Raw genomic sequence first — 56713 nt, forward strand, 5'->3', positions numbered from 1 at the left:
TTAATAACTTTAGATGAGTATCAGGTTCTTAAAGAGGAACTCAAGGAGTTTCCTGTCCTTGCATTTGTTAGAAGCTTAAATATTCCAGAACCTTGGAAGGCCTACTTCTTGAGCACAGAAGAAAGGAAAAATTCGATTTATCCAACAAATCTGGCATATATGGCTCAATTAGCCAGTGAATACTTCAAGGAGGCAGAAAAGAAAGGTTTAAGGGGAGTTGTGGTAATTGATTGTCCTGAATATCTTCTCATGTATAATGGGTTTGAATCTATTGCAAAATTTTTGGCTTCTTTGAAAGATTTTGCCATAAGCTATGGGGGTGTGTTGCTTATAGTGATTGATGAGAGTGCGTGGAATACATATCAACTTGCAATATTAAAACGAGTGTTGGAGTGAAAAGGTAGAACTTTTAACTTATAAGTTATACCTTTGAGGAGAGGTTAAACTTAAGAGAAGATAAGGGCATTATTTTTTGGTGAGTTAATGAAGGTTATTCCTTTAGCCTCGGAAAGCTTGGGAGTGAGAAGCTTAGCTACTTTCATAAAACTTGGAAGTATAGGAATTTTAATAGATCCAGGGGTAGCACTGGGACCAAAACGGTACTCTTTGCCCCCTGCAAAGGTAGAATTGGAGGCACTAATGGGGGCGAGAAGAAAAATACAAGAGTATTCAAAAGAAGCGGATATAATAACAATCTCTCATTATCATTATGACCATCATACACCTTTTTTTGAGGGAATTTACGAGAGTTCTTCACCTGATAAAGCAAAAGAACTCTATGAGGGCAAAACTCTTCTTATAAAACATCCAAGAGAGAACATAAATTTCAGCCAAAGGAAGAGGGCTTGGGTGTTTCTCAAGAAAGCAGAAAAAATAACTAAAAATATTGAACACGCTGATGGGAAGTTTTTTGATTTTGGTGATTTTATAATAGAATTCTCTCCTGCAGTTCCTCATGGGAATGAAGGTTCGAAGCTTGGCTTTGTGATAATGGTTATGATAGACGATGGGAAGAAGAGAGTGATTCATGCTAGTGACATTCAGCTTTTGAATCGGATGTCTAAAGAGTGGATAATAAAACAAATGCCTGATTTGCTAATTACTGGAGGTCCTCCGACATATCTCGAGGGGTATAGAGTTAAAGAAGCATGGACTACGGGTCTTAAAAATTTAAAAGAAATAATAAAAGAAACTAATACTGAGATAATCCTGGATCACCATCTCATTAGAGACAAACGTTATCCAGAATTTTTTGTACAGCTTGAAAAGGAACCTCTTACATTTGCTGGGTTTTTAAAGGAGAAAGATAGGCCACTTGAAGCTTATAGGAAAGAGCTTCATATGATTGAAAAGGGGGAAGAGGTAGAGGTGCCCTTTAAGATTTGAGGTGAGGAGTATGAGGTTCCTAGAGGAGTTTGGCACTCTTATGTTAATTTTGGGATTTGCCATAGCTATGGGATTTCTCATCATACTAGCTAGAATCCTTGCAACCTATACAAATTTTCTGATAACAATCATTGGTATATTCGCTTATGTGAGTATGCTGGGAATTATTTTGTGGATTTTGGATAAAAGATCAAGGATTTAGTAAGTTGTTATTTTTCTTTATTCGATTTTTAAGTATCCCATCTATAAACCATAGTCTTTTTAAATGCTTCAAAAGATTGGATTGCGATGAGAGTCTATTTAGAAACTTACGGTTGCACAAGGAATAAAGCAGATGCTGAAATGATAGAGGCTCTACTCCTTAGAGCAAATCATGAAATAGTTGATTTGGATAGTGCAGAGTATGCTATTGTAAACACATGTGCTGTTAAAGATCCAACGGAAAAGCACATGGTTAGAAGAATCAAAGAGCTTCTTGACAGTGGAAAGAAAGTTATAGTGACAGGGTGTTTACCTCACATTAACCTTGAGGCTATAGATGACAGGGTTTCTGGAATTCTTGGAGTTAAAAGTTTGGATAGAATTGTTGAAGCGATAGAGATTGCGGAAAGGGGAGGAAAGCTCGTTAGTGTTGAGGGATGGAAAGATAGGAAGATCGACAAACTTGAACTTCCAAGAGTGTGGAAAAGTGGAGTTGTTTTTGTAGTTCCTATAAGTGAGGGGTGTTTAAATGCTTGCACTTACTGTGCAACTCGTTTTGCACGAGGTGTTTTGAGAAGTTATAAGCCAGAGCTCATAGTGAAATGGGTAAAAGATGCGATAAATAGGGGATACAAAGAGATACAACTTTCAAGTGAAGACACCGGATGTTATGGGTTTGATATAGGTACAAACTTAGCTGAGCTTTTAGACGAAATTACAGCAATAGAGGGGGACTTTAGAGTCAGAGTGGGCATGATGAACCCAAACAATGCGATAAAAATACTTGACGAGATCATAGAAGTTTATAAAAATGAAAAGATCTACAAATTCCTTCATCTTCCAGTTCAAAGTGGGGATAATGAAATTTTGAGGAAAATGGGGAGAACCTACACTGTAGAAGAGTTCGAGGAAATAGTTAGGGAGTTCAGGAAGCACATAGATAATCTCAACTTAAACACTGATATAATTGTAGGGTTTCCAGGCGAGAACGAAGAGGCTTTTCAAAATACAGTGAGGCTTATTGAGAAGATAAAGCCTGATAAAATAAATGTCTCGCGCTTCTCGCCAAGACCTGGTACCTTGGCTGCTAAGATGCAGGACCAGATTGTGGGATGGAGAGTAAAGGAGCGATCTAGATATCTCCATAGGCTTAGATTGGCCATAAGCTACGAAATAAACAAAAAGTACGTTGGTAAGGAGATTCTAGTCTTAACACATAACGAAGGGAAGAAGGGTGGAATAGAAGGAAGAACCATGAACTATAAGGATATCATTCTTCCCGAAGCTCCAGTTGGAGAATTCATAAAAGTGAAAGTTACAAAAGCTACCTCTACATATCTATTAGGGGAGATAATAAAATAAAAAACTAAATAAGCTCTCTCTCGGTTTTTGTTAGTCTTTTTGCACCGTTTTTTGTGATAACTACAGTATCTTCAATTCTAACTCCGCCAAACTTTGGAATATATATTCCAGGCTCTATGGTGATTACCATACCCTCTTTTAGAACAGTTTCGTCGTGTTGAGAAACTCTAGGCCATTCGTGTACTTGAAGACCAAGTCCGTGGCCAAGGGAGTGTATAAATTTATCACCATATCCGTATTCTGATATTATATCTCTTGCAATGCTGTCAAGTTCTTTGGTTGTCATTCCAGGCTTAGCAGAGTCTACAGCCTTTTTCTGGGCTTCAAGGACTATTTCATAAATTTCTTTTTGCTTCTCATTTGGAGAACCAACTACAATAGTTCTCGTTATGTCAGAATTGTAATGCCGATAAAAGGCTCCAAGATCCATAACAACAAGATCTCCTTTTGTAATCCGTTTGTCACTTGCAGTTCCGTGTGGAAGGGCAGAGCGATAACCACTTGCTATTATAGTATCAAAGGCAGCTTTTTCAGCACCTTCCATTTTCATAATATACTCAACTTTAGCGGCTACTTCCCTTTCTTTTTTTCCTTCACTAACCTCTTCTATTGCAGTCATTACTCCAATGTCAGCTAATCTGCAAGCGTCTTCAATAACTCTTATCTCTTCTTCAGTTTTTATCATTCTGAGTTCTTTTATAATTTCATCCAAGAATTTAAACTCCTTAATTTCCGATTTTTCTTTTAGACCTTTACTAAATGAGAGACTCATAGAACCTTCTACTGCAACTGTGTTAAATCGTTTTAAATATTCGTAAACCTCGTCTATTTTTTTGAACTTCTCAACGGGGATTTTTGACTCTTCTTTTGCCTGTTCATACTCAAGCTCTGGTACGAGGAGTATTTCTTCATCAGAGTCTATAACTAGGTATCCCCCAATGAGCGGTGCACTCCCAGTGAAGTAGAAAAGATTTGGAGCGCTCATGATTAAAGCTGCATCTATTCCATTTTCTTTGAGATATCCCCTGATCTTTTCAATCCTTATCATGTTTTTCACCAATTGAGATGTATTTCGAAATAATAAAACCCTTTCGCTAAGGTATTCCCAATTCTGAAGAGAAAGTCAAAAACTTCAAAAACCCAGTACTTTAACTAGTAATGGTGATCAAAAAATGTTTGAAGAAATTGAGGTAGAAGCTTACGTTTACCCTACGGAAGACATAGAAAAAGTAAAAAAAGCAATGCTTAACTTAGTGTCTCCCTTGGAGTTTGATGCGTTTGATAAGGGCGAATACATATTATTGGTGGGTAAAACGAAGGATAAAAAGGCCCTACAAAGGCTTTATGAACTCTTTAGAGGCCAACAGATATTGGATACAGCAAGAGCGATGCTTGAAGAGGGATATTTTGGTGAAGAAATAATAATAAAAGTTCACAAGCAAGTTGCCTATGTTGGGAAAGTCAACTTTAATGAAGAATCCCCGTTAGGACCAATAACAATCATAATAAGAACAAAAGATCCACAACGACTCATGAAATGGCTCGCCCCTAGGACAAAGGATGGAGTTCCAATAGAATAGCTAGCTTGGGTGTTTCAATTCTACTCCCATTCTCGTTAAGCTTTTTATCATACCAACTTGAATATAAGCAAAAATCTGAGTGGTTTCTCCGTACTTTACATCTAGGATTTCTCCAATAGAGTTTATCAGAGCCATGACTTTGGGGACTTTCTCTTTGTCCTTTATTAAAATTTCAAATAACCTATATTTTGGAAGAGTAAACATTATCTCCTCTAAGGAAGCTTGAAGTTCGTTTAAGTCGTTCTTCTTCGCTGATATTGAGACGATACTATGTACGACTATCCCTTTCCTCTTGATGAGCTCTTTTAAGGCCTTCTTTTTATCCTGAACGTCTTCTTTACTAGTTAGGTCATTTTTATTTAGAGCAATTATAAGGGGCTTATCTAAGGCTTTTAGCTCCTTTAGGACTTCAATTGAAGCTAAAAACTTCCGTTTTATTTCACTCCATGGCTCGCTGACGTCAAGAACTAACAAGACGATATCTGCTCTAATAATCTCTTCTAAGGTGGAGTGAAAAGCTTCAACTATAAACGGCGGAAGGTCATCTATAAATCCAACGGTATCAGTTACCAACGCCCTCTTTCCATTTATTGTAAATCTTCTTGTCGTTGTATCTAGCGTTGTAAACATCTGCATTCTAGCCTCGATTTCTTCATCTGCTAAAGCATTGAGAAGAGTTGATTTGCCAGCATTCGTGTAACCGGCTAAGGCAACGAGTATAAATCCTACCTCTTCTCTCCTTTTTCTTTTGACCTCTCTATCTGCCTTTACTTTCTCAAGCTCTTTTCTTATCCTTCCCATACGGTAACGTATGTGTTTGAGATATTGTTGTGTCTGGTATTCACCCATACCCTTGAAACCAGCTCTGTCTCCAAGTTTAATTCTTCTAATGGCTTCTTTAACAAGAGGAAGCTCGTATTGAAGGTTAGCGAGTTCTACTTGTAACTTTGCCTCTTTTGAGTGAGCTCGTTGTTCAAATATTTCCAGAACTAGCTGCCATTTATCAATAACATCTATCTTGAGTTCTTTTGTGATGTTGAATGATTGTGATGGCGTCAGGGGATTGGCAAATATTATTCTATCTGGATTTAGTTCTGCTATTAGTTTTTTAATCTCTTGAAGCTTTCCAGGCCCTACATTGTACTTGGGATGTTCTTCCCTAACTTGCTCTACTATTGCTAGAATTTCATAGCCTGCACTTTTCAGAAGCTCCTCGAACTCTTCTCTATTCACTACTTTTCTTGGTGAATGTCTTATTACTCCAATTGCCTTCATCGAGGAAAGCTAAACTAAAAGGGTTTATATAGTTTTATATCATGATATTTTAGGGCAAGGTAGCTCTCCTTCAAGAGAAATGAAAGAACCATTAAGATTCTTGGAGTTTTAGAATAGCTTCGGCTAAATCTCCCTTTGTTTCTTCTAACGCTTTTTTAGCTGTTTCGTAATCCGTTCCTGTTTGCTCCATTACCAGTTTGATGTCTTCTTCTGGAATATTGAGGACTTCTCTGACTTCTTCTTTACCAACGATCTGGTAACTCTTCTCTCCCATGGCTACTATACTGGTAACAGTGGGATTTGTAATGACAATTTCCTTATTCTCAAATCTTATTATGACCTCTTTGACTCCTTCGAGCTCTTCCATTTTTATTCCAAGTTGCTTCATGAGTTTTTGCATTTGCTTAGGATTCATACCCTTCATTGGCATCATTTTTATCACCAAAAAAGAATTCAAAAAGGAATATATAACAGTTTCTCAAATCCTCTAGAAATCAGTTGTTGGACTCTTTTTCTTCTTCTGGAAAGTTTGAAGTCTCCTCATTAGTTATCATAATCTTTTTTCTGTACTCCTCATATTTTTGCCTTGCCTCTTCGGCTTTTTCTTTTTCATCAAGGTAGTCATAAGCCTCTGCTACGTGTTTCCACCACATAGGGTCTTCTTCAACTTCTTTGAGACAGTATTCAAGGAATTTTTGATAAGCCTCTTTCGCAAGTTTTTCGTTGCCAAGCTTTCTTGCTATGTTTCCAACGTCCTCCCAGAAGACACCTTCTTCTTGAGCTTCACCCTTGTAGTACTCTAGTGCCTTTTCCCACGCTTCTCTAGCTTTTTCTTCGTTGCCAAGTTCTTCATAGAGTTTTGCTACGTCTTCCCAGAACCACGGTTCTTCTTCAGCATACTTTTCCAAGGCCTTTGCGGCCCTTTCCATTTTTCCTGCTTTTTTCCAATATTCGTGAGCCTCTTTCAAGTAATAAGTGTCTTTTTCTTTTTCATAAAGCTGTTCGTATATCTCAGCAGCTTTCTCATAGTTCTCTGCTTTTTCATAGGCCCATGCAGCACTTTCCATCCATCCTAGCTTTTCATACATCTGTGCAGCTTTTAGGTAATTCCCTTTTTTTTCATACTTCCTTGCAGCAGCTTTATACTTGCCGGCTTTCTCAAGATTTTCAGCACTTCTAAAGCGATCCATTAAGCTCAGGTCTGGCTCGCTTATATACCAAATCCCAAAGGCCAGTCCGAAGATAAAGAAGAGTACTATTCCTCCAACTATCTTAAGTTTTTGCCAAGTAATGGTTAGATATGTGGCATAGGCACTAAGACCAGTGGGGATAATTAGTAACCCTGCATATTTCCAGCTTTCGGCATATAGGGTTAATGCGAGGAAAAATCCAAGCATGAGAGTCAAACCCAAGAAACCTAATCCTAAGACTATCCTTACTAACATCCAAAAACCCCATTTATATATTATGCCTGCTACTATCGCAATAATGAGGAATAGGAATCCAATTAGGTAGGCTTTCAATTTGTCCACCTTTTCACCCCCTCAATCTCAAGTAAAAATCTTTTATACTCTCTTTTTGGTGTATAATTTCCAATGTTATTTGAAGCAATTACTCGGTGGCAAGGAACTATTATCGGGTAGGGGTTCCTTTTCATGGCTCCACCAATAGCTCTCGGTGAGCTCCTAAGCATCTTAGCTAACTCACCATATGTTATGACTTCTCCTCTTTTAACCTTTTTTGTAAGTGTATCGTAAACTTTCTTCTCAAATGTAGTAGTTCCTTCAAAGCTTAAATGCTTGAGACCCTTTTTATTCTCGACATCTCCAATAAGGATTTTGTAAACAACCTCTGGAAATAGACTTTCTTTTTCTTTAAGTTCAACATTTACTCTTCTTTTTTGAAGATACTGCGTTAGGGAAGCTATTCTTTCCTGAAGGAAGTCTCTCCCGTCAAAAGAAAATGTTATCCCTTGAATTTTCTTATCAAATATAACTGCTATTAAAATCTCCTTGTTTTTTATCTTGAAAGACTTAATCGTTATCATTTTTACACCTCTCAAGAATCTCAGTAGCTTTCCGTAGGGGTCCATAAATTGAATGAACTTCTTTTGCATATATAAAGCCTCTTCCTAAAAAGCGTTTAAACATCAACACATAAAGTTTCCTTTTTTCTAAATCCTTGGGATATTGAAGGACATCCAAGAATCGGGCCCAAAGATTTACTGCTCTTTCCCTCTCATCTCGTGTAGATTTTCTCAACTTGTCTTTAATTTCAGGAGGTGAGACTTTTAATCGCTGTTTATATATCTCATAAAGAATAATACCAACCGCATGACTTAAATTCATCACAGGGTATTCCTGGCTTGTAGGTATTGTCACAGTGAAATCCAGCATTTTAAGTTCTTTGTTGTCTAATCCCCTGCTTTCTCGTCCAAATACTATCCCAATACTTCCAGCATAAAGGAAAAGCCGTTTTGCAAAGTCTTCTGGATTTATAGGGGTTCTTTCGGGAATGTAGTCCTCTCCAGCTAGACCGGTTGTACCTATGGCTAAGTCAATACTGTTTAGGGCCTCTTCAAGTGTTTCTACTATTTGAGCATTTTCTAATATTTCTACTGCATGCACTGCAAACTTTCTTGCTATTTCATTATCTGGGCTAACCTTAGGATTTACAAGAATGAGATCTTTCACTCCAAAGTTCTTCATGACCCTTGCAATAGCCCCTAGGTTTATGGGATATTCCGGTTCAACGAGTATTACTTTTAGCTCCATGACTGCAAGATATTTAAAGACAAGCATTAAAATGCTTACGGTGGAACGATGGGTAATGTTGAAGATACTTATGTTTTTTATGTATCCAATTGTGGGAGTAGTTTATACTGGCAAATTTCCTTTTGTGAGGTGAAAGAGGCATGAGGATTTATGTTCTTGGAGCGGGTTCAATTGGTTCTCTTTTTGGAGCTCTCCTATCAGAGGCTGGTGAGGATGTAACCTTGATAGGAAGGCCCGAACATATGAAAGAGATAAATGAGAGAGGCCTTAAGATAGTTGGAATTAAAGAATTTACAACTTATCCAAAGGCACTTACTGAAATGCCCCCTGAACCTCCAGATTTGTTAATTTTATCTACAAAATCTCACTCTACAGCATATGCTCTTGAATGTGCTAAGGGAAGTATTGGGCCCAACACTTGGATATTAAGCATCCAGAATGGTCTTGGTAATGAAGAAGAAGCATTAAAATATACTGAGAATGTTCTAGGAGGGATAACCACAAATGGTGCAGTACTAGAGAAGTGGGGAGTGGTGAGGTGGGTCGGAGAGGGAATAACTATAGTTGGTCAGTATCCAAAGGGAAGGGAGATATTTGCAGATGAGGTCGTAAAAATATTCAACAGGGCTGGTTTGAAAACAAAATTAAGTGAAAACATTGTCGGATGGAAGTGGGTAAAAGCAATAGTAAATTCTGCAATAAATCCAATAGGTGCAGTTCTAGAAGTTAAAAATGGGAAAATTCTTGAGGAGGAATACCTCCTAGAACTCGCTAAGAGAGTTGTAAAAGAAGGGTGTCAAGTTGCAACCCAACTTGGAATAGAATTCGAAAAACATCCTATCGAATTCTTGATTGAAACTTTGGAAAATACACAAGAAAATTATAATTCCATGCTTCAGGACATCAAAAGAAGGAAAAAAACTGAAATAGATTTTATAAACGGAAAAATAGTCGAATATGGTAGAGAAATCGGGTTAGAAACACCATTAAATTTTGCCCTCTGGAGTTTAGTGAAAGCTAAGGAGAACCCACAAATTAAATAAGGAGTTAACAGTCATTATATTGAGGGGAGAGAAAATGCCTATATTTGGGGGTAAAGAAAACAATGTCTTTAAGACAATAGATGAACATCTTAAAGCCGTTGAACTTACGATAGAAAAACTCCGTATATTAATGGAAACTTATCTTGCAGGGGATTTGGAAAAAGCTGAAACCTTAATGAAGGAAGTTGAAGATCAAGAAAGAGTAGCCGATGAGCTTAGAAGAAAAATTGAGGTAATGTTATATCAGGGCGCATTCTTACCTGTAAATAGAGGAGACTATGCTAGATTGTCCGAACTTATAGATAGCGTTGCAGATGCAGCGGAGAGTGCAGCTCATGCGTTAATCTTAGCTAAGCCTAAAACGCCTGTGGATTTGAAGGAGGAGATCTTAGAGTTTGTAAATACTTCCTTAGAGACATATAAATTGTTTGCGCAGTCAGTAAAAATGCTTAACACTAACGTTGATGGGGCGATAGAGTATGCAAAGAAAACAGAGCTTGCAGAAGAAGACGCTGATAGGATAGAGTACGAACTAGTGAGAAAAGTTTTTGAGAGCGAGAAGATAACAACTTTTGCAAAACTTGTATGGAACCAAGTCCTTACTAAAATCGGAGACATAGCCGATAGGGCTGAAGATGCCTCCGATCAAGTATTGTTGATCGCATTAAAGAGGAGGGGTTGAAAATGAAGGTGTTAGTTGCTGCACCGTTGCATGAAAAAGCAATTGATGTTTTAAAAAATGCCGGATTGGAAGTGGTTTATGAAGAGTATCCCAACCAGGATAGACTTAAAGAACTCGTGAAAGATGTAAGTGGAATAATTGTTAGAAGCAAACCAAAAGTTACGAAAGAGATTATAGACGCTGCTCCAAACCTTAAGGTAATAGCAAGAGCAGGTGTTGGGTTGGATAATGTAGATGTAGAATATGCAAAGAGTAAAGGGATAGAGGTTGTTAATTCTCCTGGGGCTTCAAGCAGAAGTGTTGCTGAACTTGCTGTGGCCTTAATGTTTAATGTTGCTAGAAAAGTGGCTTTTGCCGATAGGAAGATGAGGGAAGGAGTTTGGGCTAAAAAACAGAGCATGGGCTTCGAACTTGAGGGCAAGACACTTGGAATAATCGGTTTTGGAAGGATAGGATATAATGTTGGGAAAATCGCAAAGACCATAGGAATGAACGTTCTTCTCTACGATGTATACAAAAATTATGAACGAGCAAAGGAAATAGGAGCAGAGTTTGTTGAACTTGAATATCTCTTAAAGAATAGTGATGTCATTACAATCCATGTTCCTCTCTTGGAGAGCACCTATCACCTGATTAATGAAGAGAAATTAAGGCTCATGAAACCCACTGCAGTGCTTATCAATACATCAAGAGGGCCAATTATTGATACTAATGCTTTAGTAAAGGCACTTGAAGAAGGATGGATTGCAGGAGCAGCCTTAGATGTCTTTGAGGAGGAACCCCTTCCAAAGGACCACCCATTAACAAAACTTGACAATGTAGTACTTACTCCTCATATAGGTGCATCTACAGTTGAGGCTCAAGCGAGAGCAGGCATAGAAGTTGCAGAGAAAGTCGTCAAAGTTCTTAAAGGGGAATAAGCCCTCTGTTTTCTTTATTCTTATTTCTAAGTTAGAACTTATAAGTTAAAAGTAAAAAGTTAGAGGAGCTTTACTTCTTTAATTGGTTTTATCTTTAACACGTCCTTATTGACAAGATTCTCTGGTATCTCCCCTTTAAATATCGAAATTAGGTTTTGGACTGCTTGGAATCCCATATCTTTCATAGCTTCTTCTGCTAGTCCAGCATGATGGGGAGTTAATACTGTTTCCCATTCCATCTCGAAAAGTTCACTTTCTTGAATGGGCTCTTTTTCAAAAACATCTGTGGCAAAGCCTTTTAATTTTCCTTCTTCTAGAGCTTTGACAAGTGCTTTTTCGTCTATTAGTGTTCCCCTTCCAATATTGACTAGGTATTTTCCTTCTAGCAGTTTAAGTCTCTTCTCGTCAATTATGTGATATGTCTCCGGAGTAGACGGGAGTGCTAGGATTATGATGTTGCTTTCTTTTATTACTTCATCCAGAGGTAGCCACTTTGCATTAACTTCCCTTTCGATGTCTTCTTTTCTACTTCTGCTCCAATAATAAATCTCAGCACCAAGGGCCTTCATTCTTCTTGCTATCCCCTTCCCAATCGGTCCCATACCTAAAATCCCAACTTTCTTACCATAGACAGTTTCTATATCTTTATACCAAGCCCACACTGTTTTATGGGAATCCCAACGGCCTTTTCTAATGAATTTATCGGAATAGACAATCTTTCTTAGAAGTGCTATTGTAAGTCCTACGGCGAATTCTGCGACTGCCTCACTTAGAACACCACTCACCTTTGTTACGTATATTCCTTTTTTGGTTGCTGCATCAATGTTTATATGATCATAACCAGCTGAATGAGTACTTATCACTTTGAGGTTCTCACCCCTTTCTATAATCTCTTCATCCACAAGGTTTAAGGGAGAGACTATTAGCCCATCATATTCTTCAATAATTTCAAGTATTTGGCTTTTCTCTGGATATACCATGACATTTACATCACAGGACTCTTTCAGAAGCTTTAGGGGCTCAGTTTTCATGTTAAACAGAACTAAAACCTTTGGTCGCATGACTTCCACCATTAAAACCCTCATCGAAGCATGTTAATAAACTTTTCCTCTTTTATTTGCGAAAGATTAAAAAATATTGGATGATTTTAATGGATAGGTGGTGATTTTATGGAAAATGTTAGCAAAACAGCAAATGTAAAACGAGAGAGAGTGATGAATGAGTTTAGCGACTGGTACAATGAGATGATAGAACTTGCTGAGATACAAGATAAGAGATATCCAGTAAAAGGTATGAACGTATGGTTGCCATACGGCCTTAGAATTATGAGGAATATCGAGAACTTAATACATGAAGAGATGGTGAGGACAGGCCATAATGAAGTTCTCTTCCCAGCATTAATCCCTGAGACTGAATTTGAAAAAGAAGCTGAGCATATAGCGGGTTTCCATGGTGAAGTTTTATGGGTTACTCATGCTGGTGAAAAACCCCTCGAAGTAAAACTAATTCTGAGACCAACAAGCGAGACTGCCATGTACCCCATGTTTAACTTATGGATTAGATCTCATGCAGACCTGCCATTTAAAATCTATCAAATAGTTAATGTTTATCGTTATGAGACAAAGCATACCAGACCTTTAATTAGAGTTAGAGAAATAAGTAGGTTCTTTGAGTCTCACACAGCCCATGATAGCTTTGAGGATGCTGAAAGACAAATAAGAGAGGACTTGGAGATATTTGATAATCTTGCCAAGAATCTTGCTCTCCCATATATAGTCTCTAAACGACCTGATTGGGACAAATTCCCAGGAGCATTCTATTCACTTGGGGCAGAAGTTATAATGCCAGATGGAAGGACATTGCAAATTGGAACTATGCACAACTACAAGCAGAACTTTGCCAAAGCATATGAAATAACGTATGAAACAGAAGAAGGAACTCATGAATATGTTCACCAAACAACATTCGGAATGAGTGAGAGACTCTTAGCAGCCGTCATGGGAATTCATGGAGATGATAGTGGTCTTGTATTGCCTCCAGCCATAGCTCCAATACAAGTGGTGATAGTTCCAATTCCAATGAAGGATTCCCCCTATGACGTAAATGCATATGCTAAAGAGATAGCTGAAGAACTTAGAACAGCAGGTATAAGAGTTTATGTTGATGATAGAGAGGATATAAGGCCAGGAAGGAAGTTCTACGATTGGGAGATTAAGGGTGTGCCCTTGAGAATTGAGGTTGGTCCAAGAGACGTTGAAGGAAACAAGGCAGTATTTGCTAGAAGGGATACCTTTGAAAAGTTCAGTGTTGATAAAGATAAGATTGTTGAAGAAGCCAGAAAGACCCTTGATGCAATCATGGAAAATCTATATGCACGAGCAAGGGAATTCTTAGAGACTCACATAAAGAGGGTAGATACGGTAGAAGATGCTAAGAAAGTCTTTGAAGACAGAAGAGGAGTAGTAGAACTCCCCTGGTGTGGTGAGGAGAGCTGTGGTGTGGAAATGGAGGAAATCCTTGATGCTAGCATGCTTGGAATTCCATATCCCGAAGAAACAGCCAAAATTGAAGGAAAGAAGTGTGCCAACTGTGGAAGAGATGCAAAATATATAGCAAGATTTGCAAGAACATATTAACCCTTTATACTTTCTTTTATTGCTATTTCTAGTGCCCTTCTTATCATTTCTAAGCTCATTGAGGGCTGGGGTTTTTCTAAAACTTGCTCTGGGATGTAAGGTACATGTATGAACCCTGCTTTTATATTCAAGTTGTTTATTGCTATGTGGTGAAGAGCAACATACATCGCTGTGTTGCACACGTAAGTTCCAGCACTATTTGAAATTGTGGCAGGGATTTTGTTATTTCTTAAAGCCTTCACGATTCTTTTGATTGGTAACGTTGAAAAGTATGCTGCAGGTGCTTCTTTAAAAATTGGTTCATCCTCGGGTTTGTAACCGTCGTTGTCTTCTTTCTTCGAGTCCATAATGTTTATTGCCACTCTTTCAATAGTAATGTTTGTTCTTCCCCCTGCTTGTCCAGTCAAAATTACAATATCTGGCATTGTCTTGTTTATAATTTGTGGAAGTTTCTCTTTGACGCCCTTGAAGCTAACAGGAAGTTCTTTTTTTAGAACTTTTACTCCATCTATCTTTTCAGGAAGGTCTTTAACTGCTTCCCAAGAGGGATTTATTTTTTCTCCTCCAAAGGGTTCAAAACCTGTGATCAAAACTCTCATTGTTTGCCACCAAAAACTAAAAGTTTAATTAGGATTTAAAGCTTACACCTTTTTGGTGAGGTTAATGAAATATGATGTTGCGATAATTGGTGGGGGTCCAGTAGGGAACTATTTGGCAAACCTTCTTGCAAGCGAGTTTAAAGTTGCTGTTGTGGAAGCGAAAAACTCTTTTGGAGGCAAAGCCTGTACTGGGATTCTGGGAGCAGAAAACTATGAAAAACTCAACCTTCCAAAAGAAGCCATTGTAAATAAGTTAAGAGGAGCAGTATTTTATTCAAGAATTCAGAGTTTTGAGATAGAACGCCCGGCCTCTCAAGCTTATGTAGTAGATAGAAAAATCTTGGAAAGGAAACTTGCAGAAAATGCTATTAAGAAAGGTGCCGAATATTATATGGGAACTAGGTTTTTAGAATTTAAGAATGGGAAAGCTATTGTTCAGAGGTTTAATGAGAGATTTGAAATTGAAGCAGATTTTTATGTAGGGGCTGATGGTGTCGGAAGCAAAGTTGCTCAAGAGATAGGGGCAAAGACTGATGCCGAGTTTTTGAGTGGATATGAAGTGGAAGTTGTGGGCGACTTTAAGAAGACAGACTTTGTGGAAATTTGGGTCAACAAAGAGATTAATAATGAATTTTTTATGTGGCTTGCTCCTATAGATGAATCCACTGCAAGGCTCGGAACTTTTGGCACATACGATGCTCTTCTTAGATTTGTGAGGCTTAGGCTTCTTAAGGAGACTAATATTGTGGAGATCAAAACAGGCAATGTGGGGTTAGGGGTTAGAAAGCCTTGGGTAAGAGGAAATGTTGCTCTAGTTGGTGATGCAGCATTACAGATAAAACCCCTAACTGCAGGAGGGATTGTCTATGGGATGCTCTGTGCTCATGCCCTTAGGTACTCGATTAGAAGAGGAAACCTAAATGTGTATGAAGATCTATGTAAAGATATAAAGAAACAGATAACGTTTGGTTTGAGAATTAGACGGTTATTCAAGGCCCTCAATCAAGACCAAATAGAAAAATTCTTTGAGATATTCTCCAGTAAAGAGGCCAAGGAGGTCATTGAAAGTTACGCGGACTTTGACGATCATAAGAAAACCATAACTGCACTTGTAAAGAACCCTAAACTGCTTGCTAGAGGTTTGAGGGTTTTCCCAATGCTTTTGAGGTATCTTGTATAGGTGAGAGCATGGAATGGGAAATGGGTCTACAGGAAGAGTATCTAAGGTTAATCAAAGAAGGAAAAAAGAAAATTGAAGGCAGACTTTATGATGAAAAACGGAGACAAGTAAAACCTGGGGACACGATAATATTTGAAGGGAAGCTAAAGGTTAAAGTAAAAGCTCTTCGAGTATATCCTTCCTTTAAAGAAATGCTTAGTGAAGAAGGACTTGAAAATGTTTTACCAGGGGTTGAAACTATTGAAGAAGGAATCCAAATTTATAGGCAGTTTTACACTGAAAAAGAGGAGAAAAAATACGGTGTTGTTGCAATTGAAATAGAGCCAATAAAAGAATGAAAAGAAACGGTTCAGCCCAAATATTTCTCTTTTATATATTTAATGAAGTATTCTGGGGTTATCCCTTCTCCAAAGCTCTTCTCTAGCAGTTCTTTTGGTGAATATACGCTTCCGTATCTGTGGACCTTTTGCTTTAGCCACTCCCTTATTGGGGCAAATTCTCCTGTTATTATTTTCTCATAAAAGTCAGGTATGTCCTTAAGGATGTAGTTCTTGATTTGTGCTGCTAATAATGTTCCAAGGCTATATGTGGGGAAATATCCAACAGTAGCATGAGCCCAGTGTATATCTTGAAGGATTCCTTCTTTATAGTTCTTGGGTCGTATGCCAAGGAGTCTTTCAAGCTCATCGTTCCATAGCTCTGGTAGTTCTCTTGCTTTTACTTCTTCATTTATCATAAGCTTCTCAAGCTTGTACCTGAGGAGAATGTGCATGTTATAAGTTACTTCATCAGCTTCTACCCTGATGTAATCTGGTCTTACCATATTGAGGTAAGCATATAGGTCCTCGGTAGTATAGTTTCTTACAAAGGGTAGCTTTTCTTTTAATAGTGGATAGATAAGTTCTGCAAATTCTTTACTTCTTCCGATTATATTTTCCCAAAATCTGCTTTGGCTTTCGTGGATTCCAAGGGAAACTCCTCCGGCTATTGGTGAGAACATGAGCCTTTCATCTACCTGCAGCTCATATAATGCATGTCCAAATTCATGAACCACTGCAAGGAGAGTCCTCCTGAAGTCAAAGCCCTCATATCTTGTAGTAACTCTAACATCATTAATTCCAAATCCGGATGTGAAGGGGTGGGGAGAAACATCGAGCCTTCCTTTTACTCCGAGGGGATATCCTAACAATTCGAGAATTCTTAAGTTGACTTCTTCCATGGCTTTGATTTCATATTTTTCCCTTTCTAGAGGGTGTTCGTTTGGAATTTTTCCTGCTTCGAGAATCTGCTCTAATATTGGCTTTAGGTCTTTTTCAAGTTTTTCAAAAATAGGTTCGAGATCTTTTGTCCTGAGTCCCTCTTCATAGAGGTCCAATAACGCATCATATGGATATTCGTCGTACCCCAAATACTCTGCAGCTTTTTTTGAGAGTTCGATTATCTTGTCGAGCCAAGGTTCGAACTTTCCAAAGTTATCTTTTTCTTTAGCTTCGGTCCAAGCCATTGTAGCTTTGCTTCTTACTTCACTGAGCTCTCTAACGAATTCGGGGGGAAAAGCCTTAGCGATTTTTATTTCTCTTTGGAGAACTCTAATAACACCTTTTTCGTAATCGTTCAATGTTTCTAAAGCGGAAGCTTTCTCAACTAGACCAAGAAACTTTGGATCTAATATTAGACTTTGAGCCAAGACAGAGAGTTCTCCTTTAGCAACGCTTCTCTCTGTGATTCCCATCTTGGGCATGTTGACTTCCATGTCCCATCCAAGAAGACTTTGAGCATGTTCTATTGCCCATATCTTTCTATAATGCTTTAAAATATTCATCACAACTTCATTTTGGAAGACTTCTTCTGTCACTTCTATTCACCGGTGTATACTTCAGAGTTAACCTTTTAATTTTTTCGATAAATATCTGAACGGAAAAAGATGTTTAGAATGTGCCCAAAGCTTTTAGAATTTGGGTAATAATATTATATGAGAAAAATGAAAGCAGTTATTCTTGCAGCGGGTTTAGGTATCAGAATGGGTGACTTAGCAAAGGGGATGCCAAAATGTTTAATAAAAGTGGCTGGACGAGAAATACTTTACAGAACAATGAAGCTTCTTGAAGAACAAGGCATTGAAGAGTTTATTGTAGTCACCAACCCTCATTATATGGGAAAGCTAAAAGACTTCTTAGAAAAAAATAGGTTTAATTACAGAATTCTTGTAAACCCATATCCAGAAAAAGGTAATGGGTACAGTCTATATTTGAGTAAAAATTATGTCTCTGGAAAATTTGTATTGGTAATGAGTGATCACATATACGAGGAGGAGTTTATAAAAGTGGCTCTAAAAGGGGAGGGAATTATAGTTGACAAAGTTGGAAAATTCACAAACAAAGAGGAAGCTACGAAAGTAAAAATCAAGGAAGGTAAAATAGCAGATATTGGAAAAAATATTAAAGAATATGATGCTTTTGATACAGGATTCTTTCTTCTAAGACCCAATATATTTGATATAGCTGAAAAATTGCTTGAGAAAAATGATGTTTTGGAGTTAACGGAAGTGGCCAAAGAGGCTAGATTAAAAGTAACTGAAGTAAATGGGTTCTTTTGGACGGATATTGATACTCCAGAAGACGTAAAGAAAGCTAAAAGACTCTTAATAAAGAATGCTGTAAAAGATACGGGAGATGGGCTAGTTTCAAGATATGTAAATAGGAAAATTTCCACAAGAATTAGTGAACTCCTTGTTGATTATGTTGAACCATTCCACATGACTTTCTTTTCCTTTTTAGTAGGGATTAGTGCAGGCCTACTTGGACTTTTCAACCCGCCACTTGCAGGGGTTGTGTATCAGGTGAGTTCTATTCTCGATGGCGTGGATGGGGAAATCGCAAGGAGTGCAATGAAAAAAAGCAGATTCGGCGGCTATCTTGACTCTATTCTAGATAGGTACGTGGACTTTTTTGTTCTTTGGGCCCTTGCTATTTATATGAAACCAAGCCCTCAGATGTGGTTGGTAATACTGCTTGCTATATTTGGTTCTTTCATGGTGAGTTATTCTACCGAACGCTACAAAGGAGAGTACTTTGTTAGCGCTTACACTTCAGTACCTGTTCTGAAATATCTTATTGGAAAGAGAGACGAAAGAGTGTTTATGACAATGCTCTTATGTTTGGTAGGAAGACTGGATATTTTGTTCTTTCTCCTAGCATTAATAACTCATTTAAGGGTTTTAGTTACGGTATACCTTATTTGGAGAAAGAAAGAGACTAATTCATAAGGTAAAAATATTATCCTTTGGAAAGTATCTGAGTAAAAGAGTGTGCTTTTTTGTTAGAAATCTTTTTGACTTTAGTCCATTCTACACCATAGATGTACTGGAAAGTTTTAAATAATTCTTTGACGTTAATTCTAATGCTATGGTGCACTTTATAGTGCCAACTACAGGAGGTGCCTGAATGAGTGCCATTATGGACTTTATAAACTGGCTTGATGGTATGGTGTGGGGCCCCCCAATAATGATTTTACTGGTGGGCACTGGACTGTTGCTAACAATATACCTTGGGGGTATACAGTTCCGCAGACTTGGATGGTCTATAAAGTTTACCCTCTTTGAGGGAAGAAAGAAACAGGGAGAAGGAGACATTACTCCGTTCCAGGCATTAATGGCAACTATTGCTGGAACGGTAGGTATAGGAAACATTGCTGGTGTTGCAACTGCAATAGCGGCTGGAGGTCCTGGTGCACTATTCTGGATGTGGGTCACAGCTTTAGTTGGAATGGCCACTAGGTATTCAGAAGGTCTTTTGGGAGTTGCATTTAGAGGCAAATTGCCCGATGGGACAATGATTGGAGGTACATTCAACTTCCTTGAGAGAGGCCTTAGTGAAGAGGAAATATCCCCAACGTTCAGGACAATAGCAGGTATATTTATTATCCTGTTTGCACTCTTCATAGGCTATGAGGCCACGAAACTCAGCGGTGGACTTATGATGCTTGCAGTAATAATTGCAATCTTGTTCTTGATACTAGCACTATATCTTATCTCAGGACGCGCTCTTCCAAGCCTTGGGAAGACCCTTGCAATATTATTTGCATTGTTTGCAGCAATCTCTGCATTTGGAATTGGAAACATGACCCAAGCGAACTCATTAGCACTAGGAATGAAGCAGGCTTTCAATGTCCCAACATGGATAACAGGAGCATTCTTCGCATTCATAACATTCATAGTCATCGTCGGTGGAATTAAGAGAATAGGTGAAGTTGCAGAAGCATTGGTCCCCTTAATGGCAATAGTCTACTTTATCTTTGCAATTGGAGTTTGGATTAAGTATGCTGGCCAATTACCAAGTGCAATTAGTCTTGTCTTCAGAGATGCGTTTACTGGCCAAGCTGTGGCTGGAGGTGCCGTAGGTACAGTGATCAGGTGGGGTGTGGCAAGAGGTCTCTTCTCTAACGAGGCTGGTCTTGGAACTGCTACACTTGCCCACGCTGCAGCAAGAACAGACCACCCATCAAGACAGGCCCACGTAGCTATGCTTGGTCCATTCATTGACACAATCCTTATCTGTTCACTTACCGGTATCTCAATTGTGGCTACAGGTGCATGGGAAACCGGAAAGACGAGCACTCCATTGACCCAAGAGGCCTTTGCTAGAGCATTTGGCCACATAGGTGAAGTAATGGTTGTTATAGGTGTTATCCTCTTCGCATATTCTACAGTGCTTGCATGGTCATTCTACGGAAGACAGAACATCATGTATTTAGCAAAGTGGATCGAGGGTGATCCAGAGAAGTTCGCAAAGCTATATCCCAAACTTCACTTGGTCTATAACCTACTCTTCGTAGTGTTCATCTTCATCGGAGCTACAACAGCCCTTGAAAACGTATGGACATTTTCAGATATGATGAACGGTCTCATGGCAATACCAAACCTCGTTGGATTACTCCTGTTAGCCACTGTAGTTAAGAGGTACACAAGTGAATTTGTCTCAGCCAATCCATGATTTCTTTTTCTATTTTTGCTCTTTTTTAGCTTTGTGAGGTGAGTTAAGATGGAATATCCAAAGTTAGTTGTTACTCCTCCTGGACCCAAAGCTAAAGAACTTGTAGAAAGAGAGAAGAAAGTAATTTCTCAAGGTTTAGGGGTTAAACTCTTCCCAGTTGTACCCGAGAGGGGATATGGAGCACTCATTGAAGATGTAGATGGGAATATCTTTATTGATTTCCTTGCTGGAGCTGCCGCTGCTTCTACAGGTTATGCTCATCCAAGACTTGTCAAGGAAGTTCAAGAACAGGTGGCTAAAATTCAGCATTCAATGATAGGTTACACTTATAGCAAGAGAGCTATAGAAGTGGCTGAGATTTTGGCCAAGAAAGCTCCACTAGATAATCCCAAAATACTCTTTGGTCTTAGTGGTAGTGACTCAATAGACTTGCTTATGAAAGTCGTTCGTTTTGCTACGAGACGACCTTGGATCGTAGCGTTTATTGGAGCTTATCATGGTCAAACTTATGGAGCTACCTCTGTGGCCGCTTTTCAGAGTTCTCAAAAGAGAGGTTTTTCTCCCTTAGTCCCAAATGTAGTGTGGATTCCTTATCCCAATCCTTACAGGAATATCTGGAACATTGACGGCTATGAGGAGCCTCATGAACTAATCAATGCGTTCATAGACTATCTTGAGAAATATGTTTTTGCTCACGTAGTCCCCCCTGATGAGGTTAGTGTGCTTTTGGCAGAACCGATTCAAGGTGATGCAGGGATAGTTGTTCCTCCAGAAGACTTTTTCAAAGAACTCAAGAAAATGCTTGATGAGCATGGAATCTTTCTGGCAATGGATGAAGTTCAAACTGGTATTGGAAGAACAGGAAAGTGGTTTGCAAGTGAGTGGTTCGATGTAAAGCCTGATTTTATCTCCTTTGGGAAAGGTGTTGCAAGTGGAATGGGACTAAGTGGGGTCATTGGAAAAAGTGAACTTATGGAAATGACAAGTGGCTCCGCTTTATTAACCCCTGCAGCTAATCCCGTAATTTCAGCCGCAGCATACGCAACGTTAAGAATAATAGAAGAGGAAAACCTTCTTAAAAATGCCCTAGAAGTTGGAAAGTTCATAAAAGAGCGTTTGCTTGAGTTAAAAGAACAGTATGAAGTAATCGGGGACGTGAGAGGGAAGGGACTAATGATAGGGGCTGAAATTGTAAAACCCGGAACAAAGATGCCAGACCCAGAGCTCACAGGAAAGATATGCTGGCGGGCATTCGAGTTGGGCCTAATTTTGCCGAGCTATGGGATGTTTGGAAACGTTATAAGAATAACTCCCCCACTTGTAATAACAAAAGAGATAGCAGAGAAAGGTTTGGAAATAGTGGAACAAGCTTTAAAAGATGCCCTAGCAGGTAAAGTGACACACAAGACGGTCACGTGGCATTAGCTTTTCTTTTTTAAACCTTTTGTTAGAAACACTACAATTTATAAACTCTTTTATTTAGACCTTTTTGGAGGGGATAAAATGCACGAGTGGGCACTTGCCGATGGAATAGTTAGAACTGCCATTGAGTTTGCGAAGCAGCATGGAAAAGAAAAGGTTCTCGCTTTAAGGATAGTCCTTGGAGAACTCCAGGATGTTAATCAAGAGATTTTGGAATTTGCTATCGACGAGATAAAGAGAGGAACTATTGCAGAAGAAGCAGAACTAGAATTTGTTATTGAAGAGGCTGAGTTTAAATGTAGAAACTGTGAAACCGAGTGGAAACTCAAAGACGTAAAGAGTGGATTTGATGAGAGAATAAAGGAGGATATTCATTTCATACCAGAAGTTGTTCATGCGTTCTTGGCCTGTCCTAAATGCGGGAGCAGGGACTTTGAGGTTACAAAGGGAAGGGGAGTTTATCTAGCAGCAATAAAAGTTGAGGGTGATGAGGAGTGATTGACCCTAGAATAAAGGCCGTGGAAGCAAGGCTTGAGAAAGTCAAGAGAATCATTCCTGTAGTGAGTGGCAAAGGAGGAGTAGGTAAGTCCATGGTATCTACAACATTAGCACTAAGCTTAGCCCAAAAAGGCTACAAAGTTGGTCTTTTGGATTTAGACTTTCATGGAGCAAGCGATCATGTTATCCTTGGTTTTGAACCCAAAGAATTCCCTGAAGAGGATAGAGGAATTATTCCACCAGAGGTTCATGGAATTAGGTTCATGAGTATTGTATATTACTCCGAAGATAAACCGACTCCACTTAGGGGGATGGAGATAAGCGACGCTTTAATAGAGCTCTTGGCTATAACCAGATGGGAAGACTTGGACTTTTTGATCATTGACATGCCTCCTGGAATGGGAGATCAGTTCCTTGACGTTTTGAGATTTCTCAGGAAAGGAGAATTCCTTGTTGTTGCAACCCCGTCAAAGCTTGCCATTAACGTTGTCAAAAAGCTACTTGAACTTTTAAAGGAACAGAACCTCAAGATAGTGGGCATTGTGGAAAATATGACATTTGATGGAGGAGAGGAAATCAGAAATCTTGCCAAAGAATTCGACATCCCTTACTTAGTAGAGATTCCACTTTACAAAGATTTAGATGCTAAAGTTGGTAACATTGAGGAGTTATTAAAGAGTGAATTTGCGAAGAAGATTGAAGAAGTCATCAAAGCCCTTTAATTCTCCCTATATTTTTTGGTGATAGAGATGGAATTTAGGGAATTCTTTTCGAATGTTGAAAAAGTAGTGATATGCGGCATTGGAAACGATACTAGAGGAGACGATGCATTTGGAGTGTATGTTGTAGAAAGGTTAAAAGAAAAGGTCTTCAATCCTAAAGTAGTTTTTCTTAACTGTGCTGAAATGCCAGAGAGTTATGCAGGAAAAATCATCAGAGAAAGACCTTCTCACGTGGTTTTTATTGATGCAGTGCATTTTGAAGGGAAACCAGGCGAAATAGTTTTAGCAGACCCTGAGGGAACACTAGGAGAAGCATTTTCAACTCATAGAATGCCATTAAAGCTTTTGGTAGGTTATTTGAAGCAAAATATAGATGCTAAATTCCTCCTTATAGGAGCACAGCCAAAGCAGATTGGATTTTTTGTAGAGATGAGTGAAGAATTGAAAGAAAGTGCAAAAAAACTTGTGGATGTATTAGAACAAATTTTGAGTGAAATTTAGATTTTTCAGAAGTTTTGGCGGGCCCGCCGGGATTCGAACCCGGGACCTCCGGCTTAGAAGGCCGGCGCCCTATCCTGCTAGGCTACGGGCCCTCGAACTTCTATGGGCCTTAATGCATTTATAAATCTTACGGTTTTTTGAAAATTTAAAAGAAAAACTCTAAGGATAAATTCTTGAAGGAGTTCTTGGGAATAGTGTGGCCCATCTAATATGGTTAAGCTTGAGAACCCAAGCTACCAATCTTTCAAGCCCGAGACCAAAACCACTATGTGGGACACTTCCATATTTCCTAAGATCGAGGTACCACTCGTAGTTCTTTGGATCCATACCCTCTTCTAGGATTCTTTGAACTAACTTGTCATAGTTATCTTCTCTCTGACTTCCGCCAATGATTTCGCCGTATCCCTCTGGTGCAAGCATGTCTGCAGCCAAGGCTTTTCTTGGATCTTCTGGGTCTTCTTTCATGTAGAATGCTTTTATGTGCTTTGGATAACCATAAACGAAGAATGGTCTGTCAAATTCTTCTGTTAAAACCCTCTCTTCATCTGCACCCATATCCTCGCCCCATTCAATTTGAATGCCCTTACTCTGAAGAATATCTATTGCCTCATCGTAGCTTATTCTTGGGAATGGTGGTTCGGTGTTCTTGAGAGTTGTCAAGTCCTTTCTAAATGTCTCTATTTCTTTCTTTCTAAGCTCCATGGTTCTCTGTACCATGTAGCTTACAAGTTCTTCTTCTACTTTGAGAATATCCCAAAGATCCATCCATGCACCCTCAAGCTCTAAATGCCAGTATTCAGTAAGATGTCTCCTCGTTCTGCTCTTTTCAGCCCTAAAACTTGGTGTAAGTGACCATACTTTCTCCAGTCCAAATATTGCTGCCTCAAGATAAAGCTGTGCTGATTGGCTTAGATAGGCTTCTCTCTCAAAATACTTCAATTTAAAAAGTGTTGAGCCGCCTTCAACTGCTCCAGTAACAAGGATTGGTGGGAATACTTCATACCATCCATCTTGGAGGAGCCACTCTCTCGCAGCTTGCATTAAAGTGGCTTTAACTTTCATCACACTGGCTACTTTTGGAGAATGGAGATGGAGATGCCTCACATCTAGTAGGAATTCATCACTTGCATCCTTTGTGATAGGGAAAAACTCTACGTCTTGGATTATTTCAATTTTATCTGCTTGAATCTCAACGCCTGTGGGAGCCCTTGGATCAGCTTTAACTCTTCCTTCTATTATCACACTTGATTCTATTCCAACTTGTTTTGCTCTCCTATATGCATCTTCACTCAAGTCTTTCGTAAATATGGTTTGAATTATTCCACTTGAGTCTCTAAGGACAATAAATACTTTTTTACCAACTTCTCTCTTTCTATACACCCATCCAGCAAGTCTTACCCTTTCTCCTTCCATTTTAGGTTTTACATCTGCACAGTAAATTTTTTCAATCATCATAAAACACCTCCAATCTTGCTTGTGTTTCCATTTTAGCTTTATTAATCTATCCCAGAAGAGTCAATTATTCCAGAGGACTTTTGGGAGGAATCTCTTGTCTTTAATTTCGAATACCACAGACATGGTAACCACATTTTTAAACCTAGTTATTGATATTTAAATCATTCGCTTTATTTATTGTCATTTTTTATGGATTTAAATGAGGTTGATGAATAAATGCCAGTATAATATCACAGGATCATTAATGTGGCAATGGGTGGTTGGAAGTTGTTAAATTCTCTTCTTGGCATATAGTTTAAATATCATGAGACATGAAAAATTAATCCCATGTGAGGTGAGAACATGAAGGCAATTGTAGCCGATCATATTATTGATAGTAATACTCATAGAAAGAATTTGGCAGTTTTGATAGAAGATGGAAAGATAGTTAGTATAATCCCCAGTGAGAAGTTAAAAGAATTTGATGTGGAAGTGACTTATGGAGGAAAGGATTATCTTCTCATTCCAGGTCTTATTAATGCACATACTCATGTGGCTATGGCTAAATTTAGGGGCTTTGGAGATGATATGCCCCTTGATAGATGGCTCAATGAGGTAATCTGGCCCAACGAAAAGGAATGGAACGAGGAAGAAATTTATAAATGGGCCTTGATAGGTATTGCCGAGGCCATTGCAAGTGGCTCTACAACTATAAATGATCACTACTTTTTTGCATGGCAGATAGCAAAAGCCGCTGAAACACTTGGTGTTAGAGCATTTATTGGTCAAACGATGATGGATCTTGTTGATATGCCAATAGCAGAGCCAAAACTCGGATTTAAATTCTTCAAAAAATGGAAAAGTAAAAATGGTTTAGTAAACGTGGTACTTGCTCCACATGCAACTGACACGGTTTCAAGGAATCTGTTGGAAGAAGTGAGAGAGCTCACAGAGAAGGAGAATGCTTTAGTCCATATGCATGTTTCCCAGAGTAGAGAAGAGGTTCTTAGAGTCAAGGATAGAGAAGGAATGCTTCCTGTTGAATACCTTAAAAGTGCGAACATTTTAGAGTCCAATTTTATCGGAGTTCATGGAGTATACCTATCAGAAAAGGAAGTTGGAATCTATGCAAAGAGTAATGCAACTTTGGTCCATTGCCCCATAAGCCTGGCAAAATTAGAAGGCTATGTTGCTCCGATATTAGACCTCTGGAAACTTGGTGGGAATGTAGCCCTTGGCAACGACTGTGCAGTTTCTAATAATTCCATGGACATGATTCTTGAAATGAAGTTCGCTGCCATCTTAAATAAAGTAAAGAACAGAGATCCCACAAGGCCTACGGCAAAGGATGTCTTCTACTGGGCAACAATAGGAGGAGCGAAGGCCTTAAAGCTAAATGCAGGCTTAATAGAACCTGGTTATCTTGCAGATCTCGTCCTCATAAACATTAAAAAGCTCCACTTTTTGCCGAAGGAGAATATACTTTCTCATCTTGTATACTCAGCTAGGGGTAGTGATGTTGAAAAGGTATTTGTCAGTGGGGAGCTCATATACGATAATGGAATGTTCATGAAAACTGACGAGATTGAGAAGATACTCAATGAAGAAAAATGAATCTCTAGAAGATTTGTCTCAGATTATTTATTATTTTCAAAACGGCAGAAATAAAAGGGGAGAGTATCACTCGAGGGCTTCAAGTAGTTTCTCGAGGAACATTTTCTCGGGGTAGGCTCCTTCGAATGAAACCTTGTCTTCACCATTTACTCTGATGACAACCTTGGGAACTGCCATGACGTTGTATTGTTCAGCAAGTCCTGGAAATTCAATAGCTTCTATCATATCACCAAGGATCTTATCATTGCCACCGAGGGCATTTTCAATTGCAAATTTGTGGGCCATCCTAACTGCCATTGGACAGTATGGGCATGTTGGAGTGACAAAAACGTAGATCTGTACGTCTTTGTTGATCCCTCTAAGTACTTCTTTGGTTTCTTCTAAGAGGTCTGTTTCACCCTTTGAGACATCTACTATATCCTCGAGGAATGATCCAAATTCATGACCTGCTGGAAGGCCAAAGTATCTAACGCCCAGGTCTTTTCCGTCTTGGGTTATTACAACTGCAGGAGCAACATCTACTCTGTACTTTTCTGCTAGGTCTTTTTCATTATCGAAGTCGTGAATTTCGTAAGTCACAAGATCACTTAACTCGCTTATTTCGTGGACTAGTTGTTTCAACTGGTCACAGTATTGACAGTTCTCTTTTCCGATGAACACGATTATTTTGACGGGGTTGACAAGTTTTGAAAAGAACTCCTCTTTAATTATCTTCTTATCTCCATCACTAATAAGTGCCATTTCACACACCTCCAATCAGTTTCAAACTAAAGCTTTTTAACCTTCGGGTGCAACCTACATACGAGGTCTTTACAAATTTAGGGTTTTCAACCAGAGGTTAAGATGACGGTATATAAACTTTACGATACAGATTTGGGTAGGTGGGCAACATGTCTGAACCAGATATATTTTACATCCTGGGCAACAAGGTGAGGAGAGACTTACTCAGTCACTTAACATGTACGGAGTGTTACTTTAGTCTGCTCAGCAGTAAGGTTAATGTATCCTCCACAGCGGTTTCTAAGCACTTAAAGATCATGGAACGAGAAGGTGTGTTAAAGTCTTATGAGAAAGAAGAAGGTTTTATTGGGCCCACAAGAAAGTATTATTCTATAGCGGTCTCTAAAACATTTCTTGTAACTGTTACCCCGAATATATTTTGGTATAAAGGGCTTGATTTGGAAACTCCAGAGAGGTTTGAAAGATTTGAAATTAAACTTAATGAACTTGAAAAATCTCCAAAGGACTTACATGCTATGGTAAAAGCATTTGTAGATGCAAATAAAAAACTTGAACAAGTGGTTGAAGCATTGAGAACCATTGAAAGCTACAGGAACACTCTCATGAGAGACCTTAAAGATAAATATTTAAGGGAAGTAGGGGACATGACTCAGCTTGCAATTCTCCATTATCTCTTACTTTATGATACTACCACCGTAGAAGAGCTGAGTGACGTATTAAACCTCAAAGAGAGAGAAGTAAGGGAGAAGGTCGAGGAACTTTCCAGAGTGATACCGTTAATCATAAAAGAGGATACAATTAAAATTGACAAAGAAGCGTTATAAGACAGATAGAATGGAGGGTCCTTCATGGTGGAGAAGATTAAAATCATTGTCAATGAAGATAAGTGCTATCTTTGCGGTGGATGTGCTGGAGTCTGTCCATCACTTGCAATAAAAGTGAGCTCGTCTAAATGGGAATTCTTTCAGGACAAATGTATATCATGTAAGATATGCATAAATGCATGTCCAGTTGGGGCTTTGGACTTTGAACCGTTGGAGGGATAAACATGACTGAAATAATGAAATACGATGTGGTGGTAGTTGGGGCTGGAATAGCGGGCCCTATTGTGGCCAGAAACGTTGCTAGGGAAGGATATTCTGTTCTCCTCGTGGACAAAAAACCCGCCATAGGAGCACCAAAACAATGTGCAGAGGGTATTAACATTAGCATATTTGAGAGATATGACATTCCATATGACAAACGCTTCATTAATAGGGAAATTTATGGAGCAAGAATATATTCTCCAAGTGGATATGAACTTGAAATAAAGTACAAAAAAGTTAGTGGGGTTATCTTGGAGAGGAAGGTATTTGATAAAATGCTCGCATTTTACGCTGCGAGAAGTGGGGCCGATGTTCTGTCTAGAACTGAAGTGGAGGATGTAATAAGAGAAAATGGCAAAATTGTTGGAGTAAAAGCAAAGCATGAAGGCGAACCAGTAGAAATATACGGAGATATAATAGTAGCAGCGGATGGTGTTGAAAGCACTATAGCAAGAAAAGCAGGCATTAATACTTATGCTCCTCCACATGAATTTGATTCCGCTTATGAGTACGAGATGCTCATAGATGGCTTCGATCCTGACTTGATTCATCTCTGGTTTGGAAATGATGTAGCACCTAGGGGGTATGTGTGGGTCTTCCCAAAAGATGAAGATCGAGCAAATGTGGGGATAGGGATAAATTCCGATAACCCAAAAACTGCAAAATATTACCTTGATAAATGGCTTAAAGAAAATAACATCCCATCTAAAAAACTCCTTGAAATTAATGTGGGAGTTGTACCAGTTGGTGGCTTCTTGAAAGAGCTTGCTAAAGAAAATGTGGTTGTTGTTGGAGATGCAGCAAGACAGGTAAATCCAATGCATGGGGGAGGCATGGCTGAGGCTATGAAAGCAGGGACTATAGCAAGTAAGTGGATAGTTAAAGCACTTGAGGAGGAAAACCTTGAGCTCCTGAAAAACTATACTACTGAGTGGTGGGAAAAAGATGGAAAAAGACTTGAAAGAGTATTAAAAATCAGAAAAGCTGTAGAAAAGCTGAATGATGAGGATCTAGATGTATTTATTGAAGTACTAAGCGGAACAGACGCTGAGAAGATTGCAGAGGGCAACTATACAGAAGTGATAAAAGTCTTGCTCAAGCATCCAAAAGTGCTTATGAGTGCTCGTAGAATAAGCCTTCTTAAAGAGCTCCTTTGATTTTGTTTTGACTTTTATGATTTCTTCTTTCGGTTTTTATTACAGTTCATATCAAGGCAGACTTCATATTCTCTGTATCGTTCCTTAATTTTTACAATGGGTGCATTTCCACATTCTGGGCAAGTTTTTCCAGTTGGAATTATTTTTCCTCTTTGAAGAAGAGGGTAAGTTACGTTACACTCTGGCCAATTGGAACAACCTACAAACCTCTTCCCAGTTTTTCTATTATACCTAACAACTAAGTTTCCGCCACATTTAGGACATTTACCCACTATGATCTCAGCCTTCTTTTTTTCATCCTTTTCAACTTCTTGTTTTATGTGGGTTTCTTCCTCTGCCGTTAGCTCCTTTGCATTTTTTGATTTTTGTTTGGTTTTTCTGTTATTTTTCTGAGTGTTGAGAAACGTTTCAAGTAGTTTGGCCCCTATTTCACTTTCTTTATTTTTAAACTCTTTTAAAATTTTAATCAATGTCTTTTTCGAATCTTCTATGACTTTTTCTTTGGTTAATTTTCTTTGTATTATCTCTTCCATTTTTTGTTCAAATTCTCTAGTAAGTTCGACACTTATTATGTCTGGAACATTGCTTTCAAGGGCTTCAACAACTTTAATACCTAGAGGGGTGACTTTTATAGTTCTTTTTCCTTCTATATATCCTCGCGAGTATAATGTTTCTAAAATTTGAGCCCTGGTTGCTTTTGTACCAATTCCTAAATCTTCCATCTTCTTGATAATGCTAGCTGGTGAGTATCTCGCAGGAGGCTTGGTTTTCTTTTTTTCTCGTTTTATCTGAAGCACGTTTATAGTTTCCCCTTTTACAAATTTAGGAAGGATAATTTCATCAAATTTCACATATTTTCCGTATATTTTGAGCCAACCTTCTTTTATGGTTCTTGAACCACTGAGGATAAAGTGGTGATTATTGGAGTTTATGATGACCTTTACGCTCTCTCTAATGGCCGGATCAGCAAATGTTGCCAAGAATCTCCTAACAATTAGGTCATAAAGGTTTTGTTCTTCCTTGGTCAATTCTCCCGGTTTTGGAATTTCTCCTGTAGGGTATATAGCTGGATGAGCAGGATCATCTTTTTTACCTTCTACGGGCTTTAGAATTCCTTTCCCCAAAAGCTCATGAGCATGCGGTTTATACTCTTGGATCTTTGCGAGGTTTTGGATGATGTTCTTATAGTTTAAGTTCTTTGGGAGCTTTTGAGAAGATGTTCTCGGATACGAAATGAATGCTCGCTCATACAAGCGTTGAGCAATATCTAAGGTTTTTTTAGGGCTATATTTGAAGGCCGAATATGCCTCTCTTTGAAGAGTACCAAGGTCAAATGGATGAGGGGGATAACGTTGTCTTTGTTCAACTTCTACATTTTCTACAAAGGCTGGTCCCTTTTTTGCTTCCTCAACTATTCGTTTAGCTTCCTCTTCATCAAAAATACGATCCTTTTCATAAGTGGCTGTATATTGCTCTCCGTTTTTCTCGAGGATCATTTTTATGACCCAATATGGAATTGGGACAAAGTCTCTTATCTCCCTCTCTCTATCAACCAAGAATTTTAAGGTAGGGCCTTGAACACGCCCTGTAGAGAGGACTACCCACTTTCCACTAGTTTTTCTTAGGGATGAACTCAAGGCTCTTGAGAGATTTACTCCCCAGTACCAATCAAGAATGTGACGTGCTATTCCAGCATCAGCCATTCCAAAGTTTATTGTGGGCTCCAAATTGTACCATGCTCTAATTAAATCTTTTTTTGTAAGGGCAGAAAATCTCATCCTTTTTGCTTTTGATGGGTCCACTCCACAGGCATATTTTAAGGCAGTATATCCAATAACCTCACCTTCTGTGTCGTAATCACACGCTACTACGAATTCATCGGCCCGTTTGGCAAGTTCTTTGAGGGCTTTTATGTAATCTTTTGTATAACTTTTCCCTTTTTCTGCCACGTAGACTGGAACCCAATGAATATCAAAAACAGGATATCCGTAGGTTTTTTCCTTCGGGGCTAGAGAAAAAAGGTGCCCAACAGCAGGAGCAACTATTATCTTTTTGCCATCTCTGGTTAATTCATAGTAAGGGACTTTACCAATACTCTTTCTTATAGGTTTTCCCTCAGCAAGTGCATATGCGATTTTTCTGGCTACATTAGGTTTCTCTGCAATTATCAGTGTAGTCATGGTATCCCTCTCTAAAGTGCTTTAGAAGAGCGGGTATAAGAATTTTTTGGAGAATTGTGGGCCGGCAACAGAGGCCCGCGTTCATTTTTCGCGCGGGTGGATGCACCGGCCCTGTGAGCCTGGTGTGAGCACCCCCACTCATAGAGCCCGATACCTTGTGGAGGCGGGTATACCAGGCCCAACGAGGGTACATACTTGTACCCTCGCTGTCGGCATTAAAAGATAATCATAAGGGGGTTAAATTCTTTACTCTTATTTTTTTGAAAATATTCCCTTGTGTGTGATGGCGGTTACGCTGTCGTTATTAATATAACGCCTGTGACAGCTAAGATTAATCCCAAGATGATCTTTCTATTTGGTGGCTCCTTTAGAAGTGCCATTGCAAGAGCAGAAGAGATAATTGGATTAATGGCACTCACTGGAGCAGATATTTGTGAGCCCACTAAACTTACTGACTTTACAAATGCATATTGCCCTATTATAAGCCCCAGAAGCGCTGCCGCTGATAAAAGAGCTATTTCCTTCTTTGTGACTTCTTTTAATTCCGTGGAGTATTTAGGGAGAAAGAGACTAATCCCCATAGCTGCGAAGGCAAGTCTGATTCCAGCAAGGGAAATAGGAGAGATTTGAGAGGAAAGAAAATCCAATAACACTATAGCAATACTCCAAGATATGGGGGCTAAAAGTGCAAAGATAAACCCTTTTGGGTTTAAACGTTCTTCAATTTCTCCCTTTCTTACGATGATAATAGCTAGGAATACAAGAAAGGCTCCAAGAACGATTTGAATATTTATTTGTCTTCCAAGAAATAACCATGTCCATAATATTGTCCAAAGGGGATACGAAGAGGTTATAGGGACTGTCCGTGAAACCCCCATAATTCTGAGGGCGCTAAAATAGAAGTAATCTCCTACAACAAACCCAAATTGACCTGAAATGAATGCTATTAGAATAAGCTCCCATGAAAGGTTGACTATCTCTCTATAACTCCCTGTAAATATGAATAGAACTAGATAAGAAAGCACTGTTATATATAGTCTTATAATATTCACAGTAATGGCGCTCTTCTTTCTCATTCCAACTTTAATTAGAACTGATGAAGTTCCCCAGCCAAATGCAGCGACCAATGCCAACAATGCTCCGAAGAGGATGTTCATGTGTTTGGAGAGAATAAATCAGTTTAAAAACTTAATGTTTCGAAAAAGATTTGATAGAACTCTACCACCTAAAAGCATCTTATTTAGGACAGGGATAATGTCAAAACAGAGAACTTAAAAACTCAAAAAAGTAAAATTTAAGTAGTGATGAGCTCGGCAAACCTGAGCATTGCTATGATGAAGATCTTGAGTACTGAGTTTACCTGACGTTTATATTTACATTTTTGATTTTGATTGGTACGTTGTGTTCTTTAGAGATTTCCTGAACAGCAGTGTTTAATACTTGAGTAGCATCCTCTATTATTCTGTCATCTGAGACCACTCCTATTAGGCTTCCCCTTTTGTCAAAGCTTGCTTCTAAAGTTATTAAGACCTCATTTCTATGAAGTTCCCAATCCAGTCGCATCCATCTGAATACGGAATTTGGAAGCTCCTTAAACATATTTTGCAGCCGTCTTCTTAGGGCCTCTATTGCTGGTTCGACTTTAGGTTTTATTAAGCTCTCTTCGATTTCTCTCCTTTTTTCCTCAGTTAACGAGGAAAGTTCATCAACACCTACTTCCTTAAGCAGTTTTTCTATTTCCTTTTCTAACTCTTCTTTCTTTGAGAGTATTTGTTTTACACTTTCTGAAACTTCTCCCTCAGTTTCCTCTAGATTAATTTCCACTCGATGAACTGTAATGTATTTGTTTAGAGCTTTAGAAATCTCTTTTGCATGAGTTTTCAGGATGCTTTCTACTATGCTTCTTGCTTGCGCCTGAGTCTTGCCTGGAGCTTTACCCCAAAGTGTTAGATTGATCTCATGTTCACTTCTTCCTTTTATATCTAGGTGCATTTTTTCTACATCAATTCCTGCATTCTGTATATCTTGGAGAATTGCCCTGGCATATGTGGAGAAATAAGGCTTAATGCTCTCATGAGCTTCAACTGAGATATTGCTCTCAATTTTACGAGGAGCGATTTTCTTTTTATTTTCTGAAGTTTCCTTTTCTTCTTCAAAAGACTCACCTGGCCCAGCTATTTTTGCTCGTGCGCCGCTTAGAATTGGTTTAAGTCCAGCCTTTCTCCAGATTATTGGAAGATGTTTGTTTATGAAGTATAATATCCTTCTTTCGGACATCTGTCTAGTATTTGGCTCTCCTTCACTGATTCCATAAAACTCTACGTGGAGATACATGACCCCTGAGCCGACTTCTCCAGTTATTTTAACCTTTTGTGGAGATACTCCATTGAGTGTTTGAACTTCTTTCAAAACTTCTTCTGTATATTCTTTGAGAATAGGTTTAAAGATCTCACCACCAATTACTTCTACTATGATTTCAGGTTCGAGAGTTTTCTTTCTCTTTTTTGGTTTGGGTAGTTTTTTAGGGGGCTTTTCTTTTTTAGGTGCTACTTTTTCTTCAACTGTGGGGGGAAATTTCGGTTCTGGTTTTGCTTCTTCCTTTTTTACTTCTTCTTTTTTTTTGAGAGCCTCTTCCAAAATTTTTTCTTTCTCAGCAAGTTCTTTGTTTTCGATAATAGTTTCTTCAAAAATCTTGTCAATTTCAATTTTTGGAGTGGCATTGTGTATGTCTAGGTTATCTGTTATTGAAATTTTTAGCTCTATTTCATCTAACCCGTATATATCGACGACCAATGGATAGTTTACAATCCTTTTTAATATTTTTAAACTCTCATCTCCGATTACTTCAGTCTTTGAAGATAGAAGTGATACTTTAGAAGCCAAAAGCTTTCGCTTGTCCATCAATAATGTGACATAGTATTTCTCAGTGTCATCCTTTGCAAATATTTTTAGAAATACTCCGCTAAATTCTTGATTAGACAATGTATTGCGGACTAATTCCAAGATCTCGCCTTTTTTAGTACATACAATGTTTTCTTCTATTGGTGTGATTCTTGGAAGTTGCATTTTCACCACCATTAGATATATATATCAAAAACCGAATAAAGGTTAAAGAGACCTCTACTATTAAGTTCCATTCAAGCATATATTTAAGCATTGTTGTCCTTAGGTGAGCGCCATGAGGGTGTTGATACTGGGTGGGGGAACCATCGGAAGGAATGTTGCTCAGGCCCTAAAGGGCGAATTCGAGGTTATTATAATTGAACAAGATGAAATTCGGGCAAAATCTCTCAGTGAAAGTGGATTTCATGTAATTCATGGTGATTTCTCTTACACTGCCTCACTCTTAAAAGCTGGAATTGAAAAAGTAGACCTTGTGATAATTACTACTCTGGACATCGCTAAGGTAAAAAGGACAATTCAAGCTATAAGAAACAACAATTCTGAAGTTCCAATACTTGTTCTGCTACCAGATGAGGTCACTGTAGATGATGTTATCTCCCAGATAAAGGAAGAGTTCGAAACTGATGTCAAAATTGATTATGCGATTTCTCCAAGGGTAGCTACTATCAAAGTATTAGTTGATACTGTCAAAGGACTTGGAAAAAAGAAAAATGCTACCTTATTATCTAGAAAGCTCTCAGAAATAAAACAAAAAACTGATTCTCTTTTAATAGTAATGCATGATAACCCGGATCCTGATGCAATGGCGAGTGCCGCTGCTCTCCAGTATATTGCTCAAAACATGGGGCTCCGAAGCACGATAGTTTATGGGGGAGAAATAACTCATCATGAGAATAGAGCGTTTGTAAACCTGCTTGGTTTGGACATGAGAAAGGTTTCCTTAGGCTCTTACGAAGTTAAACGACATTCTGCAATAGCTTTAGTTGATTGTCAACCTAATGGAAATCTTAGTGTCCTAGACGACGAAGATCTGAAGAGAATAGAGATATTGATAGATCATCATCAACTTCTTCAGAACCTAGACGAAAAGCTTCCCAAAACCACTTTTATTGACATACGATCTGATGTTAACTCTACATCTTCTATAATGGCAGAATATCTCCAAAACCTCAACATGGAGGTCAGTAATATCTTGGGGACTAGTTTGTTTTATGGAATATATATAGACACAAAGAAGTTTTCGAAACTCAGTACCACGGACCTTGAGGCACTTGAGTTTTTGACTGGTAAAGTGGATTATGAGATTTTAGAAAAGATAGAATATCCTGATATCTCGATAGAAACTGCAGAGATATTGGCAAAAGCTATTTTAAACAGAAAAGCCTTTAAGAATGTTGTTATCTCAAATGTGGGATTCATAACGAATAGAGATGCTATTCCCGAATCTGCTGATTTTCTGCTTAGACTTGAAGGAGTTAATACAGTAGTTGTATTTGGCATTGTGGATGATAGGATTGAAATTTCAGCAAGAACAAGGGACGTTAGGGTGAATGTAGGAAGAGTTTTAAAAGATGCCTTTGGAGACATAGGAAGTGGCGGGGGGCATCCCCAATCTGGAGGAGCTAGAATTCCACTGGGGATCTTTAAACTTGCTAAAGACAAAAGTTCTCTCTTAAAATTAGTAGAAGAGGCAATAACAGAGAAGTTTTTGGAAGCTCTAAATGTAAAGGAGACCTAACCTTTCTTTGCTTCTATCAATATTATATCTCCAATGGCAGATACTCTTTCATATGGAATCCCAACTTTTTCTCCAGGGAGACCTAAAGCAAGGATTTTGCCTCCGCCTGCTTCTATCTCAATAAGCACCTCATCAACGTAACCTATATAATATCCAGCGGTATTGTATATCTGCTTCCCATAAATCTTTGATAATCTCATTACCATGTTGCTCACCATTTAGAATTGGAGCTTTATCCTTTTAAATTTTCTTACTAAGTCTTGCAGTGTTTTCAAGGAATGACTTCAAGAGAATAACTACAGTGGCAATCACTGCACCGCTGATTCCAGTGAGAGTTATGCTTTGGATTGCCCCACTGATCTCGTACATATTAAAGTTCATAAATATCAAACTGGCCAAAACAAAGCCACCAAAATATGCAAACGGAACTATAGAGACATCTAAAGTGTCTTCCGCTGATACAAGCCCCATGACAAAGACTACAATTACCAAGAGTGAAAAGGAATATAACATCGAGAACTCTATTTTAATCCACAGCAAATGGAGAATTAAGGTTAAGAGAAAGCCAACTATAAAAGCATATCCACTTGCATTTAGTTTTCCTTTATAACTTCCTAAAACTCCACCTAGGAATAATCCCAACCCATAGATTGGGAGTAGTGTTCTTGTTGGTGTATATGGTGGATAAATAAGGACTATCAATAAAAAACTCAGTGTTACACCTGCTCCGCCGTACCCCAAGGAAGAGAGGAGTCTTTTCTTCACTTTATAACCTCCACTTTAACTCTAGATCCATCTTTCAAATTAAGTTTTTCTCTAAGACATATGGGGGCAATAATCTCAGCAACTCTTGGAGGGTGAATTGTTCTAGATGGAACCACTATTGCTCCACTAATCCCATTTATCATTACCTTATAGGCTTTCACGTCTCCAAATGTTCTCCCCCCTTTTGAGAAGCCAGGTATTATTATGGGTTCAACATTATAAAGGGCATCATAGATAGTCTTAGGAAAAACCACAAGGATATTTAAAGTCCCAGGATAGGGTTCAAACCCAAGATATTCCTTTATCCTGTCTTTGTACTGTTCTACGTAGTATCTTCCTTCTCCAATTCCAGAGACAACTTCCCCGAGAATATAATTCCCATAGAGGATCTTACCTATGTCTTCGAAAATAGATTCCAGAAATTGTAGCCCACTGGGAGATATCTCAACGAATGTTCTCTTTCCAAGTGTTTCTTTGATTATATAGCCTTCTTTCTCGAGAGAGTTAAGTCTTCGCATAACTGATTGTGGTGAACTACCAACTTCTCTAGAAAGGTCTCTCAAGGTTACTTTGATTCTTTCTCCAACAGCTCCTCTTTTTGCAAGTGTTATAATAAGTCTAAGTTCTTCCATTTTCAGCACCTTTGGAAATTTTATCTGCTATTTTCAATGGCCTTGGATACCCACCTTCATTTATGAGTTCTATTATCTCTCTTGCAGAGTCTAGGTTGATTAAGTTGCCAACACTTACATAAGCTTTTCCAATTTTGATGAAGTTCTTGTTGGTACCATGTAGAGGTTTCTTTGCAACTCCAATAGTGGGTTTTCCAAGTAGAAGTCCTATATGAGATGCTAGTCCGTATTCTCTTGGATGGGCTTTTCCGTGGCCTTCTACGAGCAACACATCAAAGGTTTCACCTTTCAATAATATCAAGATTGGTCGGGTCTCTCTCAAGAAAAAATATGTGGGAATATAAGGAAAACTAACTTCAATTTCAATGGTTTTTGTCTTTAAAACTTCACATGAAGGAAACGAGCAGAGAACAAAAGCACCTCTCGCTTTATTCTTGCGGTATGAAACGTCCACTGCAGCAATGGTTCTGACTTTTGAAATATCTATGGGCATTTCTACTATTCGTTTTGCCAGTCTTTTTTGGATTTTGGCAATTTTTTCAAGATTCATTTCTCCACTCCTCGAGTTTCTTCTCGAGACCTTTATTTATCTTGGCTCGGACCAGATCCTCAAGAGTCTTCTCAAGAATATATCGGGCCTGGTCTTGTTTTTGTCTTATATTCACTAGACCTTTTGGGTATTCCAGCGTAACAAGCTCGTTGTAGATTTTTTCCATAAAATCATAGACTTCTTGAGCTCTTTCTAAATCTCCTTTCAGCAATAATGTGAGAAAATACCTCCTTAGCTCTCCTATAAAATCTCCAATCCCTAGAGCATAATCAGCCTCTGGAACTTTAATTTCTTTGGGCGTTGGAAAATCTTTTCCTAAGAGGTAATTATAGAAGAGAGTTGCCTCTACATATTCCTGATGAGCATTTTGCACATATCCGGTAAAATAAAGGTCCCTATGTTCTTTAAGCATCTCTCTTAGTTCATTAACTAGTTTTTCCACTCTTTTCAATCTTTCCTCAGCGGTTTTAAATTCTCCCCTATGAAGTGCTTTTATGGAATCCCCACTTAGGCGAACAATCTCTCTGGTGAGTTTTAACGTTCTCTCTCGCACTTCATCTTTTCTATCCAGAACGTCTCGTATTTCTCTTATTATCTCAGAAATGTTCATTAACACCACCCAAAAGTTTTTGACATAATGAGATAAAAACCTTCGGTTGTGGGCTTGGCATATCCTCTCACCTTCATTGTGGGCCATTTTCGGCCATCTCAGGTGATCCCGGAGACCAAGCCCTGTCCACCCGGCATCGTCCCCAGAATTCATAGCTGCCCTAGGGCTCCTTCGGTCGGGCTACCGGGTGGGTCGGATGCGTATTTAATTTCTATTGCTTGGAATTTTAACTTTTTGTCTTTGGTATAACTAGCAGTTATATATTTGGGTAAATATCATGCCGAAAGATATATAAAGGGACCTTCAAAGCTATGCACGTAAGAGTTCATTTGAGGTGATGATCATGGTTGAGAAGAATAGGAACATTGTTGTTGAAGATCTTGTGAGGACTCCAGTTGAGATGCAAAAGGTAGAACTTGTAGAAAGAAAAGGAATTGGTCACCCAGATAGTATAGCCGATGGAATTGCTGAGGCAGTTAGCAGAGCACTTTCGAGGGAGTACATAAAGCGCTATGGAATAATCCTTCACCACAACACAGATCAAGTTGAGGTGGTTGGTGGAAGAGCATACCCAAGATTTGGGGGCGGTGAGGTTATAAAGCCAATATATATTCTCCTCTCTGGTAGGGCAGTTGAATTTGTAGACAGAGAAATGTTCCCAGTTCATGAAGTGGCGATTAAAGCGGCCAAGGAGTACCTTAGGAAAACTGTTAGACACTTGGAGGTTGACAATCATGTAGTGATTGATTCAAGAATTGGCCAAGGAAGTGTTGACTTAGTTGGAGTTTTTAATAAGGTGAAGGAGAATCCGATTCCATTTTCTAATGATACTTCATTTGGTGTGGGGTATGCTCCTTTGAGTGAGACTGAGAAAATAGTACTTGAGACTGAAAGGTTGTTAAACAGCGTAAAATTCAAGAAAGAATGGCCTGCTGTTGGAGAAGATATCAAAGTTATGGGCCTTAGAAAAGGAGATGAAATTGACCTTACAATAGCAGCTGCAATAGTTGATAGTGAAGTCCAAAGCCCACAGGAATACTTAGAGGTTAAGGAGGGCATATACAGAGCTGTTAAGGAGCTTGTTGCTCAATATACCCAAAGAAAAGTCAATGTGTATGTCAACACAGCTGATGACCCTGAGAAGGACATCTATTACATAACTGTAACTGGAACAAGTGCCGAAGCAGGTGATGATGGTAGTGTCGGAAGAGGAAACAGAGTAAATGGGTTGATTTCTCCCAACAGACACATGAGCATGGAGGCTGCAGCCGGCAAAAACCCAGTCAGTCACGTAGGTAAAATCTATAATATCCTTGCTAACTTGATTGCAAAAGACATTGCGGAGCAAATTGATGGAGTTCAAGAGGTTTATGTAAGGCTTCTTAGCCAAATAGGAAAGCCCATTGATGAACCCTTGGTCGCAAGTATTCAAATAATTCCAGAAAACGGGTATAAAGTAGAACAATTTGAGAGACAAGCATATGAAATAGCTGATGAATGGCTAGCAAATATAACAAAAATCCAAAAAATGATATTGGAAGACAAAATCAATGTTTTCTGATTTAACTTGTGCTTTTTTTCATCTTTTCTTGCATGAGGATTCTTAAGATTCTGGCCTCTTCGAGCATCAATTTTTCTTTTTGTTTTTTAATAATTTCAAGCTTTTTTTGCAACAATTTGTCATCTCTCATGAACAAATCACCAAGATATATATGCACTTATCATTTAAAAATCTTCCGTTTAATGCCTAGTATTCTATCGACAATCAGCGTAAAAAACCATATCTTTAAAAACCTTAAGTTAATAAATTATGTAAGGGGGTGAAGAAATGATTATAGCCATAAGTGGAACACCTGGCGTTGGGAAAACTACTGTAGCAAAACTCTTAGCAAAAAAATTAGGTTATGATTACGTTGATTTGAGAGAATTTGCCCTGAGATATGGAGTAGGTGAGATGAAAGGAGAGGAACTCGAGGTTGAGATTGACGAACTCGCATATTATGTTGAGAGGAAGTTAAAAGGGAAAGATTTGGTGCTTGATGGTCATTTAAGTCATTTAATGCCAGTGGATCAGATCATAGTGCTTCGAGCTCATCCAAAGATAATTGGAGAGCGTTTAAAAGAGAGGGGTTATAGCAAAGAGAAGATAAGTGAGAATGTAGAGGCCGAGCTGGTAGATGTTTGCCTGCTTGAAGCCCTTGATGAAAACGAGAACATTATAGAAATAGATACTACTAATAAGACACCTGAAGAGGTAGTTGATGAAATCTTAAATCTCTTTGAAAAAGGGGTGAAAAGAAGATTAGGTGTTGTAGATTGGACTAAGGTTTATGATGAAGTTATCCCCTATCTTGATCTTGGAGGTGGTGACGAATGGGTCTAGGTCTATGGTTAAGAACAGGATTGCTTATGGCTTTCCTCACAGGTCTTTTAATGGCGATAGGATATGTCTTAGGTAGTGAAACTGGAATGTTCTTTGCCTTCATGTTCGCGTTGTTTATGAATTTTTTCAGCTACTGGTATAGTGATAGAATTGTCTTGACTTGGTATAGAGCTAGAATCATAGAGGAAGAAGAAGCTCCAGAACTGTACGAAATCGTTAGGGGGCTCGCTCAGGAAGCCGGGATACCAACTCCGAGAATAGCCATAATACCAACTGACATTCCAAATGCCTTTGCCACTGGGAGAAATCCAGAACATGCTGTTGTTGCAGTAACCCAAGGTTTGCTGAGAATTCTTAATAGAGATGAGCTCGAAGGAGTAATAGCTCATGAACTGAGCCACATAAAGAATCGTGATGTTTTAATCCAAACATTAGCTGCCGTAATGGCTGGAGCAATAATAATGGTGGGAAGATGGGCTGGTTGGATGCTCTGGCTTGGTGGATTTGGAGGAAGAGATAGAGATGAAAGCGCTGGAGGTGCATTAGGAGCAATACTTCTTATAGTATTAGCACCAATAGCTGCAATGCTGATTCAAATGGCAATAAGCAGGGCTAGGGAATATCTAGCCGATGAAACTGGGGCAAAAATAAGTGGGAAACCATGGGCTCTTGCAAGGGCACTTGAGAAGATTGAATACTATGTTTCAAGGAAACCCCTAAAAGACGGGAACCCTGCAACAGCTCACATGTTCATAGTAAACCCATTCAAGGGAGTCAGCTTTGCTGAACTCTTCTCAACTCATCCACCAACATACAAAAGAATCGAGAGACTCAGAAGGATAGCAGAGAACATGGGTATTGCATTTTGATTTCACTTTTAATTTTCTTGAAGTTGTCGAAAGGAATTTATATTTTCATGAATAACTTTTCTCTGATGGGATCATGAAACGGACAGTCGGACTAATTGCTATTGTGATTGTGCTCTCTTCTGCTTATTATCTTAGTGCGCTCAGAGAAAAACCTCAAAATTGGAGCGAGGAAGATCTCTACCTTTGGAGAGCAAAAATCGAACGTTTAGCTTTAAATCCGGATTATGGAATAGGAGCTGTATGGCTTGGAAAAGACAGCCTGGCGAGGGATAATTACATTCATATTGCGATAAGCCCATATGGTGATAAGGAAGCACTCATAAACGCTATAAAGGAAGAAGGAATACCTTCAGAGGCTGTTAAAATTGAAGTTTGGGGTGAATATGACGAAGATTTTACGAAGCCTGAGCCTACATGCCCTATTGAATACACCAACACTAGAGGTAGGGAATTGGAAAAGGATGTGACAATATACACAAGTTTTGGAACAAGCGGCATGTATTACTTGAAGCTCTTGGCTTGTGAGGAAGATGGGAGCAATCTAAAACTCACATTCAAGCTCTGGAAGTGCAATCCAGCATCGGTCATGTGTACTGATGATCTCGTCTTTCCGGCATTTGGGATTAGATTTTTGAAGGATTACCAGAACGTTAGAGTGACAATTCTGGCAGATAGCTGGAAAGGGAAAGGCATAGGCATTTATACTTTTAACCTCACATACAAACCCCTCTGGATTCTTTATGAGGATGGCGAAGAAAGAAAGGAGATGTACATTTATAGGGATGGATGGATTAGAGTTCTCTACTCTCCTCCATCAAAAGAGGCTCTTGAAGCTTTCGGGAGTCCCTATATCCAACTCTATCCTTGGGAGCTTTTCGATAAGTATGGACATAACCTAACAAAACTCAACCAAGAAATCTTGGCAATCGCTAAGAAAAATGGGTACAGAACAGAGGAGAAGAACAAGTTAATATTTGTGTATGTACCGGACTTCAGTAAAGAAGTGCTGGGAAAAGTAAAGAGTGAGTTTGGAGAATACGTTCAAGCAATAGTCCTGAAGAAAAGTGAATAGTTGTTCAATGTGTAGAGAGAAAGACTTAAATACCCTCTCCCCACTTCAGAACGGTAACCATGAAGAAGCTCGGCGATATTCTCAAGGAAGTGCTCAAAGAAAAAGGTATAGAAAAAATAGGGAGTTTGTCGAGAAGAATCCCGAATAGATCCTCCGATAAACCTCTTCAGGAGATTGCAATAGCTCTCTTAGAAAACAAGGGAGTTATTGTGCAGGTTAATGAGCCCACGACAATAGCATGGGATCTTGAAGGGAGGCAAACCGATAAAGCACTCTTTGCTTATGTCCCTTCAAATTCCTCTCATCTTCACAAATTTAAAGTTATAATAACGGGAAATGATCTCAGAGAAAAAATTTCTCAATCAAAATGGCCTTATTTTGTAATTGATCTTATGCACTGGGATAAGCATACAGAAAAGGAGAAGAAAAAAGTTGCTCTTCAAGCTTCCCAAAGTTATGGTGTGATTAGGGACTATCTATGGGGAGATCGCTTAGCTTTGACGTGGGTTAATGAAGAATTCAAAAAGCTTGCAAACTTTCCCCTCAATAAAATCACCTCATATGAAGGTTCAACTGCAGAATTCCTTAAAAAAGAAGGTATAGATGAAGTTGTTCTTCTTGATCCTTGGGCTGAAAAAGATTTAAGTAAAGAGGATTTTTCTACAGGAGCATTTATCATAGGTGGAATCGTTGACACTGGAGGAACGAAGAAAAAAACTACTCCAAAAATTGGTGAAGAATTGGAGAGAGTGGGGATTAAGGTTAAGAGGCGAAAGATATCCTTGAAGGGAGATGTAATCGGAGTTCCAGATAGAATAAATCTGATACTTGAATTGCTGCTTAAGATGGTTGTGGAGGGCAAAGATATGGATAAAGCAATTCTAGAAGTTCAATCACCGCTACATGCAAAGTGGAGGCTTAGAAAAGAGTTGCCTAAGCATAAAATCAGGTTTCTGATCGATGGAAGAAAGTTTCTGATCGTTGAAAAGGAACTTTTTGATGAATACTCTAAATGGCTCAACATAAGGTGGGAAGATTTTGTTCAGGTTTTGAGAGAGCTTGGGTTCGTAGCTCTGGAAAGAAAGAGAATTCAACATCTTAACAAAATCTCAACCCCACGAATAATAAATGGCAAGCTTTATCGTGTTATTTTGTTGAAAAGAGCCGAGATGCTTTGCTATAATTGTTAACTCTTCACTTTTTGTTCCTTGAGTCGGTTCTGATATCTTCCCTTTCATTAAAGAAAGTTTGCATATGACTAACTTTTTTGAAGAAACACCATTTCAATAACTTCCTATTTTTGCTATAGTGCTTACAAAACTCTTTTATAATTTCAACTCAAATTGCCCATTGTAGAGTTCATGATAACAACTGTACAAAAAGAGTTCTATTTTTGGATTTTAGGGAAGTTATCTTCCTTAGCAATGTATCCAAAGAAAATCAAAGATTGTCAAAGGGGGAATGAGTACCAAAACTTGGTAAAGAGAAAATGCTTGCAGAAAGAGGTAAAAAAGCAAAAGGAGGTGAGAATAATGGAGAAGAACCAGATGATTGCAGTTTGTGGTCTAAACTGCAGTGAATGTGATATTTTCCGAGCCTCAGATAATCCAGAGATAGCCCAAAGAATTGTAAATTGGTTTAGAGAAGAGAGGCACATAGATGTAAAAATCGAAGACATTCACTGTTTAGGTTGTAGAGGGGATAGAACAAAACATTGGTCACCGGACTGTTGGATACTTAGATGTTGTGTTGATGAAAAGGGATTAGAATTCTGTTATCAATGTGAGGATTTTCCGTGTGAGAAACTTAGTGAATGGGCTAAAGAAAGCAAAAAATATGAAGAAGCTTTAAACCGGCTTAAAGAGATGGGGAAGAGAGAATAAAAACATTTTAGAAGAAGAGAATAACAGCATCTTTAACTACTGCAGTCTCTACTTCTTCCCCTTCACTGAACACGGCTTTTCTGATCACTATGTCATCCTTACCAAGCTCTATTTTCTGTCCTTCTATCTCAAATTCAACTTTTCCACTCTCTTTGAGGCTCTTAGCTATGTCCTCTGCATTTTCTTTAAGATGCTTGGTGATCTTTGGAACAAGTTTTCCGTATTTTGGTCCCACGTTCTTAAAGTTGGGTTTGATTTCAATGATCTTTTCCTCGAGTTCTGGCTCCCCTTTGATGATTTCGAGTTTTTCAATATTCATTGTGCCGGCAATGTCTTTTTCTAGGATCTTGAGTGCGTCGTAATTATCTAGTGTATAAATTGCGACGTGTTTAAGCTTTGCATTTAACGCTAATCCATGTGAGTTCTTGTATCTTCTCATGGCGCCGATTACCTCACTTGCTAGTTTTCCAAGTTTTTCAGCCTCTTCGCTGATCCTATCTTCTCTATATGTAGGCCACTCTAACAAGTGTATACTCTTTGCACCAATTCTTTCTTTGAACATCTCTTGGTAAAGTTCTTCGGTTATGTGAGGTGCTAGTGGAGCAAGTAGTAAGGTTATGTTGTAAAGGAGCTCATATAGTGCAGTTTTTGCCTTAATTTTGCTCTCTTCGTTTTCTCCATAGAGTCTGTGCTTTATCATTTCAATATACTCATCTGCAACCTCGTGCCATACAAATGTCATTAATTCTCTAGTGAGAAGGTTGAAGCGGTACTTTTCGAGTTCTTCGGTGGCAAATTTTATTAACCGGTGAAGTCTCGAGAGTATCCACTTGTCAAGGGGTTCAAGTTCTATATCTTTGTACTCTTCGTAATCAAAGTCTTTGATGTGTCTCTCTGCAAAACGGAAGATGTTCCATAGCTTTTGGAGGAAGCGGTAGTTATAGTCTACGGTTTCCCACTTGAAAGGATGATCTTCTCCTGGGGGAGCTAAAGCTGTCCAGAGCCTCAATGCATCGGCACCATATTTTGGAATCACTTCTTCTGGTGAGACCACATTTCCATAACTCTTGCTCATTTTTCTTCCATCTGGGCCAGCTACCATACCATTGATGAGTATATCGTCCCAAGGCTTCTCTCCAGTTAGGATGTAAGTTCTGAAGATTGTGTAGAATGCCCATGTCCTTATGATATCAGTTCCTTGAGGTCTTAAGGATGTGGGGAAGTTGTGGTTGAACCATTTCTCATCCTTTTGCCACTTGCTTATTACCAATGGAGTTATAGAGGAGTCTATCCAGCAGTCAAGGACGTCTTTTACACCTTCTAAATTAGTACTTCCACACTTGGGACATTTATCTACAGGTGCTCCGTTGAACCTTGGATCCACAGGGAGGTCCTCTTCTCTAGCGGGGATTATCTCTCCACAGTCTTTGCATACCCAGAATGGGAGTGGAGTTCCAAATACTCTTTGTCTACTTATTACCCAATCCCAATCCATGCTTTCAGCCCAATCCTTTAGCCTTAGAAACATGTCTGGTGGATACCACTTTATCTGCTCGGATACCTTTACTATGTCCTCTGTAAACTCTTTCACTTTTATGAACCACTGTTTCTTTGGTAATAGTTCGATAGGAGCCCTACATGAACTTCTCTCAGTGTGTCTAAGGACACGGTGGTGTACTTGCTTCTTCTTATAAAGAAGTCCCATTTCCTCTAGATCTTTTACTATTGCTTCTTTTGCTTGTTCTGCTGTTAGTCCCTTATACTTGCCGGCATTTTCATTCATGGTGCCATCTTCATTTATGGCTATAATTACAGGCAGGTTGTAACGTTTTTGCCATACTACGTCCTGCTCATCACCATAAGTACAGTTATAAACTGCTCCAGTACCAAATTCGGGATCTACATCCTCATCAGCTATTATTGGTACCTCTCTCTCAAATATTGGGAGTTTTACCTTTTTCCCTACCTTGTCTTTATAGCGCTCGTCCTCAGGATGGACAAACACTGCTACACAGGCAGGCATAAGTTCTGGCCTTGTTGTGGCTATTGGAATGTAATCATCTTCACCAGAGATGGGAAGTTTAATGTAATAGAGATATCCGTCTTCCTCTACGTAACCTACCTCTGCCTTTGCTAAGCTTGTTCTACACTTCGGACACCAGTAAACAGGATGCTTGTCTTGGTAAAGGAGACCTTTTTTATAGAACTCTAGGAGAGACTTTTGTACCAAAGCCTTATACTCATTGTCCATTGTGTGATATTCTAAGTCCCAGTTTGCTGAGTAGCCTATCCTTATGAACTGGTTTCTCATGGCTTCAATGGCTTGCCAGGTCCACTCTATACATTTCTTAAGGAATTCCTCTGGCTGATCCTTGCTTATCCCAAATTCTTTCTCTACTTTAAGCTCTGTTGGAAGTCCATGATTGTCAAAACCTTGTGGAAAGAGCACATTATAACCGCGCATCCTCTTGTATCTTGCTACTATGTCAATCCAAGTATGGCTGAGCACGTGTCCCAAGTGAAGGGTCCCACTGGTAAACGGTGGTGGTGTGTCTATAGAATAAGCTGGTTTCTTTTCGTCAAGTTTATATTTGTATATTTTCTCATCAAGCCAGAATTTCTGCCATTTTGGTTCTATTTCATTTGGATCGTATGTCTTTGGGAGCATTTATATCACCTCTTTTTTGGAGATATCTAACCTATCAAAAGCGGAATTTAAAAAGGTTAATCTTCCTCTCGGTGGTGCATTTGAAAAAGAGTTCACTAACCAGAAAAACGGGAATTTCTTAAGGAGATTAATAAGTGTTTTTCTTCCGATTGACGATATGCACCACCAAAAAATAAAACAAGGTCGGAGTTTAAAAAGTTTACTTAATGCCAACGAGCCAGTATCTTCTGTCATTTGGATCAAGTCTTCTTTTTAAGTGGCCGTAGATTTTGACCTCATCAAAGTATTCCTTAGCAAGTAGCCTCATTTCCCTTGGAGTGTAGATGTTAAGTGTGTCATCAACAAAAAATGCTTTAGTTTCTCCATTTGGCTTGAGTATCTGGACAAGTCGCTTGAAGTGTAGTTTTTGGAGTCCTGGTTCGACTATTCGCCAATCTGTGATCACTAATTTCTCTCCATCTGCACTTTCGTCCCATACTATGGGCCCATCACTCCCTCCATAGAACCAGCAGGGAAAATCTGCAACAAAAACTCCCCCAGGTTTAAGGGCTTTGGTTACTGAGTTGAGCAGTTTTTTGAGGTCCTTTTCGTCAAAGTACATAATACTTGAAAAGAACATTGTCACTGCATCAAATTCTTGGTTAAAGTCTACTTCAAGGGCATCTCCCTGAATGAGCTCGATGGTTAATCCATCTCTTTTGGCTTTTTTCTTTGCAACTTCAAGCATCTCTTCATGCAGATCCATGCCTGTGACTTCGTAACCTCTCCTGGCGAGCTCCAATGTTGGGATTCCTGTGCCACAGGCTAGATCTAAAATCTTCTTCACATCTCGCTTGGCATCTGCTTTGAATATTTCTTCAACAAAGTTAATCTCATCTCTAACTCTCTCAGCTCGTCTTCGATAGATGGCATCGTAGTATTCAGCCAAAACAGTGTAAAGTTCATGCATAGAACCACCTTAACTTGTGAAAATCTTTTTCTTATAAAAAGTTTAGGCCAGGACAAGCTAAAAGTTATTAACCTTTCTGCACAATGTTAAACGGTGGTGTAAAATGTCTCATGAGGAACACAAAGCAAAAGCACCCAAGAAGTTTAAGTTTGCTGTTATAACCATAAGCGATACTGCAAGTCTCGGGAAGAGAGAAGATCTAAGCGGATATTATATAATTGAGGAATTGAAGAAGGAGGGGAATGATAACGTTTATTATGCGGTAGTCCCAGATGAGAAGCTTAAGATAATAAAAGCCGTAATTGAAGCCCTCGAAAAGGCCGATGTTGTGATAACTACTGGTGGAACAGGGATAACAAGAAGGGATATTACAATTGAAGCTTTGAGGCCTCTTTTTGATAAAGAACTCGTGGGGTTTGGTGAGATTTTCAGATTGAAGAGTTATGAAGAAGTTGGAACTGCAGCAGTATTAAGTAGAGCAACCGCTGGGATAATAAGGGACAAGGAGAGTAAAGTCGTTTTTTGCCTCCCAGGAAGTTTAAATGCTGTGAAAACTGCTCTTGAGATAATAAAACGAGAAGCGTATCATATTCTAAAGCATGCACGGGAGTAGTTGGAAGTTATAAGTTAAGACTTAAAAGTTAAAAGGTGGAAAAGATGAGAGAATTTAAGCGCTTAACTCCTTACAAAGAAGCCCTTGAAATGATGTTAAACGATATTGAGGAAGTAAAAGAGGTTGAGGAACTTCCTTTAGACAATGCTCTTGGAAGAGTTCTTGGAGAGGACATTGTATCTCCAATAGACCTGCCACCGTTCAACCGTTCTGCTGTGGATGGGTATGCCATTAGAGCGGAAGATACTTTTCAAGCAAGGGAATATGCTCCAATTGAGCTTGAGGTAATTGATGAAATTACTGCAGGGATGGAAAGTGAGAAGGAAATTACAAATGGTAAGGCAATAAGACTCATGACTGGTAATAAAATGCCCAATGGAGCAAATGCTGTTATTATGCAAGAGTATGCAAAAAGAGAGGAAAATAAGATTTACGTACTCAGGCCTGTTGCTCCAGGAGAGAATGTTGCATTTAAAGGAGAAGACGTTAAGAAAGGTGAGGTTATTCTCAAGAAAGGCCAAATACTTAGGCCCCAAGATCTCTCAATGCTTAAGGCTTTAGGATTTAAAACTGTCAAAGTTAAAAGAAAACCAAAAGTTGGAATAATTGTCACTGGGGACGAGCTAATAGAAGATCTCAGCGAGAAGGCTTTGGAAAGTGGGAAGATTCTTGATAGTAATTCAACGATGCTTAAGGGGCTTGTTAGAGATTACTTTAGTGAGCCAGTTTTTTATGGGGTAATTCCGGATGATGAAGAATTAATCAGAGCAACCTTGGAAAGGGCAAAATGTGAATGTGATCTTGTTTTGATAACCGGCGGAAGCGCTTTTGGAGAAAAGGATTATGCCCACAAATTCGTTAAACTTCTTTTCCATGGGTGCACGAATAAACCCGGAAGGCCTATAGGGTATGGAGAGAGGGTTTTTGTCATGAGTGGCTATCCCTCTGCAGTGTTTGCTCAGTTTCACCTCTATGTTAAGTATGCACTAGCCAAGCTCGCTGGAGCTAATTACAAGCCAATAAAAATCAAAGCGACCTTGATGGCCAAAGTACCCTCGTCCCTTGGAAGACACGAATTTGTGAAGGTTTATTACGAAGATGGCAAAGCTCATCCAATACGAAAGAAAGGAAGTGGAATAATAAGTGCTCTGGTAGAAAGTAATGGTTACATAGAAGTTCCAGAGGACAGTGAGGGGTATAAAGAGGGAGAAGATGTGTGGGTGACATTGTATTAGATCTTTACAAGGTATTCAGATGAAGGCATGGAAAAATATGAAGTAGTGCAGAGGAAGAACATTGAAGGCCTCAAAAAGTTTGAAAGTTGGGAAACTTAGGGTACCAAAAACTTAAAATATTGGGACCCTTAATTTTACACATGTTGGACAAAACATTCCTCAAAAGGTATATAGTTGGATTCCATGAGAGGGACTTCAGCGGAATAATTCCAAGAGAGCTCAGGGTAGAGGCCATTCCCAACAGAGCCACGGTTATTATCGGGCCGAGAAGGGCTGGAAAGACCTATTACTTGCTCTCCCTCGTTGATAAGGAGAACCCTGAGAGATATCTCTATGTAGACTTTGAGCATCCGATCTTCCACCCTATGACTCCCACCGACTTCCTGGCCGTTCTTGACGCCTATCACGAGCTCTATCCGAAGATAAAGCATCCAATAGTTATGCTAGATGAGGTTCAAGCCGTTCCTGACTGGGAGAGAATAGTACGCTATCTCCTCGATGGGGGTTATACCGTTTACATTACGGGTTCTTCCTCAAAGCTTCTCTCAAGAGAGGTCGCCACCCATCTGCGCGGTCGGTCCCTTACCTATACACTGTTACCCCTTTCATTTAGGGAGTTTCTCAGATTTAAAAGAGTGGATTATAGAGGAAGGGATTTCTACAGGAATTACACCCAGATTTCTCGGCTCCTTGAAGAGTATCTCCACTATGGAGCGTATCCGGAGGTTGCTCTCTCCTCAGAAGGTGTTAAAGATAACATACTGAAGGACTATCTTGACGTACTGATCAAGAAGGATGTCCTCGAACGTCACAGGATCAAAAACATCCACCTGCTGAACGAACTACTCTATTTTTCACTCCACAGCTATTCAAAATACGTCTCCTTTGACTCACTTTACAGGCTCTTCAAAGGTCGGTTGAAGGTCACTAAAAGGACTATTGCAAATTACTTCTCCTACCTTGAGGAAGCCTTTGCCCTCTTTCTCGTGAGGAAGTACGAACGTTCCCCCAAGGCCCGTATAGTTGCTCCAAGAAAGCTTTACCTGATTGACACAGGCCTCTCAATTTTTGGTTCAAAGGATTTGGGAAGAGACATGGAGAACGTCGTTTTTCTTGAGCTTTTGAGAAGAACATCGGGTAACCCAGCAATGAAGGTAACCTACTGGAAGAGTTCTCAGGGACATGAAGTTGATTTTGTAATCTCAGAGCATGGAAGGGTCAATGAGCTAATACAAGTGAGCGTCAAGACAATCGATGAAAAAACAAGGAGAAGGGAACTTCTGGCATTGCTCCACGCATCAGAGAAGCTTGGTTGTGAGAAACTGACCCTCATAACGTTGGACGAAGAGGGAATCGAGGATATCTCGCTCTATGGAATGAAGGGCAGAGTCAAGATGGTTCCCCTGGTGAAGTGGCTCTTGGGACTCTCGACGGGTTTTGAGGAGTAACCTTTATTTTCTTTTAGGTTAATTTTCTAAGGTGGTGTCTTTGTCGCTTCTGGCTTTGACAGGGATGCTCATCTTCGAGGGTAAGAAGACTCTATACTACCCAAACCCCGGAGAGAACGAACTCGTCATCTCCGTCTCCGAAGATCTGGAAGAGTGCAAGACGGGAACGATGAGCATCACGATAGAAGACGAACCACGGGAGAAAGATATAACCTACACCATCGTAATCCGCCCGCTGGAGGTGAAGTTCGATCGCCTCGTCACCGCCCTCACCTGCCACGACTTCCGCCTGAACGAGCTGGACCAGGCGGCACCCAGAACGGTCCTTGCGGCGGCAGTGAGGCAGGATAAGACGAAGATCTGCACCTACGCATCCAGCAACACGGACGAGATTGCGGGGAAAGAATACACCTGGAATGTTGAGCGCTCCTCCGTCCTGACCTACGTGGCGAAGAAGGGTGACAAGGAGGCGTTCAGGATCATCTTCCCGGTGAAGAACGGAAAGAGCAAGCCGGTGGTGTGGGTGAAGGACATTCCAAAGGACAACGCTTGCGACGAGGTAAAGAACAGGATCTTCACGGCGGACTACAAGCAGAAGTATCAGAACTACAACCTCCACCTCGTGATCAACGGCAATGACTGCCTGCCGAAGTACGGACACGCGGAGAAGACAGAGCTGAGCAGAGCAATGACTTACGAAAACGCGCTAATATATGGGGGACTCGGTGCTGCCACGTGTCTCACAGTGACATACGCTTGTGGTGCGCTATCATTAGATGCGAAGAGTATAGCAACAGGAGTATTTACATGTAGCATAGGACCTTTGATGGGAACTGCCCTCACATTCGCATCCGCAAGAGCGGGGCTTGAAGAATCCTGGAAAGCCCCCGCAGCATCGGGAGGCATTTTGACAGTGGCAGGAATCGGAGTGGGGGCGAGAGCATACTGGAAAACCCAAGAAATTGCAAGAATCAAAAAAATCGACGAACTAACAAGCTTGCCAAAAGTACAGAAAAGTGAAGGGGTGCTCTTCAGCGTTGCAGGAGGAACTGTAAAGAGAGGGAGGGGTACCATTGCAAGTCAAGAATCATTGGCTGAGGTACTATCGCAAAAGGAGGTGCCAAAAATCCTAGCAGAAGAAGGTGCTGGCAACCTAGACGACGCGGTGAAAGCACTCAAGAAAGCAGGCGCATCAGACGACGTGATCGAGTACTTTGAAGAACTGAAGACTCTAAGAGATTACGCGAAGAAGGCACAGATGGATGATGTGGCAAAGCAATTAGATGATTTCGTTAAAGAGATAAAAGGCGCCAAGACAGCTGAAACTATCGTAAAAGCAATAGAGGATACAGATAGCACACTCGCGAATCTCGGATTCAAGAACGTCAATGACCTCTGGAAAGCAATAACTGACAAACTAGAGGGCACCTTGGAGAAACTCAAGGATAAAAAGTTCCTCTGTGGGGCGGCGGGCGCGATCGCAGGTGCAATAACATCTTCGATAACATTCATGGCAACAACCGGAGATGTAGATTACCTCACAGTTGCAATAAATCCCGGATCTGTCGCGACCATATCCACGGAGGGCGGAATCCTATGGGCGCATGAGGGCTGTATAAAGGTAAACGGAGCTACATGTCCTGGGCACAGATGGTAGGAAGAACGATTAAAAACCACGGAAGAGTAGTATCAATGAGGGGTGTGGGATGATCGGAATGTTCATCTTCGGAGGGAAGAAAAAGGAGGAAAAAAAGAGAAGGGTAGAGGAGAAGAAACTCCGACTGCCGGAATCTGTTTTGGTCGCGATACAAAAGTTCCACGCACGTGCAAACAAAGGATATATAAAACTGGTTGCGGAGGCCGATCCTGAAAAAAATGAAAGTAGGGCCATGAGAATAATGGATGCAGAGCAACGGCATGAAGAGGGAAATATGTATATATCGGCACTAAAACAAAAAAAATACCAAAAAGTGGGTGCGTTCACAAAATTTGAAGAAAGACCCCCAAGAGGTCTACCCATCGTGCACGGATTCCTCGCACTCCTTCTCTCCTATCACAGCGGAAAAGTCCTCCCGGAAATTGGGCACGCCGTAGGCGACGCCATTGACAAGTATTACTTCGCAGGAGAACGAGATATTAGCGATATCAAAAAGAACCCTGAGGAGTTTGCAGCGCTGGTCGCGAGAGAGTTAAAGGAAAACAACATCATAACTGACGAGGAAAAGGCAAAACAGGCAATACTTAGAGGGCTTCCTACGATCATAAGAATTGCAGAGAAGCTATGGCCAGAGAACCACGATCCAGAACACCTCGAAAAAGCATCTAACGCATTGTATAAAGGCGTAGAAGATCCAATCCACATCCTTAGGCAAGTAGGCATCGACATAGAGCCAGAACTGGAAGAATTCCGGCAGCTACTCGCGGAGATTAGTGGGAAGGAGGTAAGGCCGAAATTCCCCGAAACGAAGAAAGCAGTCGAGGAGGAGCTCAGGGCAAAGGGGGTGCCAGAAGAACAGATAAAGGTGGTGGCGGCACGACTGGCAACAGCTGTTTGGCTGGAGAACCAGCTCCGCGCGCTGAAGGAATCATCCACTGCACGACTCTACGGTGGGGTGTCGCTCATAGAGATCAGAAACCTGAGGGAAAAAATAGTGGCGAAAAAGCACGTGGCGGAGAAGGCAATGGAGCACATAGAGAAGTACTGGATGAAGGGAGCAATACTGCCCCTAGAGGAAAGGCACATCGACCCGAAGATGTTGCCATTCGTCAGGGAACATGCAGCAGGTATGATGAAGGATATAAAGAACCTCGCCGAACGGGTGAAGAGAGGGGAGTTGGACCCGCAGGACGTTAGAAACATTCTGACAATAGAGAGGGATCTGCTGGACGTAACCCATGAAGCGATAGAGAGAACGATTGGGAACCCAGAAAACCTCATGAAAAACAGAGGCGCAAGGGGAGTTGAAGATAAGTTTATGATAAAGAGGGAAGCGATTGAGGCCATGCACATAAAGCTAAAACCGCACTTCGAAACGGCGAGAGTGAAGGTTCCCGTAAAAGGAGATCTAATATTCAACGAGCTTTAGTGTTCCCTAAGCTTTTTCAAACAAATCCCTAGTCTCGAAGACGAAGTAGTCTTCGCGCTCAAAAGACCTTGAGGGCCAAAGTTGTCTTTCTTACGCGCCGTTCACCGTAGATTATAATCAGTTCAGCTTCCTCACTCTCTTAATATTCAAGGATTGCGGATCAAAACCCTGGTGGAAAAAGTAAAAAGAGTTTGCAATCTAAATGCAAATTTACTCTTTCATTACCATCCATACCAAAATCGGGAACACTAATGTAGCATCGCTCCAAATTTCAACATAATCTGCTTTTGCTTTTATTTTGCCCCAGCTTACCCCTTCGCTTGGTGGAGCTCCGCTAAGTGAACCATCCCAAGGTATTGCTGTGGTAATGTAGATGGCATAATCTGTCCCGCCCCTAAAAAGATTGGCATTAATTATCGCATGTTTTGGAAGGGAACCTCCTAAAATAATCGAGGCTGTTTCTTTTGCTGTTATCGCCAGATTGTTCAGCTTAACTATATCATTGGCAATATCTATAATGAGCTCCTTGTCTCCTCTCTCTTCTTTGAAGAAGTAGAGCATATCCCCGAATGATCCATCAGTGAGAGCTGGACAGAAGATCGGAATGTTGTTTTTATATGCCCAATAAATAACACTCTTCTCTTTCTCTTTCCCAAGCTTTTCGTCCATATATCTTCCAAGTTCGTAGATAACTTCACTTGCTGTCAGAATCCCTCTTTCTCTTTCAATTTCAAGGATCCTCTCAAAAAAGGGGATCATGTATTTCTCAAACTCTATATATCGATCGTTGGGCACAAAAATGTTCCCGATTCTGTTTATACCTTTTTCTCTCATTTCAGCATCATTTACATGCCAATCCCCTAGGAGGAAAGGTTTTAGTGCTTTGATGAAATCCTCTTCAACGCCTCCAGCAGTGGTTACAATAACATCGACCTTTCTATGTTTAACAAGATATGCAATAAGTTCTCTAAGGCCGGATGAGATTATATTAGAAGTATACCCCAAGAACACTCTAACTTCATCACCATTTGCTCTCTTCTTCTCAATCTTTTTCCATATCTCAATAGCCTTTCCTAAGTGAGTGGCCTGAAATCCTAAGTTAGTATACTTTTCAATAACTTCTTCCAAGCTTTTAGAATCTTCAAGCCATGGGCCTACAATTGGAATTTCTTCTATGCCTTCTGTCGACGATTCTTTAAGAACTGACTTTTTAGGATCCAAAGTGCTCACCTCTGATGAACATTGGGTGGGAGTCTTAAAGGTTTTGTGATTATTCAAGTGACTTAATGGCTTTTAAAAACCTCTCAATGACATCTTCTGGAGCG

At 39.6% G+C, this 56713-nt stretch carries 57 protein-coding genes and 1 tRNA gene (2 of these 58 cut by a window edge); 33 read left to right on the plus strand and 25 right to left on the minus strand.

Features of this window, described 5'->3' with window-relative positions; all coding sequences use genetic code 11:
* The 4 genes from EP1X_RS03940 to EP1X_RS03955 all read left to right on the plus strand — a co-directional run.
* A protein-coding gene (locus tag EP1X_RS03940) for a DUF835 domain-containing protein (RefSeq protein WP_253276539.1) crosses the window boundary here: on the plus strand, positions 1-396 show its 3' end. The gene continues 687 nt to the left of window position 1, outside the view; 396 of the gene's 1083 nt are visible here — the last part of the coding sequence; the start codon falls outside the window, past its left edge; it ends in the stop codon at positions 394-396.
* A gap of 87 nt (positions 397-483) precedes the next feature.
* A complete protein-coding gene (locus EP1X_RS03945) occupies positions 484-1386 on the plus strand; it encodes an MBL fold metallo-hydrolase (RefSeq protein ID WP_055281919.1) in 903 nt (300 codons plus the stop codon).
* Between the two features lie 10 nt (positions 1387-1396).
* Entirely contained in the window at positions 1397-1588 is a 192-nt protein-coding gene (locus EP1X_RS03950) for a hypothetical protein (protein ID WP_055281921.1), read from the plus strand.
* An 86-nt stretch (positions 1589-1674) separates the two neighbouring features.
* Positions 1675-2949, plus strand: a complete 1275-nt coding sequence (locus tag EP1X_RS03955; RefSeq protein ID WP_055281923.1) for a tRNA (N(6)-L-threonylcarbamoyladenosine(37)-C(2))-methylthiotransferase — start codon at positions 1675-1677, stop codon at positions 2947-2949.
* A gap of 4 nt (positions 2950-2953) precedes the next feature.
* On the opposite strand, the gene pepQ is transcribed toward EP1X_RS03955, so the two are convergent.
* Positions 2954-3997, minus strand: coding sequence for a Xaa-Pro dipeptidase PepQ (gene pepQ, locus EP1X_RS03960; protein ID WP_172672593.1), 1044 nt, complete (start codon positions 3995-3997; stop codon positions 2954-2956).
* Between the two features lie 124 nt (positions 3998-4121).
* Here pepQ and EP1X_RS03965 point away from each other — a divergent pair, with 124 nt between their 5' ends.
* Complete coding sequence (locus EP1X_RS03965) at positions 4122-4529, plus strand: RNA-binding domain-containing protein (RefSeq protein ID WP_055281925.1); 408 nt, start codon at positions 4122-4124, stop codon at positions 4527-4529.
* Here EP1X_RS03965 and hflX read toward each other — a convergent pair whose 3' ends face one another.
* From hflX to EP1X_RS03990, 5 genes are all read right to left on the minus strand, one after another.
* On the minus strand, positions 4530-5804 hold the full coding sequence (hflX, locus tag EP1X_RS03970; protein WP_055281927.1) for a GTPase HflX: 1275 nt from the start codon (positions 5802-5804) through the stop codon (positions 4530-4532).
* Positions 5805-5895: 91 nt separating this feature from the next.
* Positions 5896-6228: a nascent polypeptide-associated complex protein gene (locus tag EP1X_RS03975; protein ID WP_172672596.1), complete on the minus strand. Its 333-nt coding sequence runs from the start codon at positions 6226-6228 to the stop codon at positions 5896-5898.
* A 70-nt stretch (positions 6229-6298) separates the two neighbouring features.
* Positions 6299-7336: a lipopolysaccharide assembly protein LapB gene (locus EP1X_RS03980; protein WP_055281931.1), complete on the minus strand. Its 1038-nt coding sequence runs from the start codon at positions 7334-7336 to the stop codon at positions 6299-6301.
* The gene (gene otg / locus EP1X_RS03985; RefSeq protein ID WP_055281933.1) at positions 7324-7851 is read right to left on the minus strand and encodes a methylated-DNA--protein-cysteine methyltransferase; all 528 of its coding nucleotides are present in this window, start codon (positions 7849-7851) and stop codon (positions 7324-7326) included. The genes EP1X_RS03980 and otg overlap by 13 nt, the downstream gene beginning before the upstream one ends.
* Complete coding sequence (locus EP1X_RS03990; protein ID WP_055282096.1) at positions 7838-8578, minus strand: RNA methyltransferase; 741 nt, start codon at positions 8576-8578, stop codon at positions 7838-7840. Before EP1X_RS03990 ends, otg begins: the two co-directional genes overlap by 14 nt.
* A 140-nt stretch (positions 8579-8718) precedes the next feature.
* Here EP1X_RS03990 and EP1X_RS03995 point away from each other — a divergent pair, with 140 nt between their 5' ends.
* From EP1X_RS03995 to EP1X_RS04005, 3 genes are read left to right on the plus strand one after another with little or no spacing between them, the layout of a single operon-like run.
* A complete protein-coding gene (locus EP1X_RS03995; protein WP_055281935.1) occupies positions 8719-9621 on the plus strand; it encodes a 2-dehydropantoate 2-reductase in 903 nt (300 codons plus the stop codon).
* Between the two features lie 34 nt (positions 9622-9655).
* Positions 9656-10303 carry a TIGR00153 family protein gene (locus tag EP1X_RS04000; protein ID WP_055281936.1) on the plus strand — a complete coding sequence of 216 codons (648 nt, stop codon included), beginning with the start codon at positions 9656-9658 and terminating at the stop codon, positions 10301-10303.
* A gap of 2 nt (positions 10304-10305) precedes the next feature.
* On the plus strand, positions 10306-11223 hold the full coding sequence (locus EP1X_RS04005) for a D-2-hydroxyacid dehydrogenase (protein WP_055281938.1): 918 nt from the start codon (positions 10306-10308) through the stop codon (positions 11221-11223).
* A gap of 59 nt (positions 11224-11282) precedes the next feature.
* Here EP1X_RS04005 and EP1X_RS04010 read toward each other — a convergent pair whose 3' ends face one another.
* The gene (locus EP1X_RS04010; RefSeq protein ID WP_055281940.1) at positions 11283-12284 is read right to left on the minus strand and encodes a 2-hydroxyacid dehydrogenase; all 1002 of its coding nucleotides are present in this window, start codon (positions 12282-12284) and stop codon (positions 11283-11285) included.
* Positions 12285-12392: 108 nt separating this feature from the next.
* Here EP1X_RS04010 and proS point away from each other — a divergent pair, with 108 nt between their 5' ends.
* The gene (proS, locus tag EP1X_RS04015) at positions 12393-13859 is read left to right on the plus strand and encodes a proline--tRNA ligase (protein ID WP_055281942.1); all 1467 of its coding nucleotides are present in this window, start codon (positions 12393-12395) and stop codon (positions 13857-13859) included.
* On the opposite strand, the gene pcp is transcribed toward proS, so the two are convergent.
* A complete protein-coding gene (gene pcp, locus EP1X_RS04020) occupies positions 13856-14458 on the minus strand; it encodes a pyroglutamyl-peptidase I (protein WP_055281944.1) in 603 nt (200 codons plus the stop codon). The two genes, proS and pcp, sit on opposite strands and share 4 nt — an antisense overlap.
* Positions 14459-14522: 64 nt before the next feature.
* On the opposite strand from pcp, the gene EP1X_RS04025 reads away from it, so the two are divergent.
* Together EP1X_RS04025 and EP1X_RS04030 are read left to right on the plus strand one after the other, a co-directional pair.
* Positions 14523-15638 (plus strand): NAD(P)/FAD-dependent oxidoreductase, encoded by a 1116-nt coding sequence (locus tag EP1X_RS04025; RefSeq protein WP_055281946.1) that lies wholly within the window; start codon positions 14523-14525, stop codon positions 15636-15638.
* An 8-nt stretch (positions 15639-15646) separates the two neighbouring features.
* Positions 15647-15976 (plus strand): ASCH domain-containing protein, encoded by a 330-nt coding sequence (locus tag EP1X_RS04030; RefSeq protein ID WP_055281948.1) that lies wholly within the window; start codon positions 15647-15649, stop codon positions 15974-15976.
* An 11-nt stretch (positions 15977-15987) separates the two neighbouring features.
* Here the strand turns inward: EP1X_RS04030 and EP1X_RS04035 are convergent, their stop codons facing one another.
* Positions 15988-17460: a carboxypeptidase M32 gene (locus EP1X_RS04035; protein WP_055282098.1), complete on the minus strand. Its 1473-nt coding sequence runs from the start codon at positions 17458-17460 to the stop codon at positions 15988-15990.
* Between the two features lie 159 nt (positions 17461-17619).
* On the opposite strand from EP1X_RS04035, the gene EP1X_RS04040 reads away from it, so the two are divergent.
* The 6 genes from EP1X_RS04040 (at position 17620) to EP1X_RS04065 (ending at position 23772) form a co-directional block, all read left to right on the plus strand.
* A complete protein-coding gene (locus tag EP1X_RS04040; RefSeq protein WP_055282099.1) occupies positions 17620-18903 on the plus strand; it encodes a bifunctional L-myo-inositol-1-phosphate cytidylyltransferase/CDP-L-myo-inositol myo-inositolphosphotransferase in 1284 nt (427 codons plus the stop codon).
* 178 nt (positions 18904-19081) lie between these two features.
* Positions 19082-20629 (plus strand): sodium:alanine symporter family protein, encoded by a 1548-nt coding sequence (locus EP1X_RS04045; protein ID WP_055281950.1) that lies wholly within the window; start codon positions 19082-19084, stop codon positions 20627-20629.
* A 48-nt stretch (positions 20630-20677) separates the two neighbouring features.
* On the plus strand, positions 20678-22054 hold the full coding sequence (locus EP1X_RS04050) for an acetyl ornithine aminotransferase family protein (RefSeq protein WP_055281952.1): 1377 nt from the start codon (positions 20678-20680) through the stop codon (positions 22052-22054).
* A gap of 78 nt (positions 22055-22132) precedes the next feature.
* Positions 22133-22549, plus strand: a complete 417-nt coding sequence (hypA, locus tag EP1X_RS04055) for a hydrogenase nickel incorporation protein HypA (RefSeq protein WP_055281954.1) — start codon at positions 22133-22135, stop codon at positions 22547-22549.
* Positions 22546-23271, plus strand: coding sequence for an Mrp/NBP35 family ATP-binding protein (locus EP1X_RS04060; RefSeq protein WP_055281956.1), 726 nt, complete (start codon positions 22546-22548; stop codon positions 23269-23271). The genes hypA and EP1X_RS04060 overlap by 4 nt, the downstream gene beginning before the upstream one ends.
* 27 nt (positions 23272-23298) lie before the next feature.
* Positions 23299-23772 (plus strand): hydrogenase 3 maturation endopeptidase HyCI, encoded by a 474-nt coding sequence (locus tag EP1X_RS04065; RefSeq protein WP_055281958.1) that lies wholly within the window; start codon positions 23299-23301, stop codon positions 23770-23772.
* Between the two features lie 15 nt (positions 23773-23787).
* Here the strand turns inward: EP1X_RS04065 and EP1X_RS04070 are convergent.
* Both EP1X_RS04070 and asnS read right to left on the minus strand, forming a co-directional pair.
* Positions 23788-23864, minus strand: a tRNA-Arg gene (locus EP1X_RS04070).
* Positions 23865-23931: 67 nt separating this feature from the next.
* Positions 23932-25224 (minus strand): asparagine--tRNA ligase, encoded by a 1293-nt coding sequence (gene asnS / locus EP1X_RS04075; RefSeq protein ID WP_055282101.1) that lies wholly within the window; start codon positions 25222-25224, stop codon positions 23932-23934.
* A 345-nt stretch (positions 25225-25569) separates the two neighbouring features.
* On the opposite strand from asnS, the gene EP1X_RS04080 reads away from it, so the two are divergent.
* Entirely contained in the window at positions 25570-26820 is a 1251-nt protein-coding gene (locus EP1X_RS04080; protein WP_055281960.1) for an amidohydrolase, read from the plus strand.
* Positions 26821-26886: 66 nt separating this feature from the next.
* Here the strand turns inward: EP1X_RS04080 and EP1X_RS04085 are convergent, their stop codons facing one another.
* Entirely contained in the window at positions 26887-27561 is a 675-nt protein-coding gene (locus EP1X_RS04085; RefSeq protein WP_055281962.1) for a thioredoxin family protein, read from the minus strand.
* Between the two features lie 149 nt (positions 27562-27710).
* Between EP1X_RS04085 and EP1X_RS04090 the strand changes: the two genes are divergently transcribed.
* Genes EP1X_RS04090 through EP1X_RS04100 form a run of 3 tightly spaced genes read left to right on the plus strand, consistent with a single transcriptional unit; the run spans position 27711 to position 29803 of the window.
* Entirely contained in the window at positions 27711-28385 is a 675-nt protein-coding gene (locus EP1X_RS04090) for an ArsR family transcriptional regulator (protein ID WP_055281964.1), read from the plus strand.
* A gap of 24 nt (positions 28386-28409) precedes the next feature.
* Positions 28410-28607, plus strand: coding sequence for a DUF362 domain-containing protein (locus EP1X_RS04095; RefSeq protein ID WP_055281966.1), 198 nt, complete (start codon positions 28410-28412; stop codon positions 28605-28607).
* A gap of 2 nt (positions 28608-28609) precedes the next feature.
* Positions 28610-29803, plus strand: a complete 1194-nt coding sequence (locus EP1X_RS04100; RefSeq protein WP_055281968.1) for an NAD(P)/FAD-dependent oxidoreductase — start codon at positions 28610-28612, stop codon at positions 29801-29803.
* A 14-nt stretch (positions 29804-29817) separates the two neighbouring features.
* On the opposite strand, the gene topA is transcribed toward EP1X_RS04100, so the two are convergent.
* From topA to EP1X_RS04115, 3 genes are all read right to left on the minus strand, one after another.
* On the minus strand, positions 29818-31983 hold the full coding sequence (topA, locus tag EP1X_RS04105; RefSeq protein ID WP_055281969.1) for a DNA topoisomerase I: 2166 nt from the start codon (positions 31981-31983) through the stop codon (positions 29818-29820).
* 290 nt (positions 31984-32273) lie between these two features.
* Positions 32274-33140 (minus strand): DMT family transporter, encoded by an 867-nt coding sequence (locus tag EP1X_RS04110; RefSeq protein ID WP_055281971.1) that lies wholly within the window; start codon positions 33138-33140, stop codon positions 32274-32276.
* A gap of 199 nt (positions 33141-33339) precedes the next feature.
* Positions 33340-35049: a hypothetical protein gene (locus EP1X_RS04115; RefSeq protein WP_055281973.1), complete on the minus strand. Its 1710-nt coding sequence runs from the start codon at positions 35047-35049 to the stop codon at positions 33340-33342.
* A 112-nt stretch (positions 35050-35161) separates the two neighbouring features.
* On the opposite strand from EP1X_RS04115, the gene EP1X_RS04120 reads away from it, so the two are divergent.
* A complete protein-coding gene (locus EP1X_RS04120) occupies positions 35162-36625 on the plus strand; it encodes a DHH family phosphoesterase (protein WP_055281975.1) in 1464 nt (487 codons plus the stop codon).
* Here EP1X_RS04120 and EP1X_RS04125 read toward each other — a convergent pair.
* The 5 genes from EP1X_RS04125 to EP1X_RS04145 are packed head-to-tail and all read right to left on the minus strand — an operon-like array spanning position 36622 to position 39182.
* Complete coding sequence (locus tag EP1X_RS04125; RefSeq protein ID WP_055281976.1) at positions 36622-36831, minus strand: PRC-barrel domain-containing protein; 210 nt, start codon at positions 36829-36831, stop codon at positions 36622-36624. The two genes, EP1X_RS04120 and EP1X_RS04125, sit on opposite strands and share 4 nt — an antisense overlap.
* 34 nt (positions 36832-36865) lie before the next feature.
* The gene (locus EP1X_RS04130) at positions 36866-37390 is read right to left on the minus strand and encodes a hypothetical protein (RefSeq protein ID WP_055281978.1); all 525 of its coding nucleotides are present in this window, start codon (positions 37388-37390) and stop codon (positions 36866-36868) included.
* Positions 37387-38022, minus strand: coding sequence for a DUF120 domain-containing protein (locus EP1X_RS04135; protein ID WP_055281979.1), 636 nt, complete (start codon positions 38020-38022; stop codon positions 37387-37389). The genes EP1X_RS04130 and EP1X_RS04135 overlap by 4 nt, the downstream gene beginning before the upstream one ends.
* Positions 38009-38572 carry an endonuclease V gene (locus EP1X_RS04140; protein WP_055281981.1) on the minus strand — a complete coding sequence of 188 codons (564 nt, stop codon included), beginning with the start codon at positions 38570-38572 and terminating at the stop codon, positions 38009-38011. Before EP1X_RS04140 ends, EP1X_RS04135 begins: the two co-directional genes overlap by 14 nt.
* On the minus strand, positions 38562-39182 hold the full coding sequence (locus EP1X_RS04145) for a haloacid dehalogenase (protein WP_055281983.1): 621 nt from the start codon (positions 39180-39182) through the stop codon (positions 38562-38564). Before EP1X_RS04145 ends, EP1X_RS04140 begins: the two co-directional genes overlap by 11 nt.
* Positions 39183-39525: 343 nt before the next feature.
* Between EP1X_RS04145 and EP1X_RS04150 the strand changes: the two genes are divergently transcribed.
* A complete protein-coding gene (locus EP1X_RS04150) occupies positions 39526-40743 on the plus strand; it encodes a methionine adenosyltransferase (RefSeq protein ID WP_055281985.1) in 1218 nt (405 codons plus the stop codon).
* Between the two features lies 1 nt (position 40744).
* On the opposite strand, the gene EP1X_RS10230 is transcribed toward EP1X_RS04150, so the two are convergent.
* On the minus strand, positions 40745-40873 hold the full coding sequence (locus EP1X_RS10230; protein WP_256381557.1) for a hypothetical protein: 129 nt from the start codon (positions 40871-40873) through the stop codon (positions 40745-40747).
* Positions 40874-41010: 137 nt separating this feature from the next.
* Between EP1X_RS10230 and EP1X_RS04155 the strand changes: the two genes are divergently transcribed.
* From EP1X_RS04155 to EP1X_RS04175, 5 genes are all read left to right on the plus strand, one after another.
* Complete coding sequence (locus EP1X_RS04155) at positions 41011-41565, plus strand: adenylate kinase family protein (RefSeq protein WP_055281987.1); 555 nt, start codon at positions 41011-41013, stop codon at positions 41563-41565.
* On the plus strand, positions 41556-42434 hold the full coding sequence (htpX, locus tag EP1X_RS04160; RefSeq protein ID WP_055281989.1) for a zinc metalloprotease HtpX: 879 nt from the start codon (positions 41556-41558) through the stop codon (positions 42432-42434). Before EP1X_RS04155 ends, htpX begins: the two co-directional genes overlap by 10 nt.
* 73 nt (positions 42435-42507) lie before the next feature.
* Positions 42508-43506, plus strand: coding sequence for a hypothetical protein (locus EP1X_RS04165; protein ID WP_055281991.1), 999 nt, complete (start codon positions 42508-42510; stop codon positions 43504-43506).
* Positions 43507-43565: 59 nt separating this feature from the next.
* On the plus strand, positions 43566-44696 hold the full coding sequence (gene trm10 / locus EP1X_RS04170) for a tRNA (guanine(9)-/adenine(9)-N1)-methyltransferase (protein ID WP_055281994.1): 1131 nt from the start codon (positions 43566-43568) through the stop codon (positions 44694-44696).
* Between the two features lie 342 nt (positions 44697-45038).
* Complete coding sequence (locus EP1X_RS04175) at positions 45039-45389, plus strand: DUF3795 domain-containing protein (protein ID WP_172672594.1); 351 nt, start codon at positions 45039-45041, stop codon at positions 45387-45389.
* 7 nt (positions 45390-45396) lie between these two features.
* Here the strand turns inward: EP1X_RS04175 and EP1X_RS04180 are convergent, their stop codons facing one another.
* Positions 45397-48057, minus strand: coding sequence for a valine--tRNA ligase (locus EP1X_RS04180; protein WP_055281997.1), 2661 nt, complete (start codon positions 48055-48057; stop codon positions 45397-45399).
* 199 nt (positions 48058-48256) lie between these two features.
* Positions 48257-49006 (minus strand): class I SAM-dependent methyltransferase, encoded by a 750-nt coding sequence (locus EP1X_RS04185; RefSeq protein WP_055281998.1) that lies wholly within the window; start codon positions 49004-49006, stop codon positions 48257-48259.
* 103 nt (positions 49007-49109) lie between these two features.
* On the opposite strand from EP1X_RS04185, the gene EP1X_RS04190 reads away from it, so the two are divergent.
* The 5 genes from EP1X_RS04190 to EP1X_RS04210 all read left to right on the plus strand — a co-directional run bounded on the left by EP1X_RS04190 (position 49110) and on the right by EP1X_RS04210 (position 55388).
* A complete protein-coding gene (locus EP1X_RS04190; protein WP_055282000.1) occupies positions 49110-49619 on the plus strand; it encodes a molybdenum cofactor biosynthesis protein B in 510 nt (169 codons plus the stop codon).
* A 44-nt stretch (positions 49620-49663) separates the two neighbouring features.
* Positions 49664-50854 (plus strand): gephyrin-like molybdotransferase Glp, encoded by a 1191-nt coding sequence (glp, locus tag EP1X_RS04195; RefSeq protein ID WP_055282002.1) that lies wholly within the window; start codon positions 49664-49666, stop codon positions 50852-50854.
* Positions 50855-50994: 140 nt separating this feature from the next.
* Positions 50995-52302 (plus strand): ATP-binding protein, encoded by a 1308-nt coding sequence (locus EP1X_RS04200; RefSeq protein WP_055282103.1) that lies wholly within the window; start codon positions 50995-50997, stop codon positions 52300-52302.
* A 40-nt stretch (positions 52303-52342) separates the two neighbouring features.
* Complete coding sequence (locus tag EP1X_RS04205) at positions 52343-53959, plus strand: hypothetical protein (RefSeq protein WP_055282003.1); 1617 nt, start codon at positions 52343-52345, stop codon at positions 53957-53959.
* 49 nt (positions 53960-54008) lie between these two features.
* Entirely contained in the window at positions 54009-55388 is a 1380-nt protein-coding gene (locus EP1X_RS04210) for a hypothetical protein (RefSeq protein WP_055282005.1), read from the plus strand.
* A gap of 210 nt (positions 55389-55598) precedes the next feature.
* Here EP1X_RS04210 and EP1X_RS04215 read toward each other — a convergent pair whose 3' ends face one another.
* Complete coding sequence (locus EP1X_RS04215) at positions 55599-56609, minus strand: deoxyhypusine synthase (protein ID WP_055282007.1); 1011 nt, start codon at positions 56607-56609, stop codon at positions 55599-55601.
* Positions 56610-56658: 49 nt separating this feature from the next.
* Positions 56659-56713, minus strand: partial view of a hypothetical protein gene (locus tag EP1X_RS04220; RefSeq protein WP_055282009.1) — the 3' end only. The gene runs 272 nt beyond the window's last position; only the last 55 of its 327 coding nucleotides appear in the window; its start codon lies off the right edge, out of view — the gene reads right to left on this strand; it ends in the stop codon at positions 56659-56661.

It is taken from the genome of Thermococcus sp. EP1 (genome assembly GCF_001317345.1).
Taxonomy (GTDB): domain Archaea; phylum Methanobacteriota_B; class Thermococci; order Thermococcales; family Thermococcaceae; genus Thermococcus_A.

Bases quoted from the DNA above. Each gene is read 5' to 3' on its own strand.
- EP1X_RS03945 (WP_055281919.1), top strand. From the start codon at position 484: ATGAAGGTTATTCCTTTAGCCTCGGAAAGCTTGGGAGTGAGAAGCTTA.
- EP1X_RS03950 (WP_055281921.1), top strand. From the start codon at position 1,397: ATGAGGTTCCTAGAGGAGTTTGGCACTCTTATGTTAATTTTGGGATTT.
- EP1X_RS03955 (WP_055281923.1), top strand. From the start codon at position 1,675: ATGAGAGTCTATTTAGAAACTTACGGTTGCACAAGGAATAAAGCAGAT.
- pepQ (WP_172672593.1), bottom strand. From the start codon at position 3,997: ATGATAAGGATTGAAAAGATCAGGGGATATCTCAAAGAAAATGGAATA.
- EP1X_RS03965 (WP_055281925.1), top strand. From the start codon at position 4,122: ATGTTTGAAGAAATTGAGGTAGAAGCTTACGTTTACCCTACGGAAGAC.
- hflX (WP_055281927.1), bottom strand. From the start codon at position 5,804: ATGAAGGCAATTGGAGTAATAAGACATTCACCAAGAAAAGTAGTGAAT.
- EP1X_RS03975 (WP_172672596.1), bottom strand. From the start codon at position 6,228: ATGAAGGGTATGAATCCTAAGCAAATGCAAAAACTCATGAAGCAACTT.
- otg (WP_055281933.1), bottom strand. From the start codon at position 7,851: ATGATAACGATTAAGTCTTTCAAGATAAAAAACAAGGAGATTTTAATA.
- EP1X_RS03990 (WP_055282096.1), bottom strand. From the start codon at position 8,578: ATGGAGCTAAAAGTAATACTCGTTGAACCGGAATATCCCATAAACCTA.
- EP1X_RS03995 (WP_055281935.1), top strand. From the start codon at position 8,719: ATGAGGATTTATGTTCTTGGAGCGGGTTCAATTGGTTCTCTTTTTGGA.
- EP1X_RS04000 (WP_055281936.1), top strand. From the start codon at position 9,656: ATGCCTATATTTGGGGGTAAAGAAAACAATGTCTTTAAGACAATAGAT.
- EP1X_RS04005 (WP_055281938.1), top strand. From the start codon at position 10,306: ATGAAGGTGTTAGTTGCTGCACCGTTGCATGAAAAAGCAATTGATGTT.
- EP1X_RS04010 (WP_055281940.1), bottom strand. From the start codon at position 12,284: ATGCGACCAAAGGTTTTAGTTCTGTTTAACATGAAAACTGAGCCCCTA.
- proS (WP_055281942.1), top strand. From the start codon at position 12,393: ATGGAAAATGTTAGCAAAACAGCAAATGTAAAACGAGAGAGAGTGATG.
- pcp (WP_055281944.1), bottom strand. From the start codon at position 14,458: ATGAGAGTTTTGATCACAGGTTTTGAACCCTTTGGAGGAGAAAAAATA.
- EP1X_RS04025 (WP_055281946.1), top strand. From the start codon at position 14,523: ATGAAATATGATGTTGCGATAATTGGTGGGGGTCCAGTAGGGAACTAT.
- EP1X_RS04030 (WP_055281948.1), top strand. From the start codon at position 15,647: ATGGAATGGGAAATGGGTCTACAGGAAGAGTATCTAAGGTTAATCAAA.
- EP1X_RS04035 (WP_055282098.1), bottom strand. From the start codon at position 17,460: ATGAATATTTTAAAGCATTATAGAAAGATATGGGCAATAGAACATGCT.
- EP1X_RS04040 (WP_055282099.1), top strand. From the start codon at position 17,620: ATGAAAGCAGTTATTCTTGCAGCGGGTTTAGGTATCAGAATGGGTGAC.
- EP1X_RS04045 (WP_055281950.1), top strand. From the start codon at position 19,082: ATGAGTGCCATTATGGACTTTATAAACTGGCTTGATGGTATGGTGTGG.
- EP1X_RS04050 (WP_055281952.1), top strand. From the start codon at position 20,678: ATGGAATATCCAAAGTTAGTTGTTACTCCTCCTGGACCCAAAGCTAAA.
- hypA (WP_055281954.1), top strand. From the start codon at position 22,133: ATGCACGAGTGGGCACTTGCCGATGGAATAGTTAGAACTGCCATTGAG.
- EP1X_RS04065 (WP_055281958.1), top strand. From the start codon at position 23,299: ATGGAATTTAGGGAATTCTTTTCGAATGTTGAAAAAGTAGTGATATGC.
- asnS (WP_055282101.1), bottom strand. From the start codon at position 25,224: ATGATTGAAAAAATTTACTGTGCAGATGTAAAACCTAAAATGGAAGGA.
- EP1X_RS04080 (WP_055281960.1), top strand. From the start codon at position 25,570: ATGAAGGCAATTGTAGCCGATCATATTATTGATAGTAATACTCATAGA.
- EP1X_RS04085 (WP_055281962.1), bottom strand. From the start codon at position 27,561: ATGGCACTTATTAGTGATGGAGATAAGAAGATAATTAAAGAGGAGTTC.
- EP1X_RS04090 (WP_055281964.1), top strand. From the start codon at position 27,711: ATGTCTGAACCAGATATATTTTACATCCTGGGCAACAAGGTGAGGAGA.
- EP1X_RS04095 (WP_055281966.1), top strand. From the start codon at position 28,410: ATGGTGGAGAAGATTAAAATCATTGTCAATGAAGATAAGTGCTATCTT.
- EP1X_RS04100 (WP_055281968.1), top strand. From the start codon at position 28,610: ATGACTGAAATAATGAAATACGATGTGGTGGTAGTTGGGGCTGGAATA.
- topA (WP_055281969.1), bottom strand. From the start codon at position 31,983: ATGACTACACTGATAATTGCAGAGAAACCTAATGTAGCCAGAAAAATC.
- EP1X_RS04110 (WP_055281971.1), bottom strand. From the start codon at position 33,140: ATGAACATCCTCTTCGGAGCATTGTTGGCATTGGTCGCTGCATTTGGC.
- EP1X_RS04115 (WP_055281973.1), bottom strand. From the start codon at position 35,049: ATGCAACTTCCAAGAATCACACCAATAGAAGAAAACATTGTATGTACT.
- EP1X_RS04120 (WP_055281975.1), top strand. From the start codon at position 35,162: ATGAGGGTGTTGATACTGGGTGGGGGAACCATCGGAAGGAATGTTGCT.
- EP1X_RS04125 (WP_055281976.1), bottom strand. From the start codon at position 36,831: ATGGTAATGAGATTATCAAAGATTTATGGGAAGCAGATATACAATACC.
- EP1X_RS04135 (WP_055281979.1), bottom strand. From the start codon at position 38,022: ATGGAAGAACTTAGACTTATTATAACACTTGCAAAAAGAGGAGCTGTT.
- EP1X_RS04140 (WP_055281981.1), bottom strand. From the start codon at position 38,572: ATGAATCTTGAAAAAATTGCCAAAATCCAAAAAAGACTGGCAAAACGA.
- EP1X_RS04145 (WP_055281983.1), bottom strand. From the start codon at position 39,182: ATGAACATTTCTGAGATAATAAGAGAAATACGAGACGTTCTGGATAGA.
- EP1X_RS04150 (WP_055281985.1), top strand. From the start codon at position 39,526: ATGGTTGAGAAGAATAGGAACATTGTTGTTGAAGATCTTGTGAGGACT.
- EP1X_RS10230 (WP_256381557.1), bottom strand. From the start codon at position 40,873: ATGAGAGATGACAAATTGTTGCAAAAAAAGCTTGAAATTATTAAAAAA.
- EP1X_RS04155 (WP_055281987.1), top strand. From the start codon at position 41,011: ATGATTATAGCCATAAGTGGAACACCTGGCGTTGGGAAAACTACTGTA.
- htpX (WP_055281989.1), top strand. From the start codon at position 41,556: ATGGGTCTAGGTCTATGGTTAAGAACAGGATTGCTTATGGCTTTCCTC.
- EP1X_RS04165 (WP_055281991.1), top strand. From the start codon at position 42,508: ATGAAACGGACAGTCGGACTAATTGCTATTGTGATTGTGCTCTCTTCT.
- trm10 (WP_055281994.1), top strand. From the start codon at position 43,566: ATGAAGAAGCTCGGCGATATTCTCAAGGAAGTGCTCAAAGAAAAAGGT.
- EP1X_RS04175 (WP_172672594.1), top strand. From the start codon at position 45,039: ATGGAGAAGAACCAGATGATTGCAGTTTGTGGTCTAAACTGCAGTGAA.
- EP1X_RS04180 (WP_055281997.1), bottom strand. From the start codon at position 48,057: ATGCTCCCAAAGACATACGATCCAAATGAAATAGAACCAAAATGGCAG.
- EP1X_RS04185 (WP_055281998.1), bottom strand. From the start codon at position 49,006: ATGCATGAACTTTACACTGTTTTGGCTGAATACTACGATGCCATCTAT.
- EP1X_RS04190 (WP_055282000.1), top strand. From the start codon at position 49,110: ATGTCTCATGAGGAACACAAAGCAAAAGCACCCAAGAAGTTTAAGTTT.
- glp (WP_055282002.1), top strand. From the start codon at position 49,664: ATGAGAGAATTTAAGCGCTTAACTCCTTACAAAGAAGCCCTTGAAATG.
- EP1X_RS04200 (WP_055282103.1), top strand. From the start codon at position 50,995: ATGTTGGACAAAACATTCCTCAAAAGGTATATAGTTGGATTCCATGAG.
- EP1X_RS04210 (WP_055282005.1), top strand. From the start codon at position 54,009: ATGATCGGAATGTTCATCTTCGGAGGGAAGAAAAAGGAGGAAAAAAAG.